The following is a 57,671-nucleotide window of genomic DNA, read 5'->3' as shown; positions in this document are numbered from 1 at the left end:
TATCCGCGTGGCCAACCAGGCCATCAGCGCCGTGGGGGGCTTTCATGTCAGTGCCGGCCGGCAGATCGTGCTGGAGGGTGGCGCCAGCGCGACCATCCAGGCCGGTGGGCACTGGATCAACATCGGTCCGGGCGGAATCTTCAGCAGCGTGCCGATCCAGGTCGGTGGCGCGCTGATGGCAGTCATGGGGGCCGAAGCCATTGCGCCCGGCGCGGCGGGAAAACTCGCCGCCGCGCCGGCCTCAGCCCTTAGCCATGCGCAGATCCTCAGCCTGAAAAGCCCCGCGCCGTTCTGCGAGGAATGCGAGCGCTGCAAGGAGGGCGCCTGTGATCTGTTGGCGTATTGAGGCTCGTTGTAAGGGGCTGCTGCGCAGCCCAGCGGGAGCAAGCTCCCTCGCCACGGGTCTGTTCGTCCGCTCGGCTGCGAACCCCTGACGTTCGGCACGCTTCAAGGTAAACTCCTCGGCCTTCGCAGGAGCCGCCATGAATTATCGCCATGCCTTCCACGCCGGCAATCACGCCGATGTGTTCAAACACCTGACCTTGACCCGCCTCATTGCCCTGATGTCGCGCAAGGAGCAGCCCTTTGCCTACCTCGATACCCACGCGGGCATCGGGCTGTACGACTTGCAGGGTGACCAGGCCAATCGCACCGGTGAATACCTGGAAGGCATCGCGCGGTTGTGGGGCCAGGATGACCTGCCGCCGCTGACCGCCGAGTACATGAAGGTGCTGCACGAGATGAACCCGGACGGTCAGTTGCGCTATTACCCAGGCTCACCGGAACTGGCGCGGCGCCTGACCCGGGCGCAGGACCGGGTGCTGCTCAACGAGAAACATCCCGAAGACGGCGTTCTGCTCAAGGACAACATGAAGGGTGACCGTCGCGTGGCGGTGCACCTGGGCGAAGGCTGGCATGTGCCGCGGGCTCTGCTGCCGGTGAGCGAGAAGCGCGGGCTGATGCTCATCGATCCGCCCTTTGAACAGCTCGACGAGATGCAGCGCTGCGCCGCTTCGCTCAAGGAAGCCATCGGCCGGATGCGCCAGACGGTCGCGGCGATCTGGTACCCGGTGAAGGACCAGCGCATGTTGCGTCGCTTCTATCAGGACCTGGCCGGCACCGGCGCGCCGAAGCTGTTGCGGGTGGAATTGCTGGTGCATCCGCTGGCCACGCCGAACAGCCTGAACGGCTCCGGCCTGGCCATTGCCAATCCGCCTTGGGGGCTTGAGGAAGAACTGCGGGAATTGCTCCCGTGGTTATCCAGGAAGCTCGGGCAGACCCAGGGTGGTTGGCAGATGGATTGGTTGATTGCCGAAAGCTGATTGATGGCGCCTGATAGGCCGCCTTCGTCGGATCGCCGCCCGGAGCAGGCTCGCTCCCACAATGAAACCGGGTACCCACGCGAGAATCGGGCCGCCTTGCTTTTGATCTTGATCTTGATCTGAGGCGCCCCGTTAACCACGCTGGCCGAACGCAGGCATTGTGGAGTGGGCATCCCGGCATGGATGCCGGGATAGCCGCGCTGGGCCAGGGACGGCCCTTCGCGGCGGGCCCACGGAGCAATGCCGGAGTGAGGGGACACCGAGCCTTGGCGAGGTGCCGAGTGGTGGGGCAGAAGCGTTTTGGTTACTTTTGACTGGGCCGGCTTCCGGGCTTCTCAAAAGTGACCCGCTGTAAAAGCGGAACCATAAGCCGCCGTTACCGCAGCAACGGATATGTACCCGGTCAACAAACCCCCTGGCCGACTGTCAGGCCGCATTCGCGAGCAAGCTCGCTCCCACAGGGCTTGGGGTGTACTCACTATATGGGTTCGACCCCGGCCATTGTGGGAGCGAGCTTGCTCGCGATGCTTTTCAGAGCCTGACGATCAGATCGGGCAAGTCACGCCCGTACCGCCAATCCCGCAATAACCTTCAGGGTTCTTCGCCAGGTATTGCTGGTGATACGCCTCGGCAAAGTAGAAGGTCGGCGCTTCGTCGATTTCGGTGGTGATTTCTCCCAGCCCGGCCTTGGCCAGTTCAGCCTGGAATACTTCCTTGCTCTTTTTCGCCGCTTCCAACTGCTCGGGCGTGGTGCAGTAGACCACCGAGCGGTACTGGGTGCCGATGTCGTTGCCCTGGCGCATGCCCTGGGTCGGGTTGTGCAGTTCCCAGAACATCGCCAGCAGTTCGTTGTAGCTGACTTTCTCTGGCTCGTAGACGACCAGCACCACTTCGCTGTGGCCGGTCAGGCCCGAGCAGACTTCTTCGTAAGTCGGGTTTGGCGTAAAGCCGCCCGCGTAACCCACCGCCGTGCTGACCACGCCTTCACGTTGCCAGAACTTGCGCTCCGCGCCCCAGAAGCAACCCAGGCCGAAGATCGCGAAATCCACATTGGTCACGAATGGGCCCAGCAGTGGTGCGTCGAGGACGAAGTGTTTTTCCGGCACGGTCATGGGGGTTTCACGGCCAGGTAGAGCTTGATCAGGAGTAGGAAGCACGTTTTTGTTCACCAGGATTTCCGAGCGCAAGACCATCATCAGTCCTCTCAGTCAGGTTGAATTGAGCGAAATAGACCGTCAGTGTGCCTCAGAAAAGCCGCTGCTCGCTATAAGCGGCTGTCAGACAAGAGGGCCGCGCGGGTAGCGCTTGAGCTTCTCGACAAGCTCTGCCCCGGGAATTGGCCGGTCGAACAGGTAGCCCTGGCCGACGTCGCAGCGGTGGCGCCGCAGGAACGCCAGCTGCTGGGCGGTCTCGATGCCTTCGGCGACGACCTTGAGTTTCAGGTTGTGGGCCATGGCGATCACGGCGGAGGTGATTTCCATGTCGTCCTGGTTGTCCGGGATTTCATGGATGAAGCTGCGATCGATCTTGATGATGTCGATCGGGAATTTCTTCAGATAGCTCAGGGATGAATAACCGGTACCGAAATCATCCATGGCCAGGGTCAGGCCCAGGCGCTTGAGCTGGTCGAGTTGCAGGTGCGTGTCTTCGGTGGCTTCGAGCAGCAAGCCTTCGGTCAGCTCCAGTTCCAGCAAGCGGGCGGGCAGTTGCTCTTCCTTGAGGATGCTGGCGATCGAGGCCACCAGGTCCGGGTCGGAGAACTGCTTGGGCGACAGGTTGATCGCCACCTGCAGGTTGCCCAGGCCGGCTGCGGTCAATTGCTTGCTCATGCGGCAAGCCTGGCGGGCGATCCATTTGCCGATGGGGATGATCAGGCCGGTTTCCTCGGCCACGCTGATGAACTGGTCCGGACGGATCATGCCTTTTTCCGGGTGGTTCCAGCGCAGCAGCGCTTCCATGCCCAGCAGGCGACCGCTGCGCAGGCACAGCTTGGGCTGATAGAAAACGTCCAGTTCATTCTGGGTCAGGGCGCGGCGCAGGTTGTTTTCCACGAACAGCTTGTAGCTGGCCTCGGCGTTCAGCGCCTCGGTGAACACCTGGACCTGATGCTTGCCGTTGGCCTTGGCCTTGTGCAAGGCGAGGCCGGCGTTGCGCATCAGCGTCTGCGGGTCACGCCCATGCAACGGTGCGCAGGCCAGGCCGACCGAACCGGTCACGCTGATCAACTGGTTGTCGACGAACATCGGCTTGTCGAGCGTCATCAGCAATTGGCTGGCGATCTGCTGGCCGGCTTCCAGGCCGGTGTCATCCAGCAGCACGGCGAACTCGTTACTGGCGAACCGCGCCAGGCTGCCGCTTGGGCTCAGGCTGTTGCGCAGGCGTCGGGCCAGGCTGATCAGCAGCTTGTCGCCGGTCTGGTGGCCGAGGCTGTCGTTGATGCGCTTGAAGTTGTCGATGTCCACCAGCAACAGGCTGATGGGCGAGTCACTGTCCCGGGCGAAGCGTTCATCGAGATTGCGAATGAACGCCGGGCGGTTGCCCAGGTTGGTCAGGTTGTCGGTGTAGGCCAGGCGTTCGATGCGCTGCTGGGCCAGTTTGGTCTGGGTGATGTCTTCGTAGATGCCGATGTAGTGGGTCAGTTCGCGGTTGTCGCCATAGACCTTGGAAATCGACAGCTGGCCCCAGTAGGGCTCGAGGTTTTTGCGTCGGCTCTTGAATTCGCCCTGCCAGCTGTTGCTCTGGGCCAGGGCCGACGGTGCGTCGAAGAGCAGTTCGCTGAGATTCTCCAGGGCCGGCAGCTCGGACAGGCGCTGACCGTGGACTTCTTCAGTGGTGTACTGAGTGATGGCGGTGAAGCTCGGGTTGACGTATTCCACCACGCCGTCGCAGTTGACCAGCAGGAACGCGTTGGCGCTCTGTTCCACCGCGCGCTGGAACAAGTGCAGGGCGCTGGTGGCGGTGCGCCGGTTGTGGTTGTTGATGACCTGGGCGAACTGGTCCGCCAGTTCGCCGGCAAAGGCGATTTCGTCCGATTGCCAGGCGCGGGTGGCGCCCACTTGCTCCAGGCACAGGACGCCTACCACCTGGCCGTCGATACGGATACTCGCGTCGAGAATCGCGTTGACGTCGCGGATGCGCAGGTTCTCGGCCATCTCGCGGGTGCGCGGGTCGCGCATCGCATTGTGGGCATCAATGGCGCGGCAGGTCTGCAACGCTTCCATGTAGGTTGGGAAGTCGCTGGCGTTGATTACCCCTGGAAGGAAATATCCCTGGGAGGCGCGGTTATAGGCCGAGATCGGCAGCAGTTTGCCGTCCTCCAGATTCCAGATGCTGGCGCTGTCGATCTGGTAGATATCGCAGGCGCTACGGGTAATCAGCTCGGCGGCTTCCTGCAACGAATTGTTGGCGCTATAGCGCTGGCGGGTCAGCAGCAGAATCAGGTCTTGTTGGGCGCGCACCCGGTCAAGGTGCTGGAGCTGCTCCTGCTGGGCGCGCTGGTTCAGTTCCAGGGCGATCTGCAGGCGCGAATTCTGGGTTTCCAGATCGAGCGCCGGCACGGAGGGCTCGGTCGGCAGCAGGCTGTCCACCACCAGCAGATAGCCGCGCAGCAAATGGCGGTTGTGCTGTTTGTAGGTTTCACCCGTTTCCAGGAGGTTCAACGGTCCCCTGGCGGTGTGCAGCGTGTAGCGGATCTGGTAATGAGGGGCCTGGGTCAACTGCTGCTGGATCGCGTCGTGCAGCTGATAGCGTGCTTCCGGCTCCATGAGGCTGGCGTAGGGTGAGCTCACCAGCGAGCACAGCTCGACGGCCGGCAGGCCAAAGTAACGTTCGCAGTTGGGATCGAGAAACAGTAGCGCCCAGCTTGCTTCATTCAGCCGTTCGAAACGCAGCATACCGAGCCGCGAGGGCACCGGTAACTGCGTCACTACCTCGGCCGCCATACGGCTGGCGGCATCGGGTTGGCTTTTCATGAGGGAAACTCGCTTCGAAGATGCTGATCGCGCCGGGCTGACGCCCTCGTTATTACGGATTGCCGCAAGGTTGCATCATTGCGGCACTGGCTGACAAGAGACATGAAGGCCAAGTGCTATAAACCTTTTATCGGCCGATCAGCGGATTTCTCCAGTGGCCGGCCGATCAGAGGCATTCGTTGTGCCACCGCTGGTCAGCGCAACGGTATATCGACGACCTCCAAGGGGCTGCCGTCACGGTCATGAAAGGTCACTTGAATGCTCTGGGTCGTTACTCGCAGTTGAGCGAAATTGTCCTGGCTGATGACCTTGCTGGTCAGTTCATATCGATACTCGCCGCCCGCTGCCTTGGCCATGGGCTCGCCGATGATGGAAACTCGAGGCTGTGGCGTAGGGCAGCAGCAGGCTGTTGCACAGCGGCGAGGAAACGATGGTGTGGACTGCGAAATCAGGATCCTGGTTATGAACCAGGCGGCTGGTCAGGGAGCCGTGCACGTCGCCGGACACAAAAATCACGTTTTTGATCCGGTGCGTGCGGATGGCTTCGATCAGGCGCAGGCGTTGGTTCGGGAAAGCTTGCCAGGCGTCTCCGTCGTCCAGTTTGCGATCGGGATAGAACATGACGCTGGTTACGACAAGCTTGACCCGGGCAGTGCTACCGATGAGCCATTCAAGCAGCGCCTGCTCCTGTTCCTGATCAAGGATGCGCCGGTCAGCCGCCGACAGGTTGCGTCGGGTCCGGCTGTCGGTGACGAACCATTGGATATCCCCGTGAGCGAACAGGTACCAGAATCGTCGCGGCGGTCGGCCTGGGCTTGCGTCGTCCAGATCTTCGCCAGCCGGGCCATGGCTGGCCTGATACAGCGCATAGGCATCCAGGGCGTTGGCGTATAGACGCTCATCGTCCGGTTCTTTATTGGCGGGCCAGTTGTCCTCTATTTCATGGTCATCGAGGATCATGTAGGTCGGTACGCTGGACATCAACCGCCTGATGTGCGGCTGGGAAAAGGCCGTGCGGTACTTGAACAGAATGTCCCGGGCGCTGCGGTCCGGGGCGACCTTGTTCAGGTCATCGAGGTAGACCTGGTCACCGGTCATCAAAACGGCACTGATCGGCGGATCAGCCCGCTTCACGAGGTGGTTGATGCTCGCGAAGATGCGGTCACCGAGCCCGGGCAGCAACGGCACGTCGCCAGCAATCTGCAGATAACGACAGGAGCCCACGATATAGCTGCGCGCAGCGTTATCCGTGCCGGACGGCGTGCGCAAGTGGTAAACCTCCCCGGGCCATGGCAATGGCAGCTGCTGCACGGTCGCCGTGGTATGGGTTGGGCGCACGGGGCTGAACCAGCCCGCCTGGTATTCGTAGGCGGTATCGGCGCGAAGACCCTTGAGCACGATCACAGCGGTCATGTCGCGGTAAGCCTTCAATTGCACGAACTGGCCTTGCGACCAGCGGGTGTCACCTTGGCGCCTGTGACGAATCCCGGCGAAGACCCTGTTGTTGGCGTGGTCGCCGCGCAGGAATATCCGCGCGTGATGGGACGTGGTGTGGCCGATGATAGGGCCGACGGTAGGTTTGAACATATTCGAATCCATTCGAAGTTTTAATGGGGCACGCATCAAGATGCCTTGGCGGTTCGATGCTAAGGCTTGGCGTGTCGTAAATATCCATAGGGAAGGGGGCGCACGTTGTAGGCAATGACTACAGGGGGTGTAGTTATTTGAATCTTGCGCAGTAGGGAATTACCGCGTCGCCTGACCTGCCGCTATCGCGAGCAGGCTCGCTCCCACAGGGGTCTTCATCAGTTTCAAATGCTGGGCGGCGCCGCAAATCCATTGTGGGAGCGAGCTTGCTCGCGATGAGGTCGGCACATCCTGCACCGATGTACCTGACTTGAATTGCAGACAAAAAAAGCCCCGCCAGACGGGCGGGGTTGAGGTACGAGCGTGGCGCTCGGAAAACGAATCCCAAAGGGCCCTCTGTGAGGAGGGCCCTTCGGTGTCACAGCAGGATGGTGCGGATGTCGCCCAGCAGGTCGCTCAAGCGCTTGGTGAAGCGTGCAGCGGCCGCACCATTGATCACACGGTGATCGTAGGACAGCGACAGCGGCAGCATCAGCTTGGGCTGGAAGGCTTTACCGTCCCAGACTGGCTGGATGGTGGCCTTGGAGACACCCAGGATCGCCACTTCCGGCGCGTTGACGATCGGCGTGAAGCCGGTGCCGCCAATGTGACCGAGGCTGGAGATGGTGAAGCAGGCGCCCTGCATGTCGTCGGCGGTGAGCTTCTTGTTCCGGGCTTTTTCGGCCAGGGCAGCGGCTTCGCCAGCCAGTTGCAGCAGGCTCTTCTGGTCGACGTTACGGATGACCGGTACCAGCAGGCCTTCCGGGGTGTCGACGGCAAAGCCGATGTGCACGTACTTCTTGCGGATCACAGCCTTGCCGCTTGGGGCCAGGGAGCTGTTGAAGTCCGGCAATTCCTTGAGCAGGTGCGCGCAAGCCTTGAGCAGCAGCGGCAACACGGTCAGCTTCACGCCGGCCTTTTCGGCCACGGCTTTCTGTGCGACGCGGAAGGCTTCCAGTTCGGTGATGTCAGCCTGGTCGAACTGAGTCACGTGTGGAATGTTCAGCCAGCTGCGATGCAGGCTCGACGCGCCGATCTGCATCAGGCGGGTCATCGCGACTTCTTCGGTTTCACCGAAGCGGCTGAAGTCCACCGCCGGAATCGGCGGGATACCCGCGCCGCCAGTGGCGCCTTCGGCCGGTGCGTTCTTGGCCTTCTGCATCATGGCCTTGACGTAGGCCTGCACGTCTTCCTTCAGCACGCGGCCGTGAGGACCGCTTGGGCCGACGGCCGACAGCTCGACGCCGAATTCACGGGCCAGCTGACGCACGGCTGGGCCGGCGTGCACCTTGGCACCGCTTGGCGCAGGCGCAGCGGCGACAGGGGCAGGAGCCGCTTCGGCCTTGGCGGCAGGCGCGGCGGCTGGAGCCGGAGCCGGGGCCGACTCAGCCTTGGCAGCAGGCGCAGCAGCCGGGGCTGGCGCGGCAGGTGCCGGGGCACCGGCTACTTTCAGCTTCAGGATCAAATCACCGGTGCCGACTTCGTCGTCCAGCTTGACCTCGACGCTTTCCACCACGCCGGCAGCCGGCGAAGGGATCTCCATGCTGGCCTTGTCGGATTCCAGGGTGATCAGCGACTGGTCGGCTTCGACAGTGTCGCCGGCCTTGACCAGTACTTCGATGATCTTGGCCTTGCCCGACGAACCGATGTCCGGGACATGAATGTCCTGGACAGAGGCCGCCGCAGGTGCAGCCGCAGCCGCCGGAGCGGCTTCTGCAGCCGGTGCGGCGGCAGGCTTTTCAGCCGCCGCCGGGGCCGCAGCGGGCGCTGGCGCTTCAGGTGCCGCAGCGGCGCCTTCGACTTCCAGTTCCAGCAGCTCGTCGCCCTCTTTCAGGCGATCGCCCAGCTTCACTTTCAGGCTCTTGATGACACCGGCCTTCGGCGCGGGCACTTCCATGCTGGCCTTGTCCGATTCAAGCGTCAGGATGCTCTGGTCGGCTTCGATGCGGTCGCCGACCTTCACAAACAGTTCAATTACTTCACCTTCACCGCTGCCGATGTCAGGTACGCGAATGAGTTCGCTCACGAAAATTCTCCTCAGCAGTCCAGTGGGTTGCGTTTTTCCGGATCGATGCCGAACTTGACGATGGCCTCGGCCACCACCTTGGGTTCGATATCGCCGCGGTCAGCCAGTGCTTCCAGGGCTGCCAACACAACGAACTTACGGTCGACTTCGAAGAAGTGACGCAGCTTCTTGCGGCTGTCGCTACGGCCGAAACCGTCGGTGCCCAGCACCTTGAACTCCTTGGAAGGAACCCACTGGCGGATCTGCTCGGCGAACAGCTTCATGTAGTCGGTAGAGGCGATGACCGGTCCTTTGCGACCGTTCAGGCATTCTTCGACGTAGCTCAGTTTCGGCTTCTGGCCAGGGTGCAGGCGGTTGCTGCGCTCTACAGCGAGGCCGTCGCGACGCAATTCGTTGAAGCTGGTGACGCTCCAGACGTCGGCGCCGACGTTGAATTCTTCGCGCAGGATCTTCGCCGCCTCACGCACTTCGCGCAGGATGGTGCCGGAGCCCATCAGCTGGACGTGGTGCGCCGCTTCGCGGGTGTCTTCCTCGAGCAGGTACATCCCCTTGACGATACCTGCCTCGACACCGGCCGGCATGGCTGGCTGCTGGTAGGATTCGTTCATCACGGTGATGTAGTAGAAGACGTCCTGTTGCTCTTCGATCATCTTCTTCATGCCGTCCTGGATGATCACCGCCAGCTCGTAGCCGTAGGTCGGATCATAGGTGCGGCAGTTCGGGATGGTCCCGGCCAGCATGTGGCTGTGGCCATCTTCGTGTTGCAGGCCTTCGCCGTTCAGCGTGGTCCGGCCAGCGGTACCGCCGATCAGGAAACCACGGGTACGGCTGTCGCCAGCGGCCCAGGCCAGGTCGCCGATACGCTGGAAGCCGAACATCGAATAGAAGATGTAGAACGGCAGCATCGGCTGGTTGTGGCTGGAGTACGAAGTACCGGCGGCAATGAACGAGCTCATGGCGCCCGCTTCGTTGATGCCTTCTTCGAGGATCTGGCCCTTCTTGTCCTCGCGGTAGAACATCACCTGGTCTTTATCGACTGGCTCGTAGAGCTGGCCGACGGACGAGTAGATGCCCAACTGGCGGAACATGCCTTCCATACCGAAGGTACGGGCTTCGTCCGGGATGATCGGAACGATGCGCTGGCCGATCTCCTTGTCCTTGACCAGTTGCGCGAGGATCCGCACGAAGGCCATGGTGGTGGAGATTTCACGGTCGCCCGAGCCGTCCAGGATCGCCTTGAGGGTTTCCAGTGGCGGGGTCGGGATGCTGAAGCTCTTGGCGCGGCGCTGCGGCACGAAACCGCCCAGTGCGGCACGGCGCTCGGCCAGGTAACGGGCCTCGGCGCTGCCTTCTTCCGGCTTGAAGAACGGCAGGTTTTCCAGCTCGCTGTCCTTGACCGGAATGTCGAAGCGATCGCGGAACAGCTTCAGGCTGTCGACATCGACCTTCTTGGTGTTGTGCGCGGTGTTCTTCGCTTCGCCTGCACCGGTGCCATAACCCTTGATGGTCTTGGCCAGGATGACGGTCGGCTGCTCTTTGTGGTTGACCGCCTGGTGGTAAGCCGCATAGACCTTGTACGGGTCATGGCCGCCACGGTTGAGCTTCCAGATTTCGTCGTCGGACAGGTCGGCGACCATCGCCTTGAGTTCAGGCGAGTTGAAGAAGTGCTCGCGGACGAACGCGCCGTCCTTGGCCTTGTAGTTCTGGTACTCGCCGTCGATGACTTCGTCCATGCGACGCTGCAGGATGCCGTCGACGTCCTTGGCCAGCAGTGGGTCCCAGAAACGGCCCCAGATGACTTTGTTGACGTTCCATTGGGCACCACGGAACACGCCTTCGAGTTCCTGGATGATCTTGGCGTTGCCGCGAACCGGGCCGTCGAGGCGCTGCAGGTTGCAGTTGATGACGAAGATCAGGTTGTCGAGCTTCTCGCGGCCGGCCAGGGAGATTGCGCCCAGGGATTCCGGCTCGTCGCACTCGCCGTCACCCATGAAGCACCAGACTTTCTGCTTGCCGGCCGGGATGAAGCCACGGGCTTCCAGGTACTTCATGAAGCGTGCCTGGTAGATGGCCTGGATCGGGCCCAGGCCCATGGATACGGTCGGGAACTGCCAGAAATCGGGCATCAGCCAAGGGTGCGGATACGAGGACAGGCCGTTGCCGTCCACTTCCTGGCGGAAATTGTTCATCTGGTCTTCGGTGATGCGGCCTTCCATGAACGCACGGGCGTAGACGCCTGGCGATGCGTGACCCTGGAAGTAGATCAGGTCGCCGCCGTGTTCGTCGGTCGGGGCCTGGAAGAAGTAGTTGAAGCCGATGTCATACAGCGTCGCGCTGGAGGCGAAGCTGGAGATGTGACCGCCCAGGTCAGAATCTTTCAGGTTGGTCCGCACGACCATGGCCAACGCGTTCCAACGCACCAGCGAGCGAATGCGGCGTTCCATGAACAGGTCGCCAGGCATGCGTGCTTCGTGGGTGACGGGGATCGTGTTGCGGTACGGCGTGGTGATGGCGTAGGGCAGTTGCGAACCGCTGCGGGTTGCGAGTTCGCCCATACGGGTCATCAGGTAATGAGCACGGTCTTCGCCTTCTTTGTCGAGAACCGATTCCAGGGCGTCCAGCCATTCCTGGGTTTCGACGGGATCGAGGTCTTGCATGGCTTGCTCCAGGGCGGAAAGGCTACCAGAATCGGTTGCCTGAGTTTGCGACTGGCCTTGTGGGCAGACGATATAAATTCTTGGATTGCCGAAGGTTGTTTCGGCGGCGTGTAGTTTTACTACAAATCGTTGGCCGTTTCAGCCTTTCGAATGTATAGACGAGTAGTAAAACTACACATGAGCGGCTTATGGCCCCTCGTTTCGTTGTGAGAATAATCGTTACTGTTGGTCTTTAGCCAACTCGAACAGGTAAAAACTTGATGCCGGCTGCCAATAAAATCAGAAAATCAGCTATTTATCATCTTTGTTCGACAGTCGATCAGGTAGTGGCTTTGCAAAAAACACTACATCCAGCCTTTCCCGCGCCGATCAAGGATAGACCATGAGCCTGCCCTCGCTTGCCGAAATTCCGGCAATTCTCCAGTCATTGGTCAGTCGTGCCGAGCAGTCGTTCCGCGCGGCGGTCGCTTCGCTGGACGACGATCACGGGCTGTCCGCCTGGACGCCGCAGCGTTGGGCCGAGTTCAACCGCGTCGCCGCTGCCAGTGACTTTGTCATCGAACAAAGTGTACGGGATCCTGCGATGCTGCTGGAACTGGTGCGCAGCGGTGAGCTGGACCGCAGCCTGGCGGCGGGTGAAATGTGCGGGCAGATCGCCGCTGCCGTACAAGCCGCCGAGAGCGAGGACGAACTGGGTCGCGTGCTGCGTCGCCAGCGCACCCGTCAGCAGGTGCGGATCATCTGGCGCGACCTGACCCGCCAGGCCGATCTGGTACAGACCTGCCGTGATCTCTCGGACATGGCCGACACCTGCATCGATCAGGCGTATCAGTGGTTGTACCAGCGCCTGAGCCAGCAATTCGGCACCCCCACCGGCCGGCGCAGTGGCGAGCCGCAGCAGATGGTCATCCTGGGCATGGGCAAGCTGGGAGCGGTGGAACTGAACCTGTCGTCGGACATCGACCTGATCTTTGCCTACCCCGAAGGCGGCGAAACCGTTGGCGCGAAGCGGCCGCTGGATAACCAGGAGTTTTTCATCCGCGTCGGCCAGCGGCTGATCAAGGCCCTCGACCCGATGACCGTCGACGGGTTCGTGTTCCGCGTCGACATGCGCTTGCGCCCCTACGGCTCGGCCGGTGCCCTGGTATTGAGCTTCAATGCCCTGGAACAGTATTACCAGGATCAGGGGCGCGACTGGGAACGCTACGCCATGATCAAGGCGCGGGTGGTGGCCGGCGACCAGGTGGCCGGCGCGCAATTGCTCGACATGCTGCGCCCGTTCGTCTATCGCCGTTACCTCGATTTCTCTGCCATCGAAGCGCTGCGCACCATGAAGCAGCTGATCCAGCAGGAGGTGCGGCGCAAAGGCATGGCCGACAACATCAAGCTGGGCTCGGGCGGCATTCGCGAGGTGGAGTTCATTGCCCAGGCGTTCCAGCTGATCCATGGCGGCCGTGACCTGAGCTTGCAGCAACGGCCGTTGTTGAAGGTGTTGGGTACCCTGGAAGGCCAGGGCTATCTACCGGCCAAGGTCATTGATGAATTGCGCCAGGGGTATGAATTCCTGCGATACACCGAGCATGCGATCCAGGCCATTGCCGATCGCCAGACCCAGATGCTGCCGGATAACCCGCAAGACCAGGCGCGCATTGCGTTCATGCTGGGCTTCGTCGATTGGGCGGCGTTCCACGAGCAGTTGATGTACTGGCGCGGTCGGGTGGCGTGGCATTTTGGCCAGGTCATTGCTGACCCGGATGAGGACGAGGGCGGCGAAGGCGAAGTGGTGGTTGGCGGCGAATGGTTGCCATTGTGGGAAGACAGCCAGGACGAGGAAGCGGCGTGTCGTCAGTTGGAGGAGGCCGGTTTTGCCGATGCACCCAAAGCGCTCAAGGCCCTCGCTGTCCTGCGTGCCAGCCCGCAGCTGCGCGCCATGCAGCGCCTGGGGCGCGAGCGCCTGGACGCGTTCATCCCGCGCCTGCTCGCCCAGGCGGTGGAACATGCCGACCCGGACCTGGTGCTCGAACGGGTATTGCCGCTGGTAGAGGCCGTCGCCCGCCGTTCGGCCTATCTAGTGCTGTTGACCGAGAACCCCGGCGCCCTGCGGCGTTTGTTGACGCTGTGCGCGGCGAGTCCGTGGATCGCCGAGCAGATCACCCGTTTCCCGCTGTTGCTCGATGAATTGCTCAATGAAGGCCGTTTGTTCAAGCCGCCCCTGGCGCCTGAGCTCGCGGCAGAGTTGCGCGAGCGCCTGACACGAATTCCCGAGGACGATCTTGAGCAGCAGATGGAAGCCTTGCGGCATTTCAAACTGGCGCACCGCTTGCGGGTGGCCGCCTCGGAAATCGCCGGCAGCCTGCCGCTGATGAAAGTCAGCGATTACCTGACCTGGCTGGCCGAAGCGATTCTCGAACAGGTGCTGGCCCTGGCCTGGCGCCAGACGACGGCCAAGCATGGGGTGCCACTGCGCACCGACGGCAGCCTGTGTGATCCGGGCTTCATTATTGTCGGTTATGGGAAAGTCGGGGGGCTGGAACTGGGACATGGTTCCGACCTGGACCTGGTGTTTATCCACGACGGTGACCCGCAGGCCGAAACCGACGGTCCGAAACCCATCGATGGCGCGCAGTTTTTCACCCGGCTTGGTCAGCGGATCATTCATTTGCTGACGGCCCAGACCAACTCCGGGCAGCTGTATGAGGTGGACATGCGCCTGCGGCCTTCCGGGACGTCGGGCTTGCTGGTCAGTTCCCTGGGGGCGTTTGCCCGTTACCAGGAAAACGAAGCCTGGACCTGGGAGCATCAGGCGCTGGTACGTGCCCGGGTGCTGGTGGGCAGCCAGGATGTGGGCCAGGCGTTCGAAAAAGTCCGCGTTCAGGTACTGGGACGCTCGCGTGACTTGCCGACTTTGCGCCAGGAGGTCAGCGAGATGCGCGCCAAGATGCGCGATAATCTCGGCAGCAAGGCCACCGCTGCCGGAACCGCGCCAAATGCCTTCGAAGCCACGGCACCCTTCGATCTCAAGCAGGATGCCGGAGGTATCGTCGATATTGAATTTATGGTGCAATACGCGGCCCTGGCGTGGTCCGAGGAACATCCATCGCTGGTCCGCTATACCGACAACATCCGCATCCTGGACGGGTTGCAGGAGGTCGGGTTGCTGCCCGCCGAGGACGCCACGCTGTTGCGCGAAGCCTACAAGGCCTACCGCTCCGCCGCCCACCGCCAGGCTCTGCAGAAAGACGCCGGGGTGATCGCAGGCGACCAGTTCGTTGAGGAGCGTCGACAGGTGATGCGGATCTGGCGGGAGTTGGGGCTGAGCTGAAGGTATATGAGCTGAAGATATAAATGTGGGAGCGAGCCTGCTCGCGAAGGCGGAGTGCCAGGCGCCATGGATGCTGGATATGCCGGCCTCTTCGCGAGCAGGCTCGCTCCCACAACAGATCGGTGGTGTGTTGTAGATTAGGGCAACAGGCAGCGACCTAAGCCACAGTGATTCTCGAGGCGGGGAGGCGTAGGCCTCCCCGTAGCGTTTTTGGAAAGCTCATGAATATTCTGATCGTTGGACCCAGTTGGGTCGGTGACATGGTGATGGCGCAGACACTGTTCCAGTGCCTCAAGCAGCGTCATCCGCAGTGCGAAATCGATGTCCTGGCCCCCGAGTGGAGCCGGCCGATTCTTGAGCGCATGCCGCAAGTGCGCAAGGCCTTGAGCTTCCCGCTCGGTCACGGCGTGCTTGAGCTGGCTACCCGCCGGCGCATCGGCAAATCCCTGGCCGGTCAGTACGACCAGGCGATCCTGCTGCCCAATTCGCTGAAATCGGCGTTGGTGCCGTTTTTCGCCGGCATCCCCAAGCGCACCGGCTGGCGTGGCGAATTTCGCTATGGCTTGCTCAACGATGTGCGCACGCTGGATAAAGATCGTTATCCGCTGATGATCGAGCGCTTCATGGCCCTGGCCTACGAGCCGGGCGCCGAGTTGCCCAAGCCTTATCCGCGACCGAGCCTGCAGATCGACCCGGTCACGCGCGAAACGGCCCTGGCCAAGTTCGGCCTGACCCTGGACCGGCCGGTATTGGCGCTGTGCCCGGGTGCCGAATTTGGTGAGTCCAAGCGCTGGCCGGCCGAGCATTACGCCCAGGTGGCCGAGGCGAAGATCCGCGAAGGCTGGCAAGTCTGGCTGTTCGGTTCGAAAAACGATCACTCCGTGGGCGAGGACATCCGCTCGCGGCTGATCCCGGGCCTGCGGGAGGAGTCGACCAATCTGAGCGGCGACACGTCCCTGGCCGAGGCCATTGATCTGTTGTCCTGCGCTGATTCCGTGGTGTCCAACGACTCCGGCCTGATGCACGTCGCGGCGGCGTTGAACCGCCCTCTGGTGGCGGTCTACGGTTCCACCTCGCCGGGCTTCACGCCGCCGTTGGCCGACAAAGTCGAAGTCGTGCGCCTGGGCATCGAATGCAGCCCATGCTTCGATCGCACCTGCCGCTTCGGCCACTACAATTGCCTGCGCCAGCTCATGCCACCGTCGGTGAACGAGGCCCTGGAGCGATTGCAGGGCTCACCCGTGGAGGTCCGGTAACTTGCGGGTATTGCTGATCAAGACCTCCTCCCTGGGGGATGTGGTCCACACCCTGCCGGCGCTGACCGATGCGGCGCGGGCGATTCCCGGCATCCGCTTCGATTGGGTGGTGGAAGAGGGGTTCGCCGAAATCCCTACATGGCACCCCGCGGTGGGCAAAGTCATCCCGGTGGCGATCCGGCGCTGGCGCAAGAATATCTGGCAAACCATCAAGAGCGGCGAGTGGCGGCGGTTCAAGCAAAGCATGCGGGCCGAGAAGTATGACTTGGTGATTGACGCCCAAGGCTTGCTGAAAAGCGCCTGGCTGACTCGCTACGTCAAGGCCCCGGTGGCTGGCCTGGATAAGGATTCGGCACGCGAGCCCCTGGCGGCGCGGTTTTACTCCCGGCGCCTGGCGGTGGCCCGTGGTCAGCATGCGGTCGAGCGCGTGCGCCAGCTGTTTGCCGTGGCGCTGGGCTACGACTTGCCGCAGACCCAGGGCAACTATGGCCTCGACATCGACCGCCTGGTGGAACTGCCGCGCCCCTATCCCTATGTGGTTTTCCTGCATGGCACGACCTGGGACTCCAAGCACTGGCCCGAGCTTTACTGGCGCCAGCTCACCGAGCGCATGGGTCAGTACGGCGTGGTGGTGAAACTGCCGTGGGGCAACCCTGCCGAAAAGGCCCGCGCCGAGCGCATCGCCAGCGGGCTGCGCAACGCCCTGGTACTGCCGAAACTGAACCTTGGCGGCATGGGCAAGGTGCTCGCCGGTGCCCAGGCCTGCGTAGCCGTGGACACTGGCCTCGGTCACCTGGCTGCGGCCCTGGACGTGCCGACCGTTTCGCTGCTCGGCCCGACCAACCCGGTGCTGACCGGTGCCTACGGCAAGGGCCAGATTCACCTCGCCAGTGATTTCCCCTGCGCGCCCTGCATGCAGAAACAGTGTACTTATCCACCGACCGCCGAAGATGCCCGTCGGTTTGACCTTAAGCGCGAGCAGCCCCTGTGCTTCACGCGTGTAAACCCCGAGCGTGTTGCCAGCCACCTGAGCACGTTATTGGCTGAGGAGCCGCGCTGATGCAATTGGCTTTTGTCCTTTACAAATACTTTCCCTTCGGTGGCCTGCAGCGTGACTTCATGCGCATCGCCCTGGAATGCCAGCGGCGTGGCCACCAGATCCGCGTCTACACGCTGATCTGGGAGGGCGACGTCCCGCCGGGCTTCGAAGTACTGGTGGCGCCGGTCAAGGCGCTGTTCAACCACCGTCGCAACGAAAAACTCAGCGCCTGGATGGAGGCCGACCTGGCCCAGCGCCCGGTGGATCGTCTGATCGGTTTCAACAAGATGCCTGGCCTGGACGTGTATTACGCCGCCGACGGCTGCTTCGAAGACAAGGCACAGAACCTGCGCAATTCGCTGTACCGGCGCTGGGGCCGCTACCGGCATTTCGCCGAATACGAGCGGGCGGTGTTCGCCAAGGATGCCAAGACCGAAGTCCTGATGATTTCCGAAGTCCAGCAGCCGCTGTTCATCAAGCACTACGACACGCCGCTGGAACGCTTCCATCTGCTGCCGCCCGGCATCGCCCAGGACCGTCGCCGGCCCGCCGACGCCGACGAGATCCGTGCCGCGTTCCGGGCCGAATTCCAGCTGGCCGACGATGACCTGCTACTGGTGCAGATCGGCTCCGGCTTCAAGACCAAGGGTGTGGATCGCAGCCTCAAGGCCCTGGCCGCGCTGCCGGCCGAATTGAGAAAACGCACCCGGCTGTTTGTAATCGGCCAGGACGACCCCAAGGTATTCCAATTGCAGAGTGCCGCGCTGGGTCTGGGCGACAATGTGCGGTTCCTCAAGGGTCGTAGCGATATCCCGCGTTTCCTGCTGGGCGCCGACCTGTTGATCCACCCGGCCTACAACGAAAACACCGGCACGGTACTGCTCGAAGCGCTGGTGGCCGGGTTGCCGGTGCTGGTCAGCGCGGTGTGCGGGTACGCCCATTACATCGCCGAGGCCGACAGCGGCCTGGTGCTGGATGAGCCGTTCGAGCAGACGCAACTGACCGAATACCTGGGGCGGATGCTCGGTGATTCCGAGGCAAGGGCGGCCTGGAGCCGCAACGGTCTAGCCTTCGCCGAGACGGCCGACCTCTACAGCATGCCGCAGCACGCGGCCGATGTGATATTGGCGGAGCACGCTTGATGAAATTGATGCTGGCCGAACCGTTCAAGAGCCTTTGGGCCGGACGCGATGCGTTCACCGAGGTCGAGGCGCTCAAGGGCGAGGTCTACCGTGAACTAGAAGCCCGGCGCACCTTGCGTACCGAGGTGGACGGTCGCGGCTTTTTCGTGAAGATCCACCGTGGCATCGGTTGGGGCGAGATTTTCAAGAACCTGCTGACCGCCAAGCTGCCGGTACTTGGCGCGGGACAGGAATGGAAAGCCATCCAGCGTCTGCAGGAAGTCGGCGTGCCGACCATGACGGCCGTCGCGTATGGCGAGAAGGGCAGCAACCCGGCCGACCAGCATTCGTTCATCGTCACCGAAGAACTGGCGCCCACCATCAGCCTTGAAGATTACAGCATCGACTGGGTCAGGCAGCCGCCGCAGCCCAGGCTCAAGCGGGCACTGATCGCTGAAGTGGCGCGCATGACCGGCATGATGCACCGCGCCGGGGTCAACCATCGCGACTGCTACATCTGCCATTTCCTGCTGCATACCGACACACCGGTGACGGCCGACGGTTTCAAGCTCTCGGTGATCGACCTGCACCGCGCCCAGACCCGCCCGGCCATCACCACGCGCTGGCGCAACAAAGACCTGGCCGCGCTGTATTTTTCGGCGCTGGACATCGGCCTGACGCGCCGCGACAAGCTGCGTTTCCTCAAAGGTTATTTCCAGCAGCCGTTGCGCCAGGTACTGGCTGAGGAAGCGTCGCTGCTGGCCTGGCTCGAAGGCAAGGCCAACAAACTGTATGCCCGCAAGCAGCGGTATGGGGACGCGCTCTGATGTCAGGCTGGACACTGGAACCGGCCTACGCCGAACTGGCGGCGGATTTCGGTAGCCTGGACGCGGTGTTCGCCCTCCAGGGCGAGCGCCTGACGCGCGACCCTCTGTCGGAGGTGATCCGGGTGCAGCGCAACGGCGTCAATTATTACGTCAAGCGCTACACCGGCGCCGGCAAGGGCTTGCGGCGTTACCTGGGCAGGCCGCGGGTCAAGTCCGAATGGCAGAACCTCAAGCGCTTCGCCAAATGGGGGATCCCGACCGCACAAATCATTGCCTGGGGACTGGAGCGAAACGGCGCGGCCTTCGCCCGTGGTGCGATGATCACCCGCGAATTGCCCCGCACCGAGGACCTCTCGGCCCTGGCCGAGCGTCGCGACCCCAGGCTGGCGGATCGCGCCTGGGTCGACGGTGTGAGCCGGCAGTTGGCGGGTTACACGCGGACCATGCATGAGCAGCGTTTTACCCATAACGATTTGAAGTGGCGCAACCTGCTGATCGACGATCAGTCGCGGTTGTTCCTGATCGATTGTCCGAACGGTGACTTCTGGCGCGGCTTCTGGCTCAAGTACCGGATCATCAAGGACCTGGCGTGCCTGGACAAGGTCGCCAAATATCACCTGTCGGCCACCCAGCGCCTGCGTTTTTATCTGCAATACCGGCAGCGCGACCGGCTGGATGCCCTGGACAAGAAACGTATCCGGCACGTGGTGAAATTTTTCGAGGGGCGTGAATGACTGATTTTCTGGCCGATGAAGACCGCGCGTTGCTGCAACGCCATGGCCTGGACAGCTTCGAGGCCTTGTGGGCACGACAACTGGAAGCGGTGGACGAACCCAACACCTCGGGGGAGGGCTGGAGCAGCGTGTTCCGCCTGGAACTGGAAGGGCAGGGGTACTACCTCAAGCGTCAGAGCAATTACCTGACCCGAACCTTGTCGCATCCGTTCGGCGAGCCGAGTTTTTCCCGGGAATTTCGTAATATCAGCCGTTATCGGCAACTGCGCATCCCCGCGCTGCAGGCCGTGTTCTACGGCCAGCGCAAGGTGAACGGCGAGGCCCGTGCGGTTCTGCTGACGCGTGCGCTGGACGGCTGGGATGACCTCGATTCATTGCTGCAGCGCTGGTCGATGCTGAGTGGCGCGCAGCGCACGGGCATCCTGCAGGCCTGCGGGCACCTGGCGCGGCGCCTGCACGATGCCCATCAGATGCATGGTTGTTTTTATCCCAAGCACATTTTTCTGCAAGCCGGCGACAGCGGCTACCAGGCGCAGTTGATCGACCTGGAGAAGACCCGGCCGCTGCTGTTCGGCCAACGTGACCGGATCAAGGACCTGGAACCGCTGTTGCGCCGGGCAGGCGCCTGGAAGGGTGACGACGTGCGCCAGTTGCTGGCTACTTATCTGGAGCAGCCGCTGGACAGCGCTCTGGTCGACAGCTGGATGACACGCGTGGCCGCCCGCCGTACCGATAAGGAGGCGCGTTGATGCTTTTGTCCGAACTTAAAAATGCCGGCCGCAGCCCTGGCCTGCCCTTGAGCTTGGAGCTGGCGGACGCCGCCGGACCGGCGCAATTGCAATTGCTGACGCTTCTGCGCGTTTTACCGGGGCAGCGTTATGTGGGCGCGGGTGTCTGGCGCGGTCGCCCGGTACTGGCGAAATTGTTGGTTGGCGCCAAGGCGGCTCGTCACTTCCAGCGTGAGGTGCAAGGTGTGCGTCTGCTGGCGGAACAGGGCCTGACCACACCGCTGTTGCTGGTGGACGGCTTGAAGGACGGCGAGGGTGGCTGGCTGCTGTTCGAATTGCTCGAAGGGGCCCAAAGCCTGGGCGACGCCTGGAGGCAAGTCGAGCAATTGCCGCCGTTGGCCGATGAGCAGGCCGCAGTGCTGGCGGAGGCCCTGGGTGCCATTGCACAACTGCACGCCAAGGGCCTGTGGCAAGAGGATCTGCACCTGGACAACCTGCTGCGCCACGATGGGAAACTCTACCTGATCGATGGCGCCGGTATTCGGGTCGAAACCGCAGGGCAGCCGTTGTCGCGGCAAAAAGTGCTGGAGAATCTCGGTGTGTTTTTCGCCCAGTTGCCCAAGTCCCTGGCGCCGTTCACCGAAGAGTTGCTGGTGCATTATCTTCTTGGCAATGCCGAACATGCGTTGCCGATGGAGGCGTTGCAAAAACAGATCGACAAGGTGCATTCCTGGCGCCTGAAGGATTTCCTCGAAAAGGTCGGGCGAGAATGCAGCCTGTTCAGCGTCAAGCGTGGGGCCTTCGGCCTGCGGGCTATCCGCCGTGATGAAGAGGCCGCGATAACGCCCGTGCTTGAGCAGGCCGATGCCCTGCTTGATCAGGGACATCTGTTCAAGACCGGCGGCGCGGCGAGTGTCGGCAGGGTGGTGGCGGACGGCCGTACGCTGATCATCAAGCGCTACAACATCAAGGGATTCGCCCATTGGCTCAAGCGCTTCTGGCGTCCGAGCCGTGCCTGGCATGCCTGGCGCGAGGGTCATCGCCTGGCCTTCCTCGGCATTGCCACGCCCAAGCCGCTGGCGCTGCTGGAAAAGCGTTTCCTGTGGCTGCGCCGTGGTGCGTATCTGGTCACCGAGTACTTGCCGGGCCCGGACATCATCGAACGCTTCGCCCCATACGTGGAGACCGGTGAGGCGCCCGAAACAGAATTGCTGGCGCTGGATCGCTTGTTCGCCGACCTCATCCGCGAACGGATCAGCCACGGTGATTTCAAAGGGCATAACCTGTTCTGGCAAGACGACCGCTGGGCGCTGATCGACCTGGACTCCATGTGCCAGCACCGCACCCAGGCCAGCTTCGCCCAGGCCTACGCCCGGGATCGCGCGCGGTTCATGCGCAACTGGCCGCAGGATAGCGCGTTGTATCGGGTGATTGATGAGCGCTTGCCAAAGGATGTCGAAAACACCCTCTCGGCCTTGTGACCGATCACCGTGGCGAGGGAGCTTGCTCCCGCTGGGCTGCGCAGCGGCCCCAAAGCCATTCAGCGCGGTGTGCCAGGAAAACATAGTTGCCAAGTTTACGACTGCTGCGCAGCCGAGCGGGAGCAAGCTCCCTCGCCACGGATCGGGTAAATCCTGGGGTTAGGTGTAGATTCGTTGCCGCCTTCGCGAGCAGGCTCGCTCCCACACTGTGGACTGCACCCCAAAAGTTGGACACCAACCTGACTTTTGGCGGTGTTTCCATGGGCAAATTTTCGCTTCAGTTCAAAATTACGGCGATTGAGGCTTATATCAATGGCAATGAAGGCTTTCGAAAGGTAGCTCACCGCTACTTGATCGACTACAGCCTGCTTCGGCGCTGGGTCGCCACCTATCAGGCTCGAGGCAGTGCTGGGCTGCAATCGCATGGTCACCATTACAGCGCGGCCTTCAAACGCTCAGTCATCCAATGCATGCAAAAAGAGCGGCTCTCACATCGGGAAGTCGCCGCGCGGTTCGGGCTCGGTCAGTCCTCGCAGGTGGGCATTTGGGAGCGGCAGTACTACAGTGGCGGTCTTCCTGCCCTGATCGTACCCAAGAGAAAAAAGGCTGTTGTCATGCCCAAAAAAACGCCTGTCCCTGATCACTCCCAACCCGTGGACGACGATTCGAAGAGCCGAGAGCAACTGAAGGCCGAACTCGAATACCTACGTATGGAGAACGCTTACCTAAAAAAGCTCGAAGAGGTAAGGGAGGCTTCGAAGAGGAGTCGCCCCGGGAAAAAACCATCTCCGTAATGGCGTTGAGATCCAGGTTTCCTCTGGACAGTCTGCTGAAGTTAGCCAACCTGGCCCGCAGCACGTTCTATTACCAGGTCAGCGCCCTTCAGAAACCTGACAAATATGCCTCGCTGAAAACGAAGATCCGTGACCTCTACGACCAGCACGAAGGGCGATTTGGCTATCGCCGCATCGCTTTGGCACTTCAAAAGAAAGAGTCGGTCAGTGAAAAAATGATTCAGCGCCTGATGGACCGCATGGGCCTTAAATCCTTGGTGCGCCCAAAAAAGTATCGATCTTATAGAGGGCAAGTTGGAACCGTCGCGGCGAATCTTCTGGAGCGTAATTTCGTCGCGCAACGGCCCAATCAGAAATGGGTAACGGACGTCACCGAATTCAAAGTCGGATCAAAGAAGCTCTATTTATCGCCGGTAATGGATTTGTACAACGGCGAGATCATCGCCTATGAAACCGCCCCGCGCCCATGCTTTGCCTTGGTGACCGGAATGTTGGAAAAGGCCTTCGAGCGCCTGCAAGGGCCGTCTCATCTGCTGCTGCACTCTGACCAGGGCTGGCAGTATCAGCAACCTCGCTATCAGCATGCACTGAAGCAACGCGGCATAAAGCAGAGCATGTCACGTAAGGGAAATTGCCTCGACAACGCGGCGATGGAGAGTTTTTTCGGCACCCTGAAATCCGAGTTTTTCTACCTGAAACGCTTTGAAAATCTGGAAGAGCTGAATGTAGGGCTGGACGAGTACATCAGTTATCATGAGCGGATCAAATCGAAGCTCGGTGGACTGAGCCCCTTGGAATACAGGACTCAATCCGTGGGCATGTGGCAGTAGACCGTCCAACATTTTGGGGTCAGTCCACTGCCCTGAGCCCCAATGTTTTCCTGGCCACAGGGGATTGCCAGGCCATCACGCACCGTGGCGAGGGAGCTTGCTCCCGCTGGGCTGCGCAGCGGCCCCAAAGCCATTCAGCGCGGTGTGCCAGGAAAACACAGTTGCCAAGTTTACGACTGCTGCGCAGCCGAGCGGGAGCAAGCTCCCTCGCCACGGATCGGGTAAATCCTGGGGTTAGGTGTAGATTCGTTGCCGCCTTCGCGAGCAGGCTCGCTCCCACACTGCCCTGAGCCCCAATGTTTCCTGGCCACAGGGGGATTGCCAGGCCATCACCGTGGCGAGGGAGCTTGCTCCCGCTGGGCTGCGCAGCGGCCCCAAAGCCATTCAGCGCGGTGTGCCAGGAAAACACAGTTGCCAAGTTTACGACTGCTGCGCAGCCGAGCGGGAGCAAGCTCCCTCGCCACGGATCGGGTAAATCCTGGGGTTAGGTGTAGATTCGTTGCCGCCTTCGCGAGCAGGCTCGCTCCCACACTGCCCTGAGCCCCAACGTTTTCCTGGCCACAGGGGGATTGCCAGGCCATCACTCACCGTGGCGAGGGAGCTTGCTCCCGCTGGGCTGCGCAGCGGCGCCAAAACCATTCAATGCGGTGTGCCAGGAAAACACAGTTGCCGGGTTTACGACTGCTGCGCAGCCGAGCGGGAGCAAGCTCCCTCGCCACGGATCGGGTAAATGTTGGGGTTAGGTGTAGATTCGTTGCCGCCTTCGCGAGCAGGCTCGCTCTCACTGGTGTTCAGGTCCTTCAGGTAAGCTTCGTCACTTGCTCGCCGCTAGAGGTTTGCCAGCGCTTTTAAGCTATAATCCCGCCCTTTAGCTGCCCAGCGCCCTTGGCGCGCGGCGCATCAATTCTTCGCGGCGCTTGTCGCCCGTATGCAGACATAAGAGGCTAGACCCCTGTGGCATTGACGATTCTTGGCCTGTCCGGCGCCCTTAGCCATGATCCTTCCGCAGCGCTGTACATTGACGGCAAGCTGATCGCGGCGGCCGAGGAAGAGCGCTTCGTACGCGATAAACATGCAAAGAACCGCATGCCCTACGAGTCGGCGAAGTTCTGCCTGGAGCAGGCCGGCATCAAGCCGTCCGATGTTGATGTGGTGGCGATCCCGTTCGCCCCGATCAGCCTGTTCGGCGAAGCGCGCTGGCACTACGCCAAGCGTTACTGGTACGCCCCGGATCGCGCCCTTGATGCGATCCTGATGGGCAACCGTCGCTACAAGCGTTATCGCCGCAAGATAGTCTGGTGCCTGGAGCAACTGGGCTTCGATCCGAAAAAAATCAAGATCGAACCGGTCGAGCACCACTTGGCTCATGCCTCCAGCGCCTACCACTGCTCGGGTTTCCAGGAAAAAACCGCGATCCTGGGTATCGATGGCAAGGGTGAATACGCCACGACGTTCTTCGGCTACGGCGAAAACGGCAAGATCCACAAGATCAAGGAATTCTACGATCCGGACTCCCTGGGCGGTCTGTATGGCGCGATCACCGAGTTCCTCGGCTTTGAAATGCTCGACGGCGAATTCAAGGTCATGGGCATGGCGCCGTATGGCGATGCCAGCAAGTACGATTTCTCGCGCCTGGCCTCGTTCGAAAACGGCGAACTGGTGATCAACACCGACTACGCCAACGTGATCGGCCTGCGTCGCTATAAAGAGAAAGGCAAGGGCTTCTACTTCTCGCCAAAGCTGATCGAATGGCTCGGTCCGAAGCGTGAAGGCGACATCGCCGACGAGCCGTACATCCATTACGCCGCCAGCATGCAGGCGCTGTTCGAGAAGCTCGCGCTGCAGATGATCGACCACTACCTGGGCGACGTGCTCAAGGAAACCGGCAAGCTGGCCTTCGCCGGCGGCTGCGCACTGAACGTCAAGCTCAACCAGAAAATCATCGCCCGTGACGACGTCAAGGAACTGTTCGTGCAGCCGGCCTCCGGCGACGCCGGCACCGCGGTAGGCGCGGCGGCTTATGTGTCCCATGCCCGTGGCGTGCCGGTGGAAAAGATGGAGCACGTCTACCTCGGCCCGGCCTACAGCAACGAAGACGTGATCGCCGCGTGCGCCCGTCATCCGAGCAAGCCGGTATGGCGCAAGATCGACAACACCCCCGAGCGCATCGCCAGGATCATGGTCGACGGCAACCCGGTGGCCTGGTTCCAGGGGCGCATGGAGTTCGGCCCGCGTGCCTTGGGCGGTCGTTCGATCATCGGTTGCCCGAGCGCCACCGGCGTGGCCAATCGCATCAACGAGCAGATCAAGTTCCGCGAGCGCTGGAGGCCTTTCTGCCCGTCGATGCTCGACACTGTTGCCCCACAGATGATCAAGGTCGATCACCCGGCGCCATTCATGACCTTTACCTTCGAAGTGGCCGAGGAATGGAAGACCCGCGTGCCGGAAGTGGTTCACGAAGACGGCACTTCCCGGGCCCAGGTGCTCAAGCGTGAATACAACCCGCGCTACTACGACATGATGAAGGCGCTGGAAGTCCTGACCGGCAATGGCGTGTCGCTGAACACTTCGCTCAACCGTCGTGGCGAGCCGATGATCTGCTCGCCGACCGACGCGCTGAACATGTTCATCGGCTCTGACCTGCAGTACCTGATCATGGAAGACATTCTGGTCGTCAAGGACGGTGTGGACGCTTATGACTGAGGTGCTGATCAGTGTCGTCATCCCGGCCTACAACTACGCCGAGACCTTGCCGCGGGCGGTGAACTCGGTCATCGCGCAGTTAGGCGAAGCCCAGGCCGAGCTGTTAGTGATCGACGATGGTTCCACTGATGCAACGCCGCAGATCCTGGAGCAATTGCAGGCCGAACACGCCGGGCTCTTCCGGGCCCTGCGCAAACCCAATGGTGGTTTGTCGTCGGTACGCAATCGCGGGATCGAGGAGGCTCGGGGGCAATACCTGATCTTCCTGGATGCCGACGATGAGATGGCGCCGGGCGCGCTTGCCGCCGTGACCCGGCATGTTGCCAGTCATCCCGAAACTCGCCTGGTCATCGGCAGCCACTGGTCGGTGTTTCCTGACGGGCGTCGCGTCCAGCATGCGGTAAAGCCGTTGCCGGCCACGCCGCGTGAGCGCGTCCGGGGCTACCTGCTGGACAAGACGGTGACCCTGTCCAACGGCGCCTGTGCCATGCACCGCGAGGTGTTCGGGCCGGGTAACTATCCCGAGCATCTGCGTAACGTCGAAGACATTCCGGTGTTTGCCCAGGTGCTGGCGCGCTTTCCATGCACCGTGCTCGATCAGCCGCTGGCGCTGATCTACAAGCATGGCGACAGCATGCGGCATGACCTCAGGCAAAGCCTGGCGGCGGGCGTGGGCATGGTCGACGAGGTGTTTTCCCCGGCGCGCATGCCGCAGTCGTTGCAAGATTTGCGCAAGGCCTTCATGGCCCAGCGTTGCCTGTCGTTGTTCCGCGATTGCTACAGCGCCGGTGACTATGCCAATGCCAAGGCTTTTTATGCCCAGGCCGTGCGTACCGATGTTCGCTCGATCACGCGCTGGTCCTATACGCGCAAGGCTATCCGGTTGTTGTTCAAGTGAACGCCGCAAGGTCTGACGACAGCATGTTCCAGGCCGACGGAAGCTGGGCTCGAAAGGCTCGTGAACTGGACCGCTACCGCTGGAAACTGCTGCGCGAGCGCCACGGTCGCCTGGGCAGCCTGTTGCGCCTGGTTCGTGACGTGGTGGTGGATGTAGCGATTGGTTTGCGCGCCAAGGCGTGCTTGAAGCATTCGACCGACGCGGTACCTTGCGAAGTGCTGCTGCTACATTCAGCGCCCAAGTCCATGGCGCTGCAGCGCAAGAACATCCTGATCGATGCCCTGCGCAAGCGCGGTCATCAACTGACGGAAGCTGCGCTGCGAGCTCCTGCCGCCGCCTGTGCCCAGCGCATGCTGGCACCGCCGCCACAGTCCGTGCCGCTACGTTACCTGGTCTATGCCGCCCACGCCCAATGGCTGGTGATGACCTATCAGCCCAAAGTACTGATCAACGAACGCAATGGCAGTCTGCACGCGCCGTTCCTGCGCCTGGCGCTGGCTGCGCGTGGGGCCCGCCTGCTGCACCTGGCGCATGCCACGACACTGGAGTCGTCCCGTCGGTTGGGAATGAATGACTACGATTATTACGGCGTCTTCGGTCGCAGTTCGCTGGAAGCACTGCAAGAGCGGACGCTGCGGTTCGGTGAGTCGACGGTGGTGCTGGTCGGTTCCTACCTCGCCGACGAAACCTATGACCTGCCCGTCGCTGATCCAACTATCAAAACGCTGCTGGTGCTGGGGGTAGGGCCTGATCGGGAGAAAGAAGCCGGTTACCAGGACACTTACCAGTTGCTGCGCGATTGGGCCGGACGCAACCCGGATTATCGCGTGCTGTTCAAGCGCCATCCGCGCAGCAAGGCGCAGTTCTGGCGCGACGCGGCGACGCGGTTCGCCAACATCGAGTTGCTGGATGTGGAGTGCTCGCTGGCACAGGCGCTCGCCCAGGCCAGCGCGGTCATCAATATCATGTCCAACGCCGGCATCGAGGCAGGTCTGGCGGGGCGTCCGGTAATTCATGTGAATGCCGGCCGCGATGTGGATATCTTTTCCCACGCGTTGTTCTTCGGGCCGCAAGTGCGCGATGAACAGGCGTTTTCCCAGCAGTTGCACGCGCTTGAGCAGGACTATCCGCAATGCGTGGCCAAGGCTCGGGGCTTCGCCGACTACCATCTGGTGCACGGCTCCAGAGGGTTGGCAAAAACCGTCGAGCTGGTCGATGACTTGCTGCGCGGCAGAGACCCGGCAGAAAATTTCGAAACCTTCAGGCTGCCTGCCGTCGGCTGACGTCGCAGCCTGCCGCTCAAATGCCGAGCGCGAGCCTCAGTTCCCGCTCGTTGCACACCTTCTGATGACTGAGATAATGCTCCAGGAACTGGTTGTCCTGGAGCAGCCATTCGCGGTCCTGTCGATAGCGCAACATGTGTTTGAAATTGCGCAGGCGCAGCCCTTTGCGCAGCGGCTTGTGATAGGCCTTCAGGTCGGCGACATCGATCAGTCCCAAGGTGTTTTCAGGCGTCAGCACCACGTTGCCCAGGTGCGCGGAGCGAAAATAGATACCGTTCTGATGCAGGCGAGCGATGAACTCACCCAGTCGTGACCGAAGGTCGATAGAGGTGTCCGCGCCGAGCAGTTGACGAAGGGTGCTGCCGGGCAGCGGGTCGTAATGCACGGCATCACGCTCGATGGCGGGAATGCGGTAGACCTGGCGAATGCGCGGGCATTCGATGCCGCGCGCCTGCAAGGTCTGGCAGTTGTCGGCAAAGCGCTGGGCATACGGTGACCAGAGCGCGGAGGTCAGCAGGCGTTTGCGGCGAAACAGCTTGAGCATCGAGCCATCGGCCAGGCGCAGCACCTTATCCCCTTGGCGATCGGCCTCAAGGACATCGGCACCTTCGCGCAGGCTGAGGTAAACAGTAGGGTCGAGCGTTTGCATCAAGGCTCCAAGGCTTGGCCCGCTGGGAGGGGCAGCCGGGTATGTTAGCGCAGTGTGCAGGCGGCAAAAACCGCTGTGGTATAGTCGCGTCAATTTTCCCAGGGTGTTCGCCCTGTTTGCGGGCCTGCCTGGCGCCGTCTTTCTGGACATTCCATGACAAAAACGCTGTTCATTTCCCTGGCCAAGCACCAAGGCCTTTATTTCAACCGCTTGCTCAACGAAACCGAGCTGCAGGGTAAAGTCGTTTCTCCTCAACAAATGCCTTGGCCCGGGTTCCGACGGATCTCCAAGGTTGTTTCGTGCATCGATTGGCCGAGTCTGATCGAGGAAAAGTGCGCGGAACGTCGGGTCAAGAACAAGAACAATGGCGCGCTGTATCGCCTGTTGCTGCGCCTCGAACTTCTCTGGATGGCCCTGCGCGCCCAGGCCTTGCTTGATCGGGAACGCCCCGATGCGTTGGCGTTCTGGAACGGCTCCCATCGTTACTGCCGGTTGCTCACGGCGCTGGCACCGAGCGGCTGCAAGACGTTCTTTTTCGAGAACGGCCTGTTGCCCGACACCACCACCGTGGACCCGCGCGGGGTGAACTACCTGAACGCGGTTCCGCGAGATGCCGGTTTCTACCTCGACTACCCGTATCCGGTGCCGGAAAACCAGGCTGCACCGGTGCTGATTCCCCGTGCGCCACGCAGCGCCGGCCCGGCGCCGATCGAGCTGCCGGCGCAATTTGTGTTCATTCCGTTCCAGGACGATCGTGACAGCCAGGTCCGGCTATTTTCGCCCTGGATCAGGAACATGCGCGAGATGTTTGCCTTGGGCGAGCGACTCGCCGAGGAAACGGGCCTGACGGTGGTGTTCAAGGAGCACCCGTCCAGCCGCGAGACGTACCCCGAGCTGCACGAGCGGACCCATGAGCGCCTGCTCTTCGCCAACGGCAATGCCACGCAGCAGTTGATCGAGGCCAGTCAGTTCGTGATCACGATCAATTCGACCGTGGGCCTGGAAAGCTTGTTGTTGGGCAAGCCGGTGCTGACCCTGGGCCAGGCGTTTTTTAATATCGAGGGGCTGGTGATGCACGCCGACGATGCCGATCAGGTCGTGTCATTGGCTCGTGCATTCCCGCAATGGCCGCTTGACGAGCGCTTGCGGCGCAACTTCTTCCATTACCTTTCCGAGTGCTATTGCATCAAGGGTGGCTGGAAGAATGCCGACCAGGCTCAGTTGCAACGGGTCGCCGATAGGCTGCTGGATAAAAACTAATGACCATCTACCTGAGACGACTGATCGATAAAAACAGCCTGGCAATATGGGCATCCATCGGCTTCCTCGTGCTGTTGTGTGGGGCGTGGGTGCTGCCCAGCAACAAGCTTTACCATCAATCGTTGATTTTCCTGTTGTGGTTGCCCGCCTTGTTGGGGCTGCTGCATCGGGATGTGCGCTTGATGCTCAAACAGCCCGAATGCGTACTCTTCGCCGCGTTCGCGGCCTGGACGCTGGCGGTGCTGATGGTCGAGGGCGGCGATAACGCCTTGGGCAAGAGCAAGGTGGTTCTCTACGTGACGCTGTCCCTGGCAGGCGTGCTGCTGGCTGCGCAGCATCGCCAGTGGCGGCTGGAGTCCATGTTGTTGGGTGCGTCGATTCTCGGCGGTTTATTCGCAGCCGCGTCCTGGGTGTATTTCTATGGGATCAGTGCCCGGCCTTTGAGCGACCGGTTGATTGCCATCGGCCTGTGGAGCACGCCGATCATGGCTGCCCATGCGGTGGGGAGCCTGGCGATCATGGGCGTCTTCTCCTGGCAATCCAGGCCTCTCAGGCTCCCTGTGCTGGCGTTGCTGATGATTGCGGCGCTGGGCTACTTGTTATTTCTCGGTTCCAGCCAGACCCGTGGGGTGTGGATCGGGCTGGGCGCCTGCCTGCTGGTGATGGCGGTGGCGCGGCCTTCACGCCTGGGCGGCGCGCTGGTCGTCCTGGTCGTGCTGGGGGTGGCCCTGGTTGCTGCATTCGACCCGGAAATCCTTCTGCAGCGCGGCGTGTCTTTTCGTCCCCAGCTTTGGCAGGGCGGCCTTCAATTGATGCTCGATCACTGGGCAATGGGCGTGGGGTTTCACCAATACCTGATTCCGGTCCCTGAGATCGGCCAGGCTTTCAAGCATCCGCACAATCTGTTCCTGGATACCGGTGTGCGCCTTGGCGTGCCTGGCTTGCTGCTGTTCGGCGGGCTGTGGCTGGCCGCAGGCTGGAGAGGCTGGACGTGCCGGGCGCAGCCGCTGGGCCAGGTGTTGTTGGCCCTCTGGGTCTTCTCATCGGTTTCCTTGATGACCGATGGCATCGGCTTGTGGCTCAAACCCAATGCGGACTGGCTGATCACCTGGCTGCCCATTGCGTTGAGCATCGTGCTGGCTGCCCGAGGTCGCGCTGCAGGGACTTCCTCCTGACTGAACCGATGTAATTGGTTCGCTGTTACAATCCGCAGCTTGTCTGTCTTTTCAAACGTGCGAGGCGCACCGAATGGCCAATTCCGACCAGCAATCGAGCATGAAGATTTACTTGCGATTGCTGAAATACGTTCTCCCGTATTGGGGCGCTTTCGCCGTCAGTATCGTTGGCTTCGTGTTGTTTGCATCCAGCCAGCCGATGCTGGCGGACATGCTCAAGCATTTTCTCGACGCGCTGCAAAAGCCCAATGACACCCGCTTCATGGGGGTCTCGCTGGTGCTCGGGGTGCCGCTGTTGATCGTGCTGATCGCGGTTTACCAGGGGATCGGTTCGTTCCTGGGCAACTACTACCTGGCCAAGGTCGCCCGGGGCGTCGTCCATGACTTGCGTTGCGCGCTGTTCGACAACCTGCTGACCTTGCCCAACCGTTATTTCGATAACCATAACTCCGGCCACCTGATTTCCCGTATCACCTACAACGTGACCATGGTCACCGGCGCCGCCACCGATGCCATCAAGGTTGTCATCCGGGAAGGCCTGACCGTGGTGTTCCTGTTCGGCTACCTGCTTTACAGCAACTGGAAAATGACCCTGGTATTGCTGGCGATCCTGCCGGTCATTGCCGTGCTGGTGAGTAGCGCCAGCAAGAAATTCCGTAAGCAGAGCAAGAAGATCCAGGTGGCGATGGGCGATGTGACCCACGTGGCGTCGGAAACCATCCAGGGCTACCGCGTGGTACGCAGCTTCGGCGGCGAACACTACGAAATCGAGCGGTTTCACAAGGCCAGCGCCGACAACATGAACCGCAGCCTGGGCATGACGCGGACCCAGTCGATCTACACGCCGATGCTGCAACTGGTGATCTATATCGGCATGGCCGTGTTGATGTACCTGGTGCTTTACCTGCGTGGCGACGCCTCGGCAGGGGAACTGGTCGCCTACATCACCGCCGCCGGTCTGCTACCCAAGCCTATCCGCCAGTTGTCGGAAGTCAGCGCCACGATCCAGAAAGGACTGGCCGCGGCGGAAAGCATTTTCGAGCAGCTCGACGAAGAGCCCGAAATCGATACCGGCACCCAGGAAATGGTCCGGGTCAACGGTCGCCTGGAAGTGCGTAACCTGAGCTTCCAATACCCGGGTACGGAAAGGCTCGTGCTCGACGATATCTCCTTTACCGCGGAAGAGGGCCAGATGATTGCCTTGGTAGGGCGCTCGGGCAGTGGCAAGTCGACCCTTGCCAACCTCATCCCACGGTTCTATCACCACGACAAGGGCCAGATATTGCTCGACGGCGTGGATGTCGAGCAGTACCGGTTGACCAACCTGCGTCGGCACATCGCCCTGGTGAACCAGCAGGTCACGCTGTTCAACGACAGCGTCACCAACAACATCGCCTATGGCGATCTTGCCGGCGCACCGTTTGAAGACGTCCGCAGGGCTGCCGAAGATGCCTACGCGGCCGAGTTCATCGAGCAGATGCCCCAGGGTTACGACACCCTGGTGGGCGAGAACGGCGTGCTGCTGTCCGGCGGCCAGCGCCAGCGCCTGGCGATTGCCCGGGCGTTGCTCAAGAACGCTCCGCTGCTGATCCTCGATGAAGCCACCTCGGCGCTGGACACCGAGTCCGAGCGGCACATCCAGGCAGCCCTCGACCAGGTGATGAAAGGGCGCACCACGTTGGTCATCGCCCACCGGTTATCGACGATCGAGAAAGCCGATCTCATCCTGCTGATGGACAAGGGTCGTATCGTCGAGCGCGGTACTCACGCCGAGTTGCTGGCGCTGAATGGCTTCTACGCGCGCTTGCACGAGAAGGATTTCGTCGAGGCTGCCGATGAGGTGGCGAAGGAGACCTTCGTTTGATCCTGAGTTACTGGCGGGCCTGGCGCGAAAACGGTTGGACCCCCATAGACGCCGTGGCTTACGCCCAGGCCTGGCATCAATTCGGTGGCAGCGTGGCGACACACCCTGATGTGGTCGAGCGCCTGGCCGGGCTGGTGGGCATTCCGGTGCGCTACCTGGGCTGGCTCGTTGACGGCCAGCTGTGCGCCGCCATGCCTACCTGGGGCCGGCATGTGGCGCTGTCCAAGGATGTGCTCAAGCGTGAAGGCAAGCGTGGCATGCTCGACCTCGGCAATGCCGAGGTCATCCTGCCCGTCAGCCAAGGCGCCCAGGTTCGCCTGCGGCACCGCATGCGGTATGTGTCCGAACTGAATGCACCGCACATCATCGGTCTCGCCGAACAACCCGAAGGCCTGGCGCTGGCGCGTGAGCCCGAGGACTACAGCAAGAAGTTTCGCTACAACCAGCGCCGCGAGCAGCGTCTGCTGGAAGACGCCGGTGGCAGTATCCGGCCAATGCTCGACCTGAGCCCCGGCGAGCAGGCTGCGGTGTATGCCGACCTGTTCCAGCGTCGCTGGAATTTCGAAGCCCCCGGCAAGACCCATCTGGCCGAGGTGTTCAGCCTGATGCGCGAATTCATGACCGGCTCGCTGATCTATTTGAATGACGAACCGGTGGCGATCCAGATTCTGTATCGGGTCGAGGCGCCCGGCTGGTTCAGCCTGGAATATATCAATGGGGGGGTTGACCCGCAGAGCCGCGATTTCAGCCCGGGCAGCGTACTCAGCTTCGTCAACACCCAGGCACAATGGGAGCACGCCCGGGCGGCGGGCAAACCGTTGCGCTACTCGTTCGGCCGCGCCGATCGCGAATACAAGGATCGCTGGTGCAACCGGGTTCCGGTCTACCAGGTTTGAGCCAGGACACGCAGCTGATGAACGAGGGAACAGCACCGTGAGCGCACGCAAGCAGCAACTGCTCAAACGCCACCGTCAACGCAAGCGCCTGGTTCTGGCCGGCGCGCTGCTGGCGGCGCTGGTGCTCGGCTTCACGGTGTCGTGGTGGTCGTTGCCGGTGTTTCTCCTGTTGGGCTGGGTGGCTCATGAAGCGTGGTTCTCCGACCATTTGTTCTATGCTCCGAGCGATGATTATCGCTATGACTTTCCGCCAGATACCCCGCAATTTCCCGTCACGCTGAGCGGCGGACGGCTGCAGGTCACGGGTCAGTTCGATGCCCGGCAGACATTGATCCTGCAGGTGCGGGTGAAAAGTCATTGGCTGGGGCGCTTCCTCGACCCACAGGTGTGGATCGGTGAGGATCGCCAGGATCTTGAACGGGGCGTCTGTGGCGAGCGCTTCCTCAATCTGTCCGGGCAAGAGGCGGCGCTGTCGGCCGGAACCCTGGCCTTGCGCGGACGTTTTTGCAGCCTGGCTCCCGGGGCAACGTTGCATGTACTGAGCAACCCGGATTTCGCCCGGCAGCGCCTGCTGATCGTCGCGCCCCATGCCGATGACGCCGAACTCGCGGCGTTCGGGCTGTACAGCCGTGCCAGCGAGGTTGCGATCGTTACGCTGACCCAGGGTGAGATCGAGGCCGAGCGTTATCGCGACATGGGCCTGGATCCCGCCGAGGCCGCTCGTCTCAAGGGTCGCCTGCGCAGTTGGGACAGCCTGGCCGTGCCATTGTGGGGGGGCGTGGCGCAACAGCAGTGCGTGCAGCTGGGTTACTACTGCCTGCAATTGGCGGCCATGGCCAAGACGCCGGACCAGGGCTTTGGCTCGCGGGAGTCGGGCGAGAGCGATATCCGCGAAGCCCGGCGGTTCAATGCCTTGAACCTGCCGGGTGACGCGGATGGCCTGCCGACGTGGCGCAACCTGGTGGCCGACCTTGCGCGGCTGCTCGAACATCACCGGCCCGAGGTGGTGCTGACGCCGCACCCCGAGCTGGACCCCCACAGCGATCATGTCGCCAGTACCCGGGCGCTGATGGAGGCGATCGAACTCGGCACCTGGCGGCCACAGACATTGCTGCTCTATGCCAATCACCTGCATGACAACGACCGCTGGCCGATGGGCCCGGCAGGCCATGGCATTGCGCTGCCGCCGGCCATCGAACCGTTGCCGGCCGATGGGTTGTGGAGCCCGTCGCTGGACGCCTCCACCCGCATGGACAAGGCCATGGCCCTGGGCATGCAGCATGACTTGCAGGGCCGACCTCCGTTCAAGCGACGGCTGCGCCGTATCATCCAGCGACTGCTGGCCGGGCGCCGCTGGCCCAGCACCGGAGAAGACGAATTTTTCCGCAAGGCGGTTCGGCGCCACGAGCTTTTCTGGGTCCGGCGGCTGAATGGGACGCCGCCGGAGGACGACCAGGCCCGTCGACCTTGAGCCGTCGAGGTGCCTCGGCCAGCCCGTGCAGCTCATCCGATAACCGCCATGGACGAGCCTTCCCCAACCCTGTGCTAATATCGCGCCCCTGTTCATTTTGTATGTGGGATGCTCCATGAAGTTGTCCATGCCGCGATTCGATCAAGCCCCTGTATTGGTGGTCGGCGATGTCATGCTCGACCGCTATTGGCATGGCGGTACATCACGGATTTCCCCAGAGGCACCGGTGCCGGTGGTCAGGGTCGAGCATATCGAGGATCGGCCCGGTGGCGCCGCCAACGTCGCCCTGAACATTGCCGCGCTCGGCGCACCGGCGTCCCTGGTCGGCGTGACCGGCGACGACGAAGCCGCCGACAGCCTGGCCAACAGCCTCAAGGGCGCGGGCGTGCGGGCGATATTCCAGCGCATTGCGCACCAGCCGACGATCGTCAAGTTGCGGGTCATCAGCCGCCATCAGCAACTGTTGCGGATCGATTTCGAAGAACCGTTCGCCACCGATCCCCTGGCCCTTGGCGCCGAGGTCGATCAACTGCTCGAAGGTATCAAGGTGCTGGTGTTGTCGGACTACGGCAAGGGCGCCTTGAAAAATCACCAGACGCTGATCCAGGCGGCTCGTGCCCGGGGTATTCCGGTGTTGGCCGACCCCAAGGGCAAGGATTTTTCCATCTACCGTGGCGCGAGCCTGATCACCCCGAACCTCAGCGAATTCGAGACCATCGTCGGTGGCTGCGCCGACGAGCACGAGCTGGTGAGCAAAGGCGCACAGCTGATGCACGACCTGGAGCTCGGTGCGCTGCTGGTCACCCGGGGCGAACATGGCATGACCTTGTTGCGTCCCGATCATCCGGCGCTGCACCTGCCGGCCCGTGCCCGTGAGGTATTCGACGTGACGGGTGCCGGCGATACGGTGATTTCCACACTGGCGGCGGCCATCGCCGCTGGCGAGGAACTGCCCCATGCGGTGGCCCTGGCGAACCTGGCGGCGGGTATCGTGGTTGGCAAACTGGGCACGGCGGCCATCAGCGCTCCGGAGCTGCGTCGCGCCATCCAGCGTGAAGAGGGTTCCGAGCGTGGCGTGCTCGGGCTGGAGCAGTTGCTGCTGGCCGTCGACGACGCCCGCGCGCACAACGAAACAATCGTGTTCACCAACGGTTGCTTTGACATCCTCCATGCTGGGCATGTGACGTACCTCGAACAGGCCAGGGCCCAAGGCGATCGCCTGATCGTCGCGGTCAACGACGATGCCTCCGTGAGCCGTCTCAAAGGGCCGGGCCGGCCGATCAACAGCGTTGACCGGCGCATGGCGGTGCTGGCCGGCCTTGGCGCGGTGGATTGGGTGATCAGCTTCAGCGAAGGCACGCCGGAAAACCTGCTGCGTCAGGTCAAGCCGGACGTGCTGGTCAAGGGTGGCGACTATGGCATCGACCAGGTCGTCGGCGCCGATATCGTCGCGGCTTATGGCGGCACCGTGAAGGTGCTGGGGCTGGTGGAGAACAGCTCGACGACGGCAATTGTGGAGAAGATCCGCAATAACTGAGCCATTGCCGTCGAGCTAGCTCCGTGGCTGGGGAGCTTTTGTGGCGAGGGAGCTTGCTCCCGCTTGGGTGCGCAGCGCCCATGAAAAATGGGGGTCGCTGCGCAACCCAGCGGGAGCAAGCTCCCTCGCCACAAGAGCATTTCCAGATCGCTGTGACTAACGCACCACCTTGCGTGGCACGATCTTCTTGAGCAACTGCCGGGCCTTGCCCTTCAATCGGGTCAGCCCGGATTCTTTTCCTGGCGGCGTCAGCCCTTGCTGTCGCAGCCAGTCCTTCCAGCGAATCCGCTCCTCGCGCACCAGCCAGCCGTCCTGTCGGGCGAAGCTCTCCGCCAGATACAACCCTCGGGTGCTGGCCGGGTATAGCTGATCCTTCTTCAACGTATACAGCTCGGGCAAGGGTTGTCCGTCCTGCAGCGGCATCAGGTAGAGATCGGGCCGCTTGCGGTCCAGGCGCGCGACCAGTTGGTCGCCCTCCAGCCGTTCATCGACATGGAACAGGCTCAGGGACTTGGCTTCCTTGGGTACATCCAGGCGCAAATCGTAGATCAACTGCAGCGATGCCGTGGGCAAATGGACGTAGGCCCTTGGGCGTTCGATCAGTTGCAGGTTGGCGCAGCGCACCGGGCGAGCCGAGCCCGATAGCGGGGCCAGTCGAAACGGCAGGGCCTCACGGTAATGCAGGGCGCTTGAATAGGGCGCCGGCAACCACGTGTCGTTGAAACGTCCGCCAAGCCAGCCTTCAGGGGTTTCCAGCAGGCATTCTTCGGCTATTTCGTTGATCGCGGTGAGCAGCGGCAGGTTCAGTTCATGGGCCGGGACGTAGCCGGAAATCAGCTTGAGCACTACATCGCCGCGATCCTGTCGGCGTTGACGCACGAGCACCCAATAATCGCGGTTCTGCCAATGCAGCGTCAGGCGCACCGAGACGCCCAGGTTCGCCAGTTCCACGGAAAAACGCTCGGCATCGTCGACTGTCACGGGGCGGCGCCGCTGCAAAGTCTGGGCGAAATTCAGCGGCATGCCCACGCTCTGGTATGTCAGGCCTTCGGGCGTTGCTTCGACAGCGAGGGGCAGGGTCTTGAAGTTGCTCGGGTTTTTTCTGATGAGCGTACGCGGCATGTCGGCTCCTTGCTTAAGACCGCGTAGGCGGCGTCAGTTTTTACGCAGGACCTTGGCTACGGTCGCGACGTTATGGGCGAGGTGCAGCGGATTGATGGTGCCGACAATAGCACTGGCAACCCCGGGATGCTCAAACAACAGTTCGAAGCTGGTGCGAACCGGGTCTTCGCCGGGGCTCAGGCAGACGTGACCGCTGGCCAGGGCTTTTTTTACCAGGATCGCCTTGCCGTGCTCGCTTGCGTAGTCAATGACCGCCTTTTCGCTTCGTTCGTTCAGATTGTAGGTGACCATCGCACAATCACCTTGCTCCAGAGCTTTCAAGCCGCCGTCGACGGTCTTGCCGGAGAAACCGAAGCCAGCGATCTTGCCCTCGCGCTTGAGGGCCGCCAGGGTCGGGTAGACCTCGCTGTCGTTGAGGATCGCCAGGTCGTTGCCGTCCGAGTGCACCAGTACCAGGTCGATATACTCGGTTTCCAGGCGTTTGAGACTGCGCTCCACCGAAAACCGCGTATGGGCGGCGCTGAAGTCGTGGCGCGACTGGCCATCGTTGAACTCCTCACCGACCTTGCTGACGATCACCCAGTCGTGACGCTGGCCGCGCAGTAGTGGGCCGAGGCGTTCTTCGCTGTGCCCATAAGCCGGTGCGGTGTCGATCAGGTTGATGCCCAGCTCGCGGGCCAGCTTGAGCAGCATGCGCGCTTCGCTGTCATCCGGGATGCGAAAACCGTTGGGGTACTTGACGCCCTGGTCGCGGCCAAGCTTGACCGTGCCCAGGCCCAGGGGAGAAACCAGTGGGCCGTTATGGCCCAGCGGGCGATGCAGGTCGTGCAGGGTCGGTAGGCTCATGGCAACAATTGCTCCCAGGCGGGGACGCCCATGGGCGGTTTCGGCAGGGCCGGCAGCGGGGCGGGGTGGCTGGGCTGGATGCCGTCGCGTTGCAGCGCGGTGATGACCCGGTCGGAAAAGTCCGGGGCCAGCGCCAGCTTGGTCGGCCAACCCACCAGCAGGCGTCCCTGCTCGGCGACAAAGGCATTGTCCGGACGGGTCAGGCCCGATTGCAGCGGCTCGGCGCGCGCAACCCGCAGGGTGGCCCATTGCGCCGTACTGAGGTCGATCCACGGCAGCAACTGGCTGAGTTCTTTCTGGGCGACGGCAATCTGCGCGGCGGGTTCGCGGGCGACGGCATCGCCCTCGGCGAGGTCGCCACCCAGGTACCAGACCCACTGGCCGTCGGCTGCCGGGTGGGTGGTCACGGTGACGCGTGGTTTCGGTCCGCCGCCCAGGCAGTGCGCATACAGCGGCTTGAGGCTCGGCCCCTTGACCAGCACCATGTGCAGCGGCCGGGTCTGCATGGCCGGCTGATCCAGGCCCAGGGCCTTGAGCAAATCGGCGGTGCCACCGCCGGCACTGAGGACAATGCGTTGGGCGCGGATCTCGCGGTCGTCGACCTTCAGCCCGACCAGCTCGCCCTGTTCGTGCAATGGGTCGATGCGCTGCCCGGCCAGCAGGCTGTCGCCGGCCAGGTCCGCCAGGCGTGCAATCAGGCTGGGAACGTCCACCACCAGCTCGGCCAGGCGGTAGACCTTGCCCTTGAAGCGCTTGTCCTGCAGGGCCGGCGGCAGTTGCTCGCCCTTGACCTGGTCGACGCGACCGCGCACGGCCTTGCTGGCGAAGAAACTGGTCAGGTTGCCGGCCAGGGTGCCGGGAGACCAGAGGTAATGAGCGTCGGACAACATGCGTACGCCGGACAGATCCAACTCACCGTCGCCCTTCAGGGCTTCGCGCCAGCGGCGCGGCATGTCGGCGATGGCTTCCGAGGCGCCGGTCAGGGCTCCGTGCAGCGCGTATTTGGCGCCCCCATGGATGATGCCCTGGGATTTGACACTCTGCCCGCCACCGAGGCTGGCGCTTTCCACCAGCACGGTTGAAAACCCCTGGCGGCGCAAGCGCGCGTTCAGCCAGAGGCCGGCGACTCCGGCGCCGACAATCAGGATGTCGGTGGAAATAACGGATGGCATGCAGCGACCTCAGTGTTCAAGACAAGGGCGCAGTATACAGACTCGGTGCGGGTGGAATTTGCTGATGGTCAAGGTGACAAGTTGCGAAAGGCTTTTGTGGCGAGGGAGCTTGCTCCCGCTGGGCTGCGTAGCGGCCCTGAAGGCTTGGGACCGCTGCGCGATCCAGCGGGAGCAAGCTCCCTCGCCACGATGCATTCCAGTCCATAAACAATGTGTTTCAATGCCCGGCGGTTTTGGAAAACAACTGAATCACCACCACCCCCAGCACAATCAACGCCATCCCCAGCATCGCCGGTACGTCGAGTTTCTGGCCGTAGATGAACAGCGCCGCCACGCTGACCATGACGATGCCCATCCCGGCCCAGACCGCGTAGGCCACGCCTACCGGTACGGTGCGCACCACCAGCGTCAGCATCCAGAACGCAATGCCGTAACCGGCGACGACCAGCAGCAGGGGCAGCGGTGTGCTCAAGCCTCTGACCGCTTTCATCGAAACGGTGGCGATCACTTCAGCGCAGATGGCGATGGCCAGGTAGTAGTAGGCGTTCATGGGCAGATCCTCATTGGCGGTTGCGTGTTTCGACGGGGACATTCTAGAGAACGAGCAGATGCGGTAAAGTCATTACCTATCTGCAATGGAGATAGGTTGCGCCATGAATGTTCAATGGAATCTGGAGCAGTTGCGGCTGTTTGTCGGTGTGGCCGAGAAACGCTCGTTTTCCGCCGTGGCTAGGGACCAGCGCAAGGCGCAATCGGCCATCAGCAGCGCGATTGCCCTGCTCGAAGCCGACCTTGGCGTGAACCTGTTCGAGCGCAGCAGCGGCCGCCAGCCCCGGCTCACCGATGCGGGCGAGACGCTGCTGGAAGAGGCGCGGGAAGTGTTGCGCCAATGCGAGCGGCTCAACGGTCGAGCCCTGGCCTTGATGCGCGGGCAGGAGGCTTCGCTGCGCCTGGCCCAGGATGAAGCCATGCCCTATCAACCGGTAATCGACAGCCTGGTGGCGCTGGCCGAGCAGTTTCCAACGCTCGAAGTGCAGCTGGCCAGCGCCGCCCAGGGCGACGTGGCGCGCAAACTGGTGGAACGTCGCGCCGATCTCGGCTTGCTGTTCTATCACGATCAGATCCCCGAGGCGCTGGAGCGGCGGGTGCTGGGCAGCGTCGAGATGGTCACGGTGTGTGGCCGGGGCCATCCACTGGCGCACCATGGTTATGTGTCGTGCCGGGAAATGGCCCGGCACCGGCAGTTGCTGATGGCGACCCAGACCAGCGTTTACCCCGGCAGCGAGCAGGCCAGCCCGCAGGTCTGGCGCGCCGACAGCTTCTATGTGCTCGCCGAATGGCTCAGAAGTGGCCTGGGCTGGGCCTGGCTCCCTCGCCACGTTGTGCAATACCCGGCCTATCTGGGAGAGATGGTCGAGCTGAGCAGCGAATGGACCCCGCCGGCCCTGGTGGTGGAGCTGGTCTGGCGTCGCGATGAGCCGCTGGGCCCGGCAGCGCGTTGGCTGGCGGAACGTTTTGCCGTGCAGTTGCAGGCGATTGGCTGAAAAACCGATAAACTCCGCCGCCATGAACAGAACTCTCTATAGCGCATTGTTTTATCTGGGGCTGCCGCTGGTGGCGATTCGGCTGTGGTTGCGGGCACGCAAGGCGCCGGCCTATGCCCGGCGCATCGGCGAGCGGTTTGCGTGGGGCTTGCCAGCACTGGTTCCGGGCGGCATCTGGGTCCATGCGGTGTCGGTGGGCGAGAGCATTGCCGCCGCGCCGATGATCCGCGCCTTGCTGCAACGTTATCCACAGCTGCCGATCACGGTGACGTGCATGACGCCCACCGGTTCGGAGCGGATCAAGGCGTTGTTCGCCGAGGAGCCGCGCGTCCAGCACTGCTATCTGCCTTATGACCTGCCTTGCGCGGCCAGGCGTTTTCTCGGTCAGGTCCGGCCGAAACTGGCGGTGATCATGGAAACCGAGCTGTGGCCCAACCACATCCATCAGTGCGCCAGGCGCGGTATCCCGGTGGCGTTGGCCAATGCCCGGCTCTCGGAGCGTTCGGCGCGCGGTTATGCCCGTTTTCCCAAACTGACCCGGCCGATGCTCGGCGAGATGAGCCTGTTTGCCGTGCAGACCGAAGCCGAGGCCGAGCGGTTTCGCCAACTCGGTGCCCGAGCCGGAACCGTCGAGGTGACAGGCTCGATCAAGTTCGACCTGACCATCGACCCGCAGCTGCTCGAAAGCGCCAGCGCCTTGCGCCGCCAATGGCAAGCCGTGGAGCGCCCGGTGTGGATCGCCGCCAGCACCCATGAGGGTGAGGATGAAGTGGTGCTGGCAGCCCACCAACGGCTGCTCGCCAGTTATCCCGATGCGTTGTTGATCCTGGTGCCGCGGCATCCGGAACGCTTCGATTCGGTGGCGCAGTTGTGTGAGCGTGAAGGTTTCGCCACGGTCCGGCGTTCCAGTGCGCAACCGGTCACTGCACAGACATCGGTGCTGCTGGGCGACACCATGGGCGAGCTGCTGTTTCTCTACGCGCTGGCCGACAGCGCTTTTGTCGGCGGCAGCCTGGTGCCCAACGGCGGGCACAACCTGCTCGAACCGGCGGCGCTGGCAAAACCGGTCCTCAGTGGCCCACATCTGTTCAACTTCCTCGAAATCGCCGCGCAACTACGGGCGGCCGGGGCGTTGCAGGAAGTCGAAGATGCCGAAAGCCTGGCCCTGGCGGTACAGCGCCTGTTCGAACTGCCCCGCGATGCCCAGCGTATGGCCGAGGCGGGGTTGAAGGTGATGCGCAGCAACCAGGGCGCGTTGCAGCGATTGCTGGACGGGTTGGGGCGGTTGCTCGATTGAGCCTTTGTGGCGAGGGAGCTTGCTCCCGCTCGGCTGCGAAGCAGTCGTAAAATCGGGCACTACCGTTCTGGCTGGCGGAACGCGGTGACTGGCCTTGGGCCTGCTTGGCAGGCCAGCGGGAGCAAGCTCCCTCGCCACAGGGGGATTGCTTGCAGGTGTGCTACTGCGCCGGCCGCGAGCGCAACTGCTCTGCCGCCGCCTGTGCCAGGTCCGGCGGCAGGAAGTCCTTGTCCGGGTTGTAGTCGGGCTTGAGGTAGCGTGACAGGGCCTGCAGGTCTTCCGGGCTCAACGTCCCGGCGGCCTGTTTGAGGCGCAGATTGTCGAGGATGTAGTCGTACCGGGCGTTGTTGTAATCGCGCACCGAGGTGTACAACTGGCGCTGGGCGTCGAGCACATCGACGATGTTGCGGGTGCCCACCTGATAGCCGATTTCCGTGGCGTCCACCGCGCTCTGGTTGGAAATGATCGACTGGCGCCGGGCTTGGACCTGTTCCACATCGGTGTTCACCGCGCGGTGCAGGTTGCGAGTGTTCTCCACCACTTGGCGGCGCAGGCCTTCGCGCTGCTGCTCGGTCTGGGTGAGTTGCGAGTAGGACTCGCGCACCTGGGAGCTGGTCAGCCCGCCGCTGTAGATCGGAATGCTCAATTGCAGGCCGATGGTGCGTTGCTCGGCGTCGCCACCGTAGCGCTGGCCGGTGGGGTTCGGGTTGGTAAAGCCGAGGCCGTCGTTGTCACCTTTGCGGTATTGCGCGATGGCGTCGAGGGTTGGCGCGTGGCCAGCCTTGCGCTGGCGCAGGGTGTCTTCGGCGGCGGTGACGGCGTAGTTGCTGGCCAGCAGGTTGAGGTTCTGCCGGGCAGCGGTGTCGACCCAGGCCTTGGCGTCGTTGGGCGCCGGCGGCAGGATCGGCAGGGTGTGGACGACGCCCTGGATCGCATTGTATTGGCGGTTGGTCAGGGTGATCAGCGCTTCGAAGGCATCTTCGACCTGGCGCTGCGCGATGATCCGGTTGGCCCGGGCGGTATCGTAGCTGGCCTGGGACTGCAGCACGTCGGTCTTGTCCGACAGACCGACGTCGAAGCGTTCGTTGGACTGGTCGAGCTGGCGCCTGAACGCGGCTTCCTCGGCCTTGGTCGAGGCCAGGTTGTCCTGGCTGCGCAGCACATTGAAATAAGCTTCGGCGCTTTGCAGGATCAGGTTCTGCTCGGTGGCCGACAACTGCAGCGACGCTTGTTCGTTGACCGATTTGGCGGCCTGCAACTGGAACCAGCGGTCGGCGCGGAAAATCGGCTGGGACAAGGTGGCCTGGTACACCGTCGAGCTGCGGGTGGCGGTCATCGCCGGCTGGTCGAGCTCGGTGCGGGTGTTGTTCAGGTCGGCTCCGGCCGAAAGATTGGGCAACAGCCCGGCGCGGGCCTGGGGCACCACTTCTTTCTGGGCGCCGTATTGGGCGCGGGCGGCGGCCAGGTCGGCGTTGTTGTCCACCGCTTCCTGGTACACGCTGACCAGGTCGGTTCGGGTGGATAACGGGGCTTCGGCGGCCCAGGCCATTCCATTGGTCGCACAAGACACGGCAAGGGCCAGTGAGAGTTTGCGCAGCATGAGGCGATCCCTACGTTCAAGATTGAATGCGCATAACAGGCGCGCGGCGTAGCGAGTGTAGTTGCGCCTACGCACGGCAACAATCCTGTATATGCGCCATTCATCACGGCTTTTGCCCTGGCGATGGCGTTCTGCGCCGGTTGTGTCTAGACTGGCCGGGTTCTTGTCGGGGTGCCTTGCTATGAGGCTGAGATCGAATAATTTCGGATCCCGTTGAACCTGATCAGGTTAGCGCCTGCGTAGGGAACAAGATTTCTCGTCACCCGGCGAGTCCTCTTGTGCTTCGTCCGGGATGTTGTTCGACAATCGACTTTCGATCTTCGAACAGGCTCGAGCAGCAAGCACAGCGTTCGCACTTTCGTGCAGGGACGCGTCCATTCGCCACAGGTTCGCTCCGACAAAAATCCACTGCCTGGATGTGTGTCTGGAGAGCCCGTGATGACGACAAAATCAAAAAACGCGACCAACCTCAGTGAATCGGCCCAGGTCGATCAGCAATCGGTCCAACCGTTTACCCGCTCGCAAAAAATCTACGTCCAGGGCAGTCGCCCGGATATCCGCGTGCCGATGCGCGAAATCAGCCTCGACGTGACCCCCACCGACTTCGGCGGCGAAATCAACGCGCCAGTGGTGGTGTATGACACCTCGGGGCCCTACACCGACCCGAACGTGACCATTGATGTGCGCAAGGGCCTGGCCGATGTGCGCTCGCCGTGGATCGAAGCCCGTGGCGACACCGAGCCTCTCGCCGGCCTGAGTTCCAATTTCGGCCAGGAACGCCTGGCCGATCCCGAGCTGACCAAGCTGCGCTTCGCCCATGTAAACAACCCGCGTCGCGCCAAGCCGGGCGCCAACGTCAGCCAGATGCACTACGCGCGCCAAGGCATCATCACCGCTGAGATGGAATACGTCGCCATCCGCGAAAACATGAAGCTGGAAGTGGCCCGCGCCGCCGGCCTGCTGGACCAGCAACATGCTGGTCACAGCTTCGGCGCCAGCGTGCCGAAAGTCATCACCCCGGAATTCGTCCGTGACGAAATCGCTCGTGGCCGCGCGATCATCCCGGCCAACATCAACCACACCGAGCTGGAACCGATGATCATCGGCCGTAACTTCCTGGTGAAGATCAACGGCAACATCGGCAACAGTGCGCTGGGTTCGTCCATCGAAGAAGAAGTGGCGAAGCTGACCTGGGGCATCCGCTGGGGTTCGGACACGGTCATGGACCTGTCCACCGGCAAGCACATCCACGAAACCCGCGAGTGGATCATCCGCAACTCGCCGGTGCCGATCGGCACCGTGCCGATCTACCAGGCCCTGGAAAAAGTCGGCGGCGCGGCCGAAGACCTGACCTGGGAGTTGTTTCGCGACACGCTGATCGAACAGGCCGAGCAGGGTGTCGACTACTTCACCATCCATGCCGGCGTGTTGCTGCGTTATGTGCCGATGACCGCCAAGCGCGTCACCGGTATCGTCAGCCGTGGCGGTTCGATCATGGCCAAGTGGTGCCTGGCGCACCACAAGGAGAACTTCCTCTACACCCACTTCGAAGACATCTGCGAAATCATGAAGGCCTACGACGTCAGCTTCTCGCTGGGCGACGGCCTGCGTCCGGGCTCGATTGCCGACGCCAACGACGAAGCGCAGTTCGGCGAGCTGGAAACCCTCGGCGAGCTGACCAAGATCGCCTGGAAGCACGACGTGCAATGCATGATCGAAGGCCCCGGCCACGTGCCGATGCAGTTGATCAAGGAGAACATGGACAAGCAGCTGGAATGCTGTGACGAGGCGCCGTTCTACACCCTCGGCCCGCTGACCACCGACATTGCGCCGGGCTACGATCACATCACCTCCGGCATCGGCGCGGCGATGATCGGCTGGTTCGGGTGCGCGATGCTCTGCTACGTCACGCCGAAGGAACACCTCGGCTTGCCGAACAAGGATGACGTCAAGACCGGGATCATCACCTACAAGATCGCCGCCCATGCGGCCGACCTTGCCAAGGGCCACCCGGGCGCGCAGATCCGTGACAATGCCTTGAGCAAGGCGCGGTTCGAGTTCCGCTGGGAAGACCAGTTCAACCTCGGCCTCGACCCGGACACCGCCCGCTCGTACCACGACGAAACCCTGCCGAAGGATTCGGCCAAGGTCGCGCATTTCTGTTCGATGTGCGGGCCGAAATTCTGCTCGATGAAAATCACCCAGGAAGTGCGCGAGTACGCGGCCAACCAGCGCATTGAAGCGGTGGATGTCGAGGTCGCCCAAGGCCTGGCGGAGCAGGCGGAGCGGTTCAAGAAGGAAGGTAGTCAGCTTTACAAGAAAGTGTGATCTGCGCTGAGGGCGGTGGTGATCTTGCCGCCGCCTTCGCGAGCAGGCTCGCTCCCACAATGGATCTGCGGTGAACACAAGATTTGTGAACCACCGAGTTCCACTGTGGGAGCGAGCCTGCTCGCGAAAGCCATCACCAGAACAACAATTATCTCTCTGAGAAAACAACCCTTGAACATCCAACCCAGCACCTATTCCCCAGACACCGCGGTGCCCCTGGACAAACGCGTCTTCGGCGCCCGCGATCTGTTTTCCCTGTGGTTCTCCTTGGGCATCGGCCTGATGGTCTTGCAGGTCGGCGCCTTGCTTGCGCCGGGCCTGGGCTTGAGCGGTTCGTTGCTGGCGATTTTCCTCGGCACGCTGGTGGGCGTCCTGCTATTGGCGGCGGTCGGGGTGATTGGCAGCGACACCGGCCTGTCGGCCATGGCCGCGCTCAAGCTCAGCCTCGGTGGCAAGGGCGCGAGCGTGCCGGCGCTGTTGAACCTGTTGCAGTTGATCGGCTGGGGCTCGTTCGAAATCATCGTCATGCGCGACGCCGCCAGCCTGCTCGGCGCGCGGGCGTTCAGCGAAGGCAGCCTGGGCTCGAATCCATTGCTGTGGACGCTGTTCTTCGGCGCGTTGGCGACCCTGCTCGCGGTGAGCGGGCCGCTGACCTTCGTACGCAAAATCCTGCGCAAATGGGGCATCTGGTTGCTGCTGGCGGCGTGCATCTGGTTGACCTGGAACCTGTTCGCCAAGGCCGATCTGCCGGCGCTGTGGGCCCAGGCCGGCGACGGTTCGATGTCGCTGGCGGTGGGTTTTGACATCGCCATCGCCATGCCGCTGTCCTGGTTGCCGCTGATCGCCGACTACTCGCGTTTCGGCAAACGCGCCAGAAACGTCTTCGGCGGCACGGCCGTGGGGTTCTTCATCGGTAACGTCTGGCTGATGAGCCTGGGCGTGGCCTACACCCTGGCGTTCGCGCCGAGCGGTGAAGTCAATGCGTTGCTGCTGGCCCTGGCCGGTGCCGGGTTGGGCATTCCGTTGCTGCTGATCCTGCTGGACGAGTCGGAGAACGCCTTCGCCGACATTCATTCGGCGGCGGTGTCGACGAGCATGTTGTCGGGGCTGAAGGTCGAGCACCTGGCCTTGGCGATTGGTGTCATCTGCACCGTGATCGCCTGCTTCGCGCCGCTGGCGCAGTACCAGAACTTCCTGTTACTGATCGGCTCGGTGTTCGCGCCGCTGTTCGGCGTGGTGCTGGTGGATCACTTCATCCTGCGCAAGCGCAGCAGCCAGGTGCGCTCAGTCGCGTTGCGCTGGCCGGCGTTGTTGGCCTGGCTGGGCGGGGTGAGTACCTACCACCTGCTGGCCAACTTCTATCCGGACATCGGCGCTACCCTGCCGTCGCTGATCCTGGCAGGGGTGCTGCAATTGTTGCTGGGCCGGGCTTTCAGCTACGGCCGGGAAACAGCTCGGGCTTGAGGATGCCGTTGAGACGTGGGTAGGCGATTTTCAATTCGATGTGGCCCAGGGCGTACGGCGCGATGGTGCTCACTTCGTATTTGAGGATCACCCCGCCGTAGGTCAGCGCGATGTGCGGGGTTTTCTGGAAAGACCACTGCTTCAGGAATTCCGGTTCCTGATCCAGCTTGGTGCTGATCAGCCAGCTGTTGTGGGCCACTTGCGCGGCTTTCCAGAAGGCTTCTTCCTGGCCCGGCAGCAGCATGTCCGACAGCGTCAGCACTTTTTGCTGCTGGCGCGAATAATTGATGAAACCGCGACCAGGGGTGCCGTGAGCGCCGCCGGTGTCCAGGTAGCTGGACAGTTCGATGATCACCAGGCCGTCATGTTGCTCACGTACCTTGGCCTGCAGATAGCTGCTGTTGCGCGGTGCGGCGCTGCGCAGAAACTGTTCGCGATAGGCGGCCAGCGTCGGCGCCACCGGGGCGTCCGGGGTGGTGCGGGTCATTTGCAGCAGACGTTTCTCGATGATGCCATCCAGCGCGGGCTCGGTAGGGAAATGCAGGGTGTCGATGTTGACCAGCGGGCAGTCGGCGCTGGCGCAGCCAGGCTGCAATTGCTCCGACGCATCGCGAGTGGTCTCCAGCGGGGCGCGGTAATTGGGTTGGAACAGGCTCTGGCAAGCGCCCAGTATCAGGGCAATGGCGGCCAGCGAAGCAATCTTGAAAAGCGACATGGGCGTCCTTCGTGAAACAGGGAAAGGCAAAAAGTTACCCGCTTCGACTGTCGGCAGGGCAATCAGTTCGCCACTAAGCTCATTAGAGTTCTTTCACCTTCTGCCGTCCATCCCGATGAGTGGAAAGGGGCTGCATCAAACGGTACGGGCGCGTTAGGATGGCGCGAAGCCGAGGTTGGAACCTCGCATCGATCCGCTGTAAACGAGGACTGTCATGACTGATTTCACCAATGCCACACCGAGCGCCGTGGACATCGTCAAGCGCGAGAGCTGCTTTCAAGGTTTCTACAAACTCGATCGCATACACCTGCGTCACGAGTTGTTCGCCGGTGGCATGAGCCGTGAAATCAGCCGTGAGCTGTTTGTTCGCCACGATGCGGTGTGTGTGTTGCCCTACGACCCGCAGCGCGATGAAGTGGTACTCATCGAACAGTTTCGCGTGGGCGCCATGGGCAAGACGAGCAACCCGTGGTTGGTGGAACTGGTGGCGGGCCTGATCGACAAGGACGAGCAACCGGAAGAAGTTGCTCATCGCGAGGCGCAGGAGGAAGCTGGGCTTGTTTTCGCTGCGCTCTGGCCGATGACCAAATATTTCCCGTCGCCGGGCGGCAGCGATGAATTCGTGCATCTTTACCTGGGGCGTTGTGACAGCGCGGGGGCAAGTGGGCTGCATGGCCTGGAGGAGGAGGGCGAAGATATCCGGGTAAAAGTCTGGCCTTTCGAAGACGCCCTGCAAGCGGTGCGCGACGGACGTATCTGCAACGCGGCCAGCATCATTGCCTTGCAATGGCTGGCCTTGAATCGAGATGAAGTGAGGGGGCTATGGTCCTGAACAAGCTGCGCGATCGTTATCGCGTCGACCTGGTGGGGTTGCAGGCTGCCTGCGAGGCCAACTACGCTCGCCTGATGCGCTTGTTGCCGGACATGCGCAACGAGCCGGCACCGCGCCGCATCGCCGTGACCCACGGCGACCAGATGCTCGGCGTACTGGCCCTGGAAGTGCTGCAGACCTGTCCCTACACCACCACATTGCAGGTGCGCCAGGAGCACAGCCTGCCCTGGCTGCCGGTGCCGCAGCTGGAAGTGCAGGTCTATCACGATGCACGCATGGCCGAAGTGGTCAGCGCCGAACATGCACGACGCTTTCGCGGCATCTATCCTTACCCCAATGCGTCAATGCACCAGCCGGACGAAAAGGCCCAGTTGAACCTGTTCCTGGGCGAGTGGCTGAGTCATTGCCTGGCGCTGGGCCACGAGTTCGAAGTCGTACGGTAGTTGTGAACCGGTTCCGGTTCGCGGGTTTCCCCTTTCGATCATCCCCCAGCATAATTGCCGCTCATGCAACGGCGTGATTGCGCCTGGGAGAAAGCGATTTGCCGAGCGTATCCAGCTTGACCACTGCCGACGCGGCGCTGCTGGTCCAACTGTCTGACAGCCATTTGTTCGCCGAGGCCGATGCTTCGTTGCTGGGTATGAACACCCGTGACAGCTTGCGGGCGGTGGTTGACCTGGTACTCCAGCAGCAACCGAACGTTGACCTGATGCTCGCCACTGGCGACTTGTCCCAGGACGGTACGCTGCAATCCTACGAGGCATTTCGGCAACTGACTGCGCGTATCGATGCGCCGGCGCGGTGGATTCCGGGCAATCATGATGAGCCGCAGGTGATGCTTGAGGCGGCGGTCCAGAGCACGTTGCTCGATCCGGTGGTGGACATTGGCAACTGGCGAGTCACTCTGTTGGATTCAGCCGTGCCAGGTTCGGTGCCGGGTTTTTTGGCCGAGGAGCAGTTGATTCTGTTGGCCAATGCCTTGAGCGAGGCGCCGGAGCGGCATCATCTGGTGTGTCTGCATCATCATCCGGTGTCGATTGGTTGTGCGTGGATGGAGCCGATCGGGTTGCGCAATCCGGAGGCGCTGTTTGCGGTGTTGGATCGGTTTCCGCAGGTGCGGGCGGTGTTGTGGGGGCATGTGCATCAGGAAATAGACCGGGTGCGCGAGGGGGTTCGTTTGTTGGCTTCGCCTTCGACCTGTATTCAGTTTGAGCCTGGGAGTGAGGATTTTGCGGTGGGCTCGCAGGCGCCAGGGTATCGGTGGTTGCGGTTGTTGCCGGATGGGCGGTTGGAGACAGGAGTTGAGCGGGTGGTTGGGTTTGCGTTTAAGCCTGACTACGGATCCAACGGCTACTGAGTTCGATCAAACTGGACTGACCCCAAACTGTGGGAGCGAGCTTGCTCGCGAAGGCGGCCTTGCAGCCGGCCAGGGGCTTGTTGACCGGGTACATATCCATTGCTGCGGTAACGGCTGCTTGGGGTTCCGCCCTTACGGCGGGTCACTTTTTTCAGACGCCAAAAAAGTAACCCAAAAGGCTTTGCCCCACCACTCGGTACCGTCGGTGACGTGCTCGGCATGCCCTCACTCCGGCATTGCTCCGTGGGCCCGCCGCGAAGGGCCATCCATGGCCCAGCGCGGCTAACCCGGCATCCATGCCGGGTTGCCCACTGCGCAACGCCTGCGTTCGGCCAGCGTGGTTAACGGGGCGCTCAAGACCAAGATCAAGATCTAAGCGAGGCGGCCTGGCAGCCGACCTTATTCTCGCGGGGGTACGCCGGTTTTAATGTGGGAGCGAGCCTGCTCGCGAAGGCGGCGGCACATTCAATGCTGATGCAGGCTGACCCACCGCTTTCGCGAGCAGGCTCGCTCCCACAGGGGGATTTTTGCTGTGTCGAAAAAATCATAATGACCACGGATTCGTGTGGCAGCGAGCTTGCTCGCGATGGCGGGCGGCAGCCTGCCAGGGTTGTGGGAGCGGTCGGAAGACCTTTCTGACGCAAGCGGATTTTTCCGACGAGTGCTGGCGGTTGCCGGGTGGGAAGGGGTGTCGCTAGTCTTTTTCCCGTCGCTGCAAATTCAGCGACCGGGCTTGGAAACCCGATAAGTAAACTGCGCGAAAGCGCTCTTCATAACGTATGCTTCGGTCGTTTTTTGACCATGCTTATGTTATGGCGGCTGTGCGCGGGAGACCTTCGGGTCTGCCGGGCTCGTTTACCTCGGTTTTCCAACCTGCGTACGGCTGCCACCCCCTCGCTTGGAAACGAACGTGGCAGCTCCACCTGTAGACGAGAGTTACCCTCATGCCCAAGATTACCCCCAACCCCCCAGAAACAATCGTTGAGCCGAGGCAATGGAGTTTTAACGGCTGACAAAGCTCCTTCGCCACGAAGACGGAGGGGTATTCGAAACCGCCCAAACTTCCACAAACTCCCTGTAAACTCCGGCCTTTGCCCAGCACCCAGGGAGTTGCCCATGTCGGGTTCGATCCTTTATATCCATGGCTTCAACAGTGCCCCGGCGTCGACCAAGGCCTGTCAACTGACCGAAGTGATGACGCGCCTCGGGCTGGGGGACCAGTTGCGGGTGCCGGCCTTGCATCACCATCCGCGCGAGGCGATTGCTCAGTTGGAGCAGGCGATCACAGAACTGGGGCGGCCGCTGCTGGTCGGCAGCTCGCTCGGCGGCTACTATGCGACTCACTTGGCCGAGCGCCACGGCCTCAAGGCCCTGTTGGTCAATCCGGCGGTCAGCCCGCATCGAATGTTCGACGGTTATCTGGGCACGCAGAAGAATTTGTACACCGACGAGACCTGGGAATTGACCCACGACCACGTGACGGCCCTGGCCGAGCTGGAAGTGCCGGCGCCCCGGGATCCGCAGCGGTTTCAGGTATGGTTGCAAACCGGTGACGAAACGCTGGATTATCGCCACGCCCAGCAGTATTACCGTGCCTGCACGTTGCGTATCCAGGCCGGCGGCGACCACAGTTTTCAAGGGTTTGCCCAGCAGTTGCCGGCGCTGTTGAGTTTTGCCGGCATTGGCGCCGATTTGTACCAGGCGATTGACTTCACCTCACTGTGAACCATTGCCTCTATTTCACTGAACACTGACGACGAGACCCCATGGCCACTCCCAGCGCTAGCTCCTATAACGCAGACGCCATCGAAGTCCTCTCGGGCCTCGACCCGGTGCGCAAGCGCCCCGGCATGTACACCGACACCAGTCGGCCGAATCACCTCGCCCAGGAAGTCATCGACAACAGCGTCGACGAAGCCTTGGCCGGGCACGCGAAGTCGGTGCAGGTCATCCTGCACGCCGATCATTCATTGGAAGTCAGCGATGACGGCCGTGGCATGCCAGTGGACATTCACCCTGAAGAGGGTGTGTCGGGCGTCGAGCTGATCCTCACCAAGCTCCACGCCGGCGGCAAGTTTTCCAACAAGAACTACCAGTTCTCCGGCGGCTTGCACGGGGTGGGTATCTCCGTGGTCAACGCCTTGTCGACCCAGGTGCGGGTCCGGGTCAAGCGTGACGGCAACGAATACCAGATGACCTTTGCTGACGGCTACAAGGCCACCGAGCTGGAAGTGGTCGGCACCGTCGGCAAGCGCAACACCGGCACCAGCGTGTATTTCGCGCCGGACCCGAAGTACTTCGATTCACCGAAGTTTTCCGTCACTCGCCTCAAGCACGTCCTCAAAGCCAAGGCGGTGTTGTGCCCGGGGCTGCTGGTGAGTTTCGAGGACAAGGCCACCGGCGAGAAAGTCGAATGGCATTACGAGGACGGCCTTCGCTCGTACCTGGTCGATGCGGTCAACGGTTTCGAACGCCTGCCCAACGAGCCGTTCTGCGGCAGCCTGGCCGGTAACAAGGAAGCCGTGGACTGGGCGCTGCTGTGGCTGCCCGAGGGCGGCGAAAGCGTCCAGGAAAGCTACGTCAACCTGATCCCCACTGCCCAGGGCGGCACCCACGTCAACGGCTTGCGCCAGGGCCTGCTCGATGCGATGCGCGAGTTCTGTGAATTCCGTAACCTGCTGCCCCGTGGCGTCAAACTGGCGCCGGAAGACGTCTGGGAGCGCATCGCCTTCGTATTGTCGATGAAGATGCAGGAGCCGCAATTCTCCGGCCAGACCAAGGAGCGCCTGTCGTCCCGCGAGGCGGCTGCGTTTGTCTCCGGGGTGGTCAAGGATGCGTTCAGCCTGTGGCTCAATGCCAATCCGGAAACCGGCCTGGCCCTCGCCGAACTGGCGATCAACAACGCCGGCCGTCGCCTCAAGGCAAGCAAGAAGGTCGAGCGCAAGCGCATCACCCAGGGGCCGGCACTGCCGGGCAAGCTCGCCGATTGTGCCGGGCAGGACCCGATGCGCTCCGAGCTGTTCCTGGTGGAAGGTGACTCTGCCGGCGGCTCGGCCAAGCAGGCGCGGGACAAGGAGTTCCAGGCGATCCTGCCGCTGCGGGGCAAGATCCTCAACACTTGGGAAGTCGACGGCAGCGAAGTGCTGGCCAGTCAGGAAGTGCATAACATCGCGGTGGCCATCGGCGTCGATCCGGGCGCCGAGGACATGAGCCAGTTGCGTTACGGCAAGATCTGCATCCTCGCCGACGCCGACTCCGACGGCTTGCACATCGCCACCTTGCTCTGCGCCTTGTTCGTCCAGCATTTCCGCCCGCTGGTGGATGCCGGTCACGTCTATGTGGCGATGCCGCCGTTGTACCGTATCGACCTGGGCAAGGAGATCTACTACGCCCTGGATGAAGCCGAGCGCGACGGCATCCTTGATCGGCTGGTGGCCGAGAAAAAACGCGGCAAGCCGCAGGTCACCCGATTCAAAGGCCTGGGCGAGATGAACCCGCCGCAGTTGCGCGAAACCACCATGGACCCGAACACCCGTCGGCTGGTGCAGTTGACCCTGGATGATTTCGAAGCGACGTCGGAAATGATGGACATGTTGCTGGCGAAAAAACGCGCCGGCGACCGCAAGAACTGGCTTGAATCCAAGGGTGATCTGGCCGAGGTCCTGGCCTGATGCGCAACGGTTTCGCCCTGGCGTTGTTGCTGTGGGCGGGGGTGGTAGTCGCAGGGCCAGTGCCGGAACTGAAGTTGCTGTCCGAGCATGTCGTCGATGGCATGCGCGGCGGCAATCTGTCCGGGCTGGCCTTGTGTGGCAACGAAATGTGGACGGTATCCGATCGCGACGATGACCGGATTTATCGGCTCCAACCCTCCGATGCCCGGGCCTGGCAGGCCGAGGCTGTCGGTATCGAGGTGCCGGCCGTGCCGGAGAATGATTTGCCTTGGGGTTTGCAGTCGCGGACCTGGGCGGCATCGTTCGTGCGCGGTGGCGAACTGGACTACGAAGGCATCAGTTGCGACAGCGCCGGTCAGCGTTATGTGGTCAGTGAGTCCCACGCCGCCGTGCTGAAAATATCGCCGGCAGGCGAAGCGGCCTGGCTGAAAATCAGCCCGACCATGCTCCGCCAGGCCCGGGGCAGCGGCATGCTGCTGCATTTTAATGCCCTGTTCGAAGGTGTGGCGGTCAACCCGGCTGGCGATCAGCTATGGCTGGCCGCCGAACGGGAGCGTCGTGGTCTGGTGTTGCTCAAGCGCCAGCAAACGGTGTGGGACTGCGACGGCAATTGCGTATTGTTGAGCGAAGCGGGGCAGGAGATGCAGCCGGCGCAGTTTCCCAAGGCCAAGGCGGTTTCCCGGGATTTCGCCGATCTGTCATTGTTCAACGGCAAGCTGTTTACCCTGGAGCGAAACGCCTATCAGATCTGCCGGCGTGACCCGCAGACCGCCAAGGTCGAGCGCTGCTGGTCGTTTGCGGCCGAGGCATTGCAGGAAAATCGCCGTTATCCACAGCCCTTCGGCCTGGTCGAAGCGCTCATCGTCGACGCCGACGGCGCCTGGATCGGCGTGGACAACAACGACGGTGCGCGGGCTGACGGCGAGCAGCGGCCGGTTATCTGGCGCTTCGCCGCGCCCGAGGGTGGCTGGGGTGCCGCGCCATGAGCCAGCAACCACCGGGCAAGCGCGCCGGCCGGGTACTGATGATCCTGGCCTGGTGCGCGGCACTGTTTCTGGCAACGCGGTTTTTTGCCCAGTGGGAGCAGCGAGAGCTCAACCCCAATGCCGAGGTGCATTCGCAGAAGGGCGAAGGTTTTATCGAAGTAAAGCTGATCGGCAACCGGCAGGGACATTTTGTCGCCAGCGGCCAGATCAACGGCCAGCCGGTGGATTTCATGCTCGATACCGGGGCCACCGACGTGGCGATCCCGCAGGAATTGGCCGAGCGCCTCAAGCTGGAAAAAGGTCTTGGCGTGAGGTTGAGCACCGCCAATGGTTTGAGCGAAGGCTACCGCACCCGTATCGACCGGCTGCAATTGGGTGACATCGTGTTGCGTGATGTCCGTGCCCTGGTGGCGCCAGGCCTGGAAGGCACGCAAGTGCTGCTGGGCATGAGCGCCCTGAACAAACTTGAATTTACCCAGCGCGACGGCACCATGCTGCTGCGCCAGACAACGAACTGATGAGGCCCGCATGAGCGACATTCTTGCAGACAGCTTGGACGGCGTAGAACGCCGATCGCTGGCTGACTTCACCGAAAATGCCTACCTCAATTACTCCATGTACGTGATCATGGACCGCGCCTTGCCGCATATTGGCGACGGTCTGAAGCCGGTCCAACGGCGGATCATCTATGCCATGAGTGAGTTGGGGCTGGACGCCGATTCCAAGCACAAGAAGTCGGCGCGTACCGTCGGTGACGTGCTCGGCAAGTTTCACCCCCACGGCGACTCGGCCTGCTATGAAGCCATGGTGCTGATGGCGCAGCCGTTCAGCTATCGCTACACGCTGGTGGACGGGCAGGGTAACTGGGGTGCGCCGGACGATCCCAAGTCCTTCGCGGCCATGCGGTACACCGAGGCGCGCCTGTCACGCTATTCCGAAGTGCTGCTCAGCGAACTGGGCCAGGGCACTGCGGACTGGGGGCCGAACTTTGACGGCACCCTCGATGAACCCCTGGTGTTGCCGGCACGTTTGCCGAACATCCTGCTCAATGGCACCACCGGCATTGCCGTGGGCATGGCCACCGACGTGCCGCCGCACAACCTGCGGGAAGTCGCCACAGCGTGCGTGCGCTTGTTGGACGAGCCGAAAGCCACGGTGGAACAGCTCTGCGAACATATCCAGGGCCCGGACTATCCGACCGAAGCGGAAATCATCACGCCGCGTGCCGATCTGCTGAAAATCTATGAGACCGGTCGCGGTTCGGTGC

Annotated in this window: 43 protein-coding genes, 1 pseudogene and 1 riboswitch (2 of these 45 only partly in view); of the genes and pseudogenes, 32 read left to right on the top strand and 12 right to left on the bottom strand. The window is 62.3% G+C overall.

What is annotated here, in order from left to right; all coding sequences use genetic code 11:
• Together J3P89_RS25980 and J3P89_RS25975 are read left to right on the top strand one after the other, a co-directional pair.
• Window positions 1–346: the 3' end of a type VI secretion system tip protein VgrG gene (locus tag J3P89_RS25980; protein ID WP_434696076.1), read on the top strand. The gene continues 1,682 nt to the left of window position 1, outside the view; the window shows 346 of its 2,028 coding nt (coding positions 1,683–2,028); its start codon lies off the left edge, out of view; the stop codon is at window positions 344–346.
• A 136-nt stretch (window positions 347–482) separates the two neighbouring features.
• Entirely contained in the window at window positions 483–1,322 is an 840-nt protein-coding gene (locus tag J3P89_RS25975; RefSeq protein ID WP_434626420.1) for a 23S rRNA (adenine(2030)-N(6))-methyltransferase RlmJ, read from the top strand.
• Between the two features lie 545 nt (window positions 1,323–1,867).
• Here the strand turns inward: J3P89_RS25975 and msrA are convergent.
• The 5 genes and pseudogenes from msrA to aceE form a co-directional block, all read right to left on the bottom strand.
• Entirely contained in the window at window positions 1,868–2,515 is a 648-nt protein-coding gene (gene msrA / locus J3P89_RS25970; RefSeq protein ID WP_434698058.1) for a peptide-methionine (S)-S-oxide reductase MsrA, read from the bottom strand.
• Window positions 2,516–2,599: 84 nt separating this feature from the next.
• Entirely contained in the window at window positions 2,600–5,293 is a 2,694-nt protein-coding gene (locus J3P89_RS25965; RefSeq protein WP_434626419.1) for a putative bifunctional diguanylate cyclase/phosphodiesterase, read from the bottom strand.
• Window positions 5,294–5,487: 194 nt separating this feature from the next.
• Window positions 5,488–6,880: pseudogene (locus tag J3P89_RS25960) on the bottom strand (alkaline phosphatase D family protein).
• Between the two features lie 418 nt (window positions 6,881–7,298).
• Entirely contained in the window at window positions 7,299–8,945 is a 1,647-nt protein-coding gene (gene aceF / locus J3P89_RS25955) for a dihydrolipoyllysine-residue acetyltransferase (protein WP_434696075.1), read from the bottom strand.
• 11 nt (window positions 8,946–8,956) lie between these two features.
• A complete protein-coding gene (aceE, locus tag J3P89_RS25950; RefSeq protein WP_434626416.1) occupies window positions 8,957–11,602 on the bottom strand; it encodes a pyruvate dehydrogenase (acetyl-transferring), homodimeric type in 2,646 nt (881 codons plus the stop codon).
• Window positions 11,603–11,984: 382 nt separating this feature from the next.
• Between aceE and glnE the strand changes: the two genes are divergently transcribed.
• The 12 genes from glnE to J3P89_RS25890 all read left to right on the top strand — a co-directional run bounded on the left by glnE (window position 11,985) and on the right by J3P89_RS25890 (window position 28,618).
• Entirely contained in the window at window positions 11,985–14,924 is a 2,940-nt protein-coding gene (gene glnE / locus J3P89_RS25945; RefSeq protein ID WP_434696074.1) for a bifunctional [glutamate--ammonia ligase]-adenylyl-L-tyrosine phosphorylase/[glutamate--ammonia-ligase] adenylyltransferase, read from the top strand.
• A gap of 221 nt (window positions 14,925–15,145) precedes the next feature.
• Window positions 15,146–16,180 carry a lipopolysaccharide heptosyltransferase II gene (gene waaF / locus J3P89_RS25940; RefSeq protein WP_305497279.1) on the top strand — a complete coding sequence of 345 codons (1,035 nt, stop codon included), beginning with the start codon at window positions 15,146–15,148 and terminating at the stop codon, window positions 16,178–16,180.
• A gap of 1 nt (window position 16,181) precedes the next feature.
• A complete protein-coding gene (gene waaC / locus J3P89_RS25935; RefSeq protein WP_434602619.1) occupies window positions 16,182–17,240 on the top strand; it encodes a lipopolysaccharide heptosyltransferase I in 1,059 nt (352 codons plus the stop codon).
• Window positions 17,240–18,361 carry a glycosyltransferase family 4 protein gene (locus tag J3P89_RS25930; RefSeq protein WP_434570061.1) on the top strand — a complete coding sequence of 374 codons (1,122 nt, stop codon included), beginning with the start codon at window positions 17,240–17,242 and terminating at the stop codon, window positions 18,359–18,361. Before waaC ends, J3P89_RS25930 begins: the two co-directional genes overlap by 1 nt.
• Window positions 18,361–19,167 (top strand): lipopolysaccharide core heptose(I) kinase RfaP, encoded by an 807-nt coding sequence (gene rfaP / locus J3P89_RS25925; RefSeq protein WP_434602621.1) that lies wholly within the window; start codon window positions 18,361–18,363, stop codon window positions 19,165–19,167. The genes J3P89_RS25930 and rfaP overlap by 1 nt, the downstream gene beginning before the upstream one ends.
• Window positions 19,167–19,901 carry a lipopolysaccharide kinase InaA family protein gene (locus J3P89_RS25920; protein WP_434570057.1) on the top strand — a complete coding sequence of 245 codons (735 nt, stop codon included), beginning with the start codon at window positions 19,167–19,169 and terminating at the stop codon, window positions 19,899–19,901. Before rfaP ends, J3P89_RS25920 begins: the two co-directional genes overlap by 1 nt.
• Window positions 19,898–20,650 (top strand): lipopolysaccharide kinase InaA family protein, encoded by a 753-nt coding sequence (locus tag J3P89_RS25915; protein ID WP_434602623.1) that lies wholly within the window; start codon window positions 19,898–19,900, stop codon window positions 20,648–20,650. Before J3P89_RS25920 ends, J3P89_RS25915 begins: the two co-directional genes overlap by 4 nt.
• Complete coding sequence (locus J3P89_RS25910) at window positions 20,650–22,110, top strand: lipopolysaccharide kinase InaA family protein (protein ID WP_434696072.1); 1,461 nt, start codon at window positions 20,650–20,652, stop codon at window positions 22,108–22,110. Before J3P89_RS25915 ends, J3P89_RS25910 begins: the two co-directional genes overlap by 1 nt.
• A 260-nt stretch (window positions 22,111–22,370) precedes the next feature.
• Window positions 22,371–23,734 (top strand): IS3 family transposase gene (locus J3P89_RS25905; protein ID WP_434696071.1). Its coding sequence is split into 2 segments (ribosomal slippage): window positions 22,371–22,848 and window positions 22,848–23,734, totalling 1,365 coding nucleotides; the frame shifts between segments, so codons are not numbered across the junction.
• A gap of 954 nt (window positions 23,735–24,688) precedes the next feature.
• Window positions 24,689–26,437, top strand: coding sequence for a carbamoyltransferase family protein (locus J3P89_RS25900; protein WP_434696070.1), 1,749 nt, complete (start codon window positions 24,689–24,691; stop codon window positions 26,435–26,437).
• A complete protein-coding gene (locus tag J3P89_RS25895; protein ID WP_434696069.1) occupies window positions 26,430–27,335 on the top strand; it encodes a glycosyltransferase family 2 protein in 906 nt (301 codons plus the stop codon). Before J3P89_RS25900 ends, J3P89_RS25895 begins: the two co-directional genes overlap by 8 nt.
• 23 nt (window positions 27,336–27,358) lie before the next feature.
• Window positions 27,359–28,618, top strand: a complete 1,260-nt coding sequence (locus J3P89_RS25890; RefSeq protein ID WP_434696068.1) for a capsule biosynthesis protein — start codon at window positions 27,359–27,361, stop codon at window positions 28,616–28,618.
• A gap of 16 nt (window positions 28,619–28,634) precedes the next feature.
• On the opposite strand, the gene J3P89_RS25885 is transcribed toward J3P89_RS25890, so the two are convergent.
• Window positions 28,635–29,267, bottom strand: a complete 633-nt coding sequence (locus J3P89_RS25885) for a toluene tolerance protein (protein ID WP_434696067.1) — start codon at window positions 29,265–29,267, stop codon at window positions 28,635–28,637.
• A gap of 153 nt (window positions 29,268–29,420) precedes the next feature.
• Here J3P89_RS25885 and J3P89_RS25880 point away from each other — a divergent pair, with 153 nt between their 5' ends.
• The 6 genes from J3P89_RS25880 to hldE all read left to right on the top strand — a co-directional run bounded on the left by J3P89_RS25880 (window position 29,421) and on the right by hldE (window position 37,470).
• Window positions 29,421–30,527, top strand: a complete 1,107-nt coding sequence (locus J3P89_RS25880) for a capsular polysaccharide export protein, LipB/KpsS family (RefSeq protein WP_434696066.1) — start codon at window positions 29,421–29,423, stop codon at window positions 30,525–30,527.
• A complete protein-coding gene (locus J3P89_RS25875; RefSeq protein ID WP_434696065.1) occupies window positions 30,527–31,702 on the top strand; it encodes an O-antigen ligase family protein in 1,176 nt (391 codons plus the stop codon). Before J3P89_RS25880 ends, J3P89_RS25875 begins: the two co-directional genes overlap by 1 nt.
• A gap of 73 nt (window positions 31,703–31,775) precedes the next feature.
• Window positions 31,776–33,566, top strand: coding sequence for a lipid A export permease/ATP-binding protein MsbA (msbA, locus tag J3P89_RS25870; RefSeq protein WP_434696064.1), 1,791 nt, complete (start codon window positions 31,776–31,778; stop codon window positions 33,564–33,566).
• On the top strand, window positions 33,566–34,462 hold the full coding sequence (locus J3P89_RS25865; RefSeq protein ID WP_434631519.1) for a GNAT family N-acetyltransferase: 897 nt from the start codon (window positions 33,566–33,568) through the stop codon (window positions 34,460–34,462). Before msbA ends, J3P89_RS25865 begins: the two co-directional genes overlap by 1 nt.
• A gap of 37 nt (window positions 34,463–34,499) precedes the next feature.
• Entirely contained in the window at window positions 34,500–35,933 is a 1,434-nt protein-coding gene (locus J3P89_RS25860) for a PIG-L deacetylase family protein (RefSeq protein WP_434696063.1), read from the top strand.
• A gap of 115 nt (window positions 35,934–36,048) precedes the next feature.
• The gene (gene hldE / locus J3P89_RS25855; protein WP_434570040.1) at window positions 36,049–37,470 is read left to right on the top strand and encodes a bifunctional D-glycero-beta-D-manno-heptose-7-phosphate kinase/D-glycero-beta-D-manno-heptose 1-phosphate adenylyltransferase HldE; all 1,422 of its coding nucleotides are present in this window, start codon (window positions 36,049–36,051) and stop codon (window positions 37,468–37,470) included.
• Between the two features lie 156 nt (window positions 37,471–37,626).
• Here the strand turns inward: hldE and J3P89_RS25850 are convergent, their stop codons facing one another.
• The 4 genes from J3P89_RS25850 to J3P89_RS25835 form a co-directional block, all read right to left on the bottom strand.
• On the bottom strand, window positions 37,627–38,592 hold the full coding sequence (locus J3P89_RS25850; RefSeq protein ID WP_305497250.1) for a metal ABC transporter ATPase: 966 nt from the start codon (window positions 38,590–38,592) through the stop codon (window positions 37,627–37,629).
• A 33-nt stretch (window positions 38,593–38,625) separates the two neighbouring features.
• Window positions 38,626–39,438, bottom strand: coding sequence for an aldo/keto reductase (locus J3P89_RS25845; RefSeq protein ID WP_434696062.1), 813 nt, complete (start codon window positions 39,436–39,438; stop codon window positions 38,626–38,628).
• Window positions 39,435–40,610: an NAD(P)/FAD-dependent oxidoreductase gene (locus J3P89_RS25840; RefSeq protein WP_434696061.1), complete on the bottom strand. Its 1,176-nt coding sequence runs from the start codon at window positions 40,608–40,610 to the stop codon at window positions 39,435–39,437. Before J3P89_RS25840 ends, J3P89_RS25845 begins: the two co-directional genes overlap by 4 nt.
• Before the next feature lie 217 nt (window positions 40,611–40,827).
• Window positions 40,828–41,160 carry a DMT family transporter gene (locus J3P89_RS25835; RefSeq protein WP_434696059.1) on the bottom strand — a complete coding sequence of 111 codons (333 nt, stop codon included), beginning with the start codon at window positions 41,158–41,160 and terminating at the stop codon, window positions 40,828–40,830.
• A gap of 103 nt (window positions 41,161–41,263) precedes the next feature.
• Here J3P89_RS25835 and J3P89_RS25830 point away from each other — a divergent pair, with 103 nt between their 5' ends.
• Window positions 41,264–42,154, top strand: a complete 891-nt coding sequence (locus J3P89_RS25830) for a LysR family transcriptional regulator (protein WP_434570036.1) — start codon at window positions 41,264–41,266, stop codon at window positions 42,152–42,154.
• A 22-nt stretch (window positions 42,155–42,176) separates the two neighbouring features.
• Window positions 42,177–43,451 (top strand): lipid IV(A) 3-deoxy-D-manno-octulosonic acid transferase, encoded by a 1,275-nt coding sequence (gene waaA / locus J3P89_RS25825; RefSeq protein ID WP_434696058.1) that lies wholly within the window; start codon window positions 42,177–42,179, stop codon window positions 43,449–43,451.
• A gap of 160 nt (window positions 43,452–43,611) precedes the next feature.
• Here the strand turns inward: waaA and J3P89_RS25820 are convergent, their stop codons facing one another.
• Window positions 43,612–45,051 (bottom strand): TolC family outer membrane protein, encoded by a 1,440-nt coding sequence (locus J3P89_RS25820; protein ID WP_434696057.1) that lies wholly within the window; start codon window positions 45,049–45,051, stop codon window positions 43,612–43,614.
• Window positions 45,052–45,208: 157 nt separating this feature from the next.
• Window positions 45,209–45,314, top strand: a riboswitch (TPP riboswitch).
• A gap of 175 nt (window positions 45,315–45,489) precedes the next feature.
• Between J3P89_RS25820 and thiC the strand changes: the two genes are divergently transcribed.
• Together thiC and cytX are read left to right on the top strand one after the other, a co-directional pair.
• Entirely contained in the window at window positions 45,490–47,379 is a 1,890-nt protein-coding gene (thiC, locus tag J3P89_RS25815; RefSeq protein WP_434696055.1) for a phosphomethylpyrimidine synthase ThiC, read from the top strand.
• A gap of 171 nt (window positions 47,380–47,550) precedes the next feature.
• Window positions 47,551–48,843 (top strand): putative hydroxymethylpyrimidine transporter CytX, encoded by a 1,293-nt coding sequence (gene cytX / locus J3P89_RS25810; protein ID WP_434626393.1) that lies wholly within the window; start codon window positions 47,551–47,553, stop codon window positions 48,841–48,843.
• Here cytX and J3P89_RS25805 read toward each other — a convergent pair.
• A complete protein-coding gene (locus tag J3P89_RS25805) occupies window positions 48,812–49,558 on the bottom strand; it encodes a DUF3298 domain-containing protein (RefSeq protein ID WP_434602640.1) in 747 nt (248 codons plus the stop codon). The genes cytX and J3P89_RS25805 overlap by 32 nt on opposite strands.
• Before the next feature lie 214 nt (window positions 49,559–49,772).
• Between J3P89_RS25805 and J3P89_RS25800 the strand changes: the two genes are divergently transcribed.
• The 8 genes from J3P89_RS25800 to parC form a co-directional block, all read left to right on the top strand.
• Window positions 49,773–50,390 carry an NUDIX domain-containing protein gene (locus tag J3P89_RS25800; RefSeq protein WP_434570025.1) on the top strand — a complete coding sequence of 206 codons (618 nt, stop codon included), beginning with the start codon at window positions 49,773–49,775 and terminating at the stop codon, window positions 50,388–50,390.
• On the top strand, window positions 50,381–50,833 hold the full coding sequence (locus tag J3P89_RS25795; RefSeq protein ID WP_434696054.1) for a DUF1249 domain-containing protein: 453 nt from the start codon (window positions 50,381–50,383) through the stop codon (window positions 50,831–50,833). Before J3P89_RS25800 ends, J3P89_RS25795 begins: the two co-directional genes overlap by 10 nt.
• Window positions 50,834–50,931: 98 nt before the next feature.
• Window positions 50,932–51,747 carry a 3',5'-cyclic-AMP phosphodiesterase gene (gene cpdA, locus J3P89_RS25790; protein WP_434696053.1) on the top strand — a complete coding sequence of 272 codons (816 nt, stop codon included), beginning with the start codon at window positions 50,932–50,934 and terminating at the stop codon, window positions 51,745–51,747.
• Window positions 51,748–52,863: 1,116 nt separating this feature from the next.
• On the top strand, window positions 52,864–53,472 hold the full coding sequence (locus J3P89_RS25785) for a YqiA/YcfP family alpha/beta fold hydrolase (RefSeq protein WP_434696052.1): 609 nt from the start codon (window positions 52,864–52,866) through the stop codon (window positions 53,470–53,472).
• 41 nt (window positions 53,473–53,513) lie between these two features.
• Window positions 53,514–55,418 carry a DNA topoisomerase IV subunit B gene (gene parE, locus J3P89_RS25780; RefSeq protein ID WP_434570021.1) on the top strand — a complete coding sequence of 635 codons (1,905 nt, stop codon included), beginning with the start codon at window positions 53,514–53,516 and terminating at the stop codon, window positions 55,416–55,418.
• The gene (locus J3P89_RS25775; RefSeq protein WP_434696051.1) at window positions 55,418–56,404 is read left to right on the top strand and encodes an esterase-like activity of phytase family protein; all 987 of its coding nucleotides are present in this window, start codon (window positions 55,418–55,420) and stop codon (window positions 56,402–56,404) included. Before parE ends, J3P89_RS25775 begins: the two co-directional genes overlap by 1 nt.
• On the top strand, window positions 56,401–56,922 hold the full coding sequence (locus tag J3P89_RS25770; protein ID WP_434570018.1) for a retropepsin-like aspartic protease family protein: 522 nt from the start codon (window positions 56,401–56,403) through the stop codon (window positions 56,920–56,922). Before J3P89_RS25775 ends, J3P89_RS25770 begins: the two co-directional genes overlap by 4 nt.
• A 10-nt stretch (window positions 56,923–56,932) precedes the next feature.
• Window positions 56,933–57,671: the beginning of a DNA topoisomerase IV subunit A gene (gene parC / locus J3P89_RS25765; protein ID WP_305497226.1), read on the top strand. The gene runs 1,526 nt beyond the window's last position; only the first 739 of its 2,265 coding nucleotides appear in the window; its start codon is at window positions 56,933–56,935; its stop codon lies off the right edge, out of view.

This window comes from Pseudomonas sp. Z1-14 (assembly GCF_051132005.1).
Lineage (GTDB): Bacteria > Pseudomonadota > Gammaproteobacteria > Pseudomonadales > Pseudomonadaceae > Aquipseudomonas.
The sequence above is the reverse complement of the archived record's forward strand: the minus strand, read 5'-3'. Positions and strand labels throughout refer to the sequence as shown.

Excerpts from the sequence above, each read along its gene's own strand:
- J3P89_RS25840 (WP_434696061.1), bottom strand. The coding sequence starts at position 40,610 with ATGCCATCCGTTATTTCCACCGACATCCTGATTGTCGGCGCCGGAGTC.
- J3P89_RS25770 (WP_434570018.1), top strand. The coding sequence starts at position 56,401 with ATGAGCCAGCAACCACCGGGCAAGCGCGCCGGCCGGGTACTGATGATC.
- J3P89_RS25775 (WP_434696051.1), top strand. The coding sequence starts at position 55,418 with ATGCGCAACGGTTTCGCCCTGGCGTTGTTGCTGTGGGCGGGGGTGGTA.
- aceE (WP_434626416.1), bottom strand. The coding sequence starts at position 11,602 with ATGCAAGACCTCGATCCCGTCGAAACCCAGGAATGGCTGGACGCCCTG.
- J3P89_RS25795 (WP_434696054.1), top strand. The coding sequence starts at position 50,381 with ATGGTCCTGAACAAGCTGCGCGATCGTTATCGCGTCGACCTGGTGGGG.
- hldE (WP_434570040.1), top strand. The coding sequence starts at position 36,049 with ATGAAGTTGTCCATGCCGCGATTCGATCAAGCCCCTGTATTGGTGGTC.
- J3P89_RS25910 (WP_434696072.1), top strand. The coding sequence starts at position 20,650 with ATGCTTTTGTCCGAACTTAAAAATGCCGGCCGCAGCCCTGGCCTGCCC.
- J3P89_RS25885 (WP_434696067.1), bottom strand. The coding sequence starts at position 29,267 with ATGCAAACGCTCGACCCTACTGTTTACCTCAGCCTGCGCGAAGGTGCC.
- J3P89_RS25845 (WP_434696062.1), bottom strand. The coding sequence starts at position 39,438 with ATGAGCCTACCGACCCTGCACGACCTGCATCGCCCGCTGGGCCATAAC.
- J3P89_RS25835 (WP_434696059.1), bottom strand. The coding sequence starts at position 41,160 with ATGAACGCCTACTACTACCTGGCCATCGCCATCTGCGCTGAAGTGATC.
- J3P89_RS25890 (WP_434696068.1), top strand. The coding sequence starts at position 27,359 with ATGTTCCAGGCCGACGGAAGCTGGGCTCGAAAGGCTCGTGAACTGGAC.
- J3P89_RS25920 (WP_434570057.1), top strand. The coding sequence starts at position 19,167 with ATGTCAGGCTGGACACTGGAACCGGCCTACGCCGAACTGGCGGCGGAT.
- thiC (WP_434696055.1), top strand. The coding sequence starts at position 45,490 with ATGACGACAAAATCAAAAAACGCGACCAACCTCAGTGAATCGGCCCAG.
- J3P89_RS25820 (WP_434696057.1), bottom strand. The coding sequence starts at position 45,051 with ATGCTGCGCAAACTCTCACTGGCCCTTGCCGTGTCTTGTGCGACCAAT.
- parE (WP_434570021.1), top strand. The coding sequence starts at position 53,514 with ATGGCCACTCCCAGCGCTAGCTCCTATAACGCAGACGCCATCGAAGTC.
- msrA (WP_434698058.1), bottom strand. The coding sequence starts at position 2,515 with ATGGTCTTGCGCTCGGAAATCCTGGTGAACAAAAACGTGCTTCCTACT.
- J3P89_RS25895 (WP_434696069.1), top strand. The coding sequence starts at position 26,430 with ATGACTGAGGTGCTGATCAGTGTCGTCATCCCGGCCTACAACTACGCC.
- J3P89_RS25805 (WP_434602640.1), bottom strand. The coding sequence starts at position 49,558 with ATGTCGCTTTTCAAGATTGCTTCGCTGGCCGCCATTGCCCTGATACTG.
- J3P89_RS25785 (WP_434696052.1), top strand. The coding sequence starts at position 52,864 with ATGTCGGGTTCGATCCTTTATATCCATGGCTTCAACAGTGCCCCGGCG.
- waaF (WP_305497279.1), top strand. The coding sequence starts at position 15,146 with ATGAATATTCTGATCGTTGGACCCAGTTGGGTCGGTGACATGGTGATG.
- J3P89_RS25830 (WP_434570036.1), top strand. The coding sequence starts at position 41,264 with ATGAATGTTCAATGGAATCTGGAGCAGTTGCGGCTGTTTGTCGGTGTG.
- J3P89_RS25915 (WP_434602623.1), top strand. The coding sequence starts at position 19,898 with ATGACTGATTTTCTGGCCGATGAAGACCGCGCGTTGCTGCAACGCCAT.
- rfaP (WP_434602621.1), top strand. The coding sequence starts at position 18,361 with ATGAAATTGATGCTGGCCGAACCGTTCAAGAGCCTTTGGGCCGGACGC.
- J3P89_RS25875 (WP_434696065.1), top strand. The coding sequence starts at position 30,527 with ATGACCATCTACCTGAGACGACTGATCGATAAAAACAGCCTGGCAATA.
- J3P89_RS25880 (WP_434696066.1), top strand. The coding sequence starts at position 29,421 with ATGACAAAAACGCTGTTCATTTCCCTGGCCAAGCACCAAGGCCTTTAT.
- msbA (WP_434696064.1), top strand. The coding sequence starts at position 31,776 with ATGGCCAATTCCGACCAGCAATCGAGCATGAAGATTTACTTGCGATTG.
- waaA (WP_434696058.1), top strand. The coding sequence starts at position 42,177 with ATGAACAGAACTCTCTATAGCGCATTGTTTTATCTGGGGCTGCCGCTG.
- J3P89_RS25975 (WP_434626420.1), top strand. The coding sequence starts at position 483 with ATGAATTATCGCCATGCCTTCCACGCCGGCAATCACGCCGATGTGTTC.
- J3P89_RS25965 (WP_434626419.1), bottom strand. The coding sequence starts at position 5,293 with ATGAAAAGCCAACCCGATGCCGCCAGCCGTATGGCGGCCGAGGTAGTG.
- J3P89_RS25850 (WP_305497250.1), bottom strand. The coding sequence starts at position 38,592 with ATGCCGCGTACGCTCATCAGAAAAAACCCGAGCAACTTCAAGACCCTG.
- glnE (WP_434696074.1), top strand. The coding sequence starts at position 11,985 with ATGAGCCTGCCCTCGCTTGCCGAAATTCCGGCAATTCTCCAGTCATTG.
- J3P89_RS25930 (WP_434570061.1), top strand. The coding sequence starts at position 17,240 with ATGCAATTGGCTTTTGTCCTTTACAAATACTTTCCCTTCGGTGGCCTG.
- J3P89_RS25800 (WP_434570025.1), top strand. The coding sequence starts at position 49,773 with ATGACTGATTTCACCAATGCCACACCGAGCGCCGTGGACATCGTCAAG.